Raw genomic sequence first — 53,248 nt, 5'->3', positions numbered from 1 at the left:
AATCGCTGCTCACGATCCTCTGAAATCCGTGCTCACGATGCGGTGAAATCCGTGCTCACCATCCCGCGAAATCCGCATGGCTTATCGAAAAACATGGGACTCGAAGGCGCCGCGCCTGGCGAAAGCTACACATCGGCGTCGATGCCGATACCGGACAGGTCCTGGCATCAGAGCTGACATCCAATGACGTCGATGATGGCTCGCAGGTCGAGCCATTACTTGACCAAATCCCAGGTCCGCTGACCTCCGTCATCGGCGATGGAGCCTACGATCAGACTGGTATCTACAGCGCTGTCGCCACGCGCCATCCTGATGCTGACGTGATTATCCCGCCACGATCAACAGCGGTGCTGAGTGAGGATGTGGAGACCACTCCGACCCAGCGCGATCGGCATCTTCAAAGCATCGCGGAGCATGGACGCATCGGCTGGCAGAATACCTCTGGGTATACGCGCCGTGCCTTGGTGGAGTCGGCGATCAGCCGCTTCAAGCGAGTGATTGGAAACGCCCTACGCTCACGGACGGATCAGCGTCGCAAGACGGAGGTCGCCATCGCTGCTCATGCCCTGAACCGCATGCTTGAGCTTGGATGCCCGAAATCCGTCCGCATCGCTTAAGCAGAGGCTTGGGGTGGGCTCAGTACGTTCACCAACCAATCCGTGCAACATAGCCGCACCAGCCTGGATTGTCCGGAGGTTCAGCTTCGGCTTGTTCAAGGCTCGGCTCTTTCATGAAGATTAACTTATGTTAGCGGCAACATAGGCGGGCTTACGCCGGCGTCAATGAAAAGAGCCCCACGTAATTGACAGACGCGGGGCTCAAGAATGCCAGGGAACCTGCTCTTTGAGGTTTACCGTTCGATGACCGTGACAACCCGACGGCTGCTGCCCTCGACGATGTAGTACCGGTCGCCGACCAGCACCACCTTACAGTCCCGCACGCCGGTGATCAGGCTCTCAAGGGTGGTCGGGCAGTCCACAAGTTCTGTCACGGTGGTCGGCACCGTCTGACCCACGGTGATCGTCACGTTCTGCTGCACAGGCCGGATGTTGACGCTCCGCAACGTCTCAACAGCGCGAGTCCGCTGCTCGCCTGAGATGTTGACCGTGGTCGAGCTGCTGGAGCTGGTTGTGCCCGATGCTGTGCCGCTCGTGCCGGCCGTACCACCAGAAGTGCCGCTCGCAGCGCCGCCTGTTGTGCCAGCTCCGCCTGTTGTGCCGCTGGCTGCGCCGCCGCTCGTGCCTCCCGAAGTGCCGCCGCTCGTGCCTCCCGAGGTGCCTGATGCAGCACCACCTGAGGTGCCGGTTCCGCTACCGGACGTCCCAGCACCGCCGCCCGACGTCCCGCCGCTGCCGCCCTGCGGCGCGACGGTCGTGCCACCCGACGAACCCGATGAACCCGACGTGCCGCCCGATCCGCTTGTCTGAGCCATAGCCGCGACGCTCAAGGAAAGAGCAGCCGCCGCAACAGTCGTCATAAATGCTACACGCATGTGCAATCTCCCATGTGACCGGACTCACTCAGCCCGGTTCTGTCGAATCCAACGGCGCACTTCAGGACAATGTTCCGGGAGGTTTCTGGGCCTGCACACAAAGAACCCGGCACAAGGCCGGGCTCTCTGTTTTCCAATGCGTGTATTCCGCAGATCTCGCCATGGGGAGGCATGGGAACACGACCTGCAGTCTGAACAACCGTTCAGGATCGGTGTCGTTCCATTGCGCATTGCCTCACATTGAATGTTACCAGTAGGTTCGCCTTCCCGAGTGGGATGGGTCATCTTTTCTCATCCTGTTGCGGGGATGGTGGATGGCAAGGCGTCTCAGCATGGCAACACGCTCGGAACTGGTTGAAGCGATCATCGAGTGTTACCGATCAAGCGGCCGGGTGGACAAGCAGCTCATCCTGGATGAGTTCGTCGCAGTCACCGGCTATCACCGCAAGCACGCGATCCGGCTCCTCTGTCGCTGTCAGAGCAAGAAGCGCTGGGCCAAGACGCCGGTGGGCTCGCTCGAGCGGGCGATCTCCTGGCGAACGGCTGGAGTGGTGCGGGCTTGCGGATGAAGGGAGTGCATCACGGCCTCCTCCTGCGGTGAGTAGCGCGGCGCCGTAGGCCGTCAAAGCGCCAAGTATACTCCTCAATCGCGCAACGCACCTGATCCCAACAACGTTCCGCTACCAAACACGTAGACTGGTGAGACGGTCAGCGAAAGGTCAGCACTGGGTCACGCCGTAACCGCGAGCGGGAGCCTCTGAAGGTCCGCTGTTCGTCGCCATTCGGACACTTCCTTTGAGTCAGACCTCATCCTATCAGCCCTGATGCGGAAGGGCTGCGCCTCACATGAGGGCAACTCGGTGCGACACTTCACTTCACGGCATAGTCAGGAGCCACACTGCATGCCTCGCAAGGTGTGAAACGGCACCGAAGCGTTGACCCCTCGCAAGGGAGGCGCAACGCGTCGGCTTAGCGGCATAAATAGGAATTTGGCGGGGTCATCATCGGCGCCGACGATGACCCCGCTGATGCTAAGAATTCGCTAGCAACATCATGTGCGTAACGGCAGACGGCCCAAGGGGCCGTACTCGATGCCGATTTATACCGGTGACCTCGAAGCTCCTCCCCGGCAAGATCAAGGGCTTTGCGGACGAGGGCTGGGTAGATGGGAGCGGAAGCTGTCATCGCGAGGTCCCAGTGGTGCCTTGCCCGACAGGAAGGTAGAGCGCAGCGCGCCGTAGGCCATGCTGGGGAACTGTCAGGCCTTTATCGGCTCACATGTGAGTCCCTGCCGCTCCCATGCGGTGATGTCAGAACATGCAAATGCTGTAACCGGGGCGGATTAGGGTGAGCATTCCTCTAGTTGGACATGTGCTCAGGCACACCGGATAGTCGTCTTATGCCTGATATCGTCTGCCTCGGTTGATCTTTGACCAGGGGGCTTGATGGAGGGGCTGATGCCAGGACAGGCGAACACCTCTGGGAACCTATTCTCGCGTGAGGCTCGGACGAGCGCCTCGAGCAGCGGCGCGCCCCGTAGCCCCACCTTGGCGGATGGTGCTAAGGATAGTGACGTTCAGACGGCCGGCGTCGCCGATCAATCCCGCCTCGTTGCTGCGATCGTTCTCGCCTTCAGTGTGGATCCTGCCGCGCGCTGGACCTATCCCGCGCCTGAGAATTATCTCAACCACTTCCCTGATCTTGTCCGGATCTTTGGATGCAGGGCCTTCGAGTGCGGAACAGCCCATTTCATCGGCGATGCCCAAGCCGTCGCGTTGTGGCTGCCGCCAGGTATCCAGCCTGACGAAGAGGCTTTGATGGCCCACTTTCAGCGCACTGTCCCGGAGCAGGAGCACGACGCCCTGTTCTCGGTGTTCGAGCAGATGGGGCAGTATCATCCTGATGAGCCGCACTGGTACTTGCCGTTGATCGGGGTGGATCCGGCGCAGCAGGGCAAGGGGTACGGCTCAGCTTTGTTGAAGCATGCTCTCAGGCTTTGTGATGAGGACGGAAGGGGAGCGCGCAAGGTTTGTGCAATAAACCTCGGTGAACCGGACAAAGCAGGAACATAGAAGATGATGGGCAGAGCGTGATCGGCCTACCCTCCCCGCTCACTCTGTGGACAGCGGCCAAACAGGATTCGGTGCCCCGCTCTCGTCAATCCCATAATCCCGTCCGGGACCCCGGCCTCCTTTCAATCATCAAGCCGGGGCTGTGTAGGGGCGTACAATGGCACAACGTGGCTTGCTGACTGAGGATGAACGCCAACTCGTGTTCGGTGTCCCTCGGCAGGAACACCTGATCATCAAGCACTGTACCCTCAGCCAAGACGACCTTGATCTGGTGTTGCGCAAGCGCGGTGCCCGCAACCAGCTCGGGTTTGCAGTGCAACTCTGTCTTCTGCGGTATCCCGGGTTTGGGCTGCGCCTCAACGAGGCTCCTCCGCGAGAGATGCTCACCTTCCTGGCAAGCCAGCTTCAGGTCTCACCTCACGTCTTCGAGGATTACAGCCGGCGGCCACAAACCCGGCTCGATCATGCCGCCGAATTGATGGCCCGCCTGAACTTGCGGCCCGCAGTGCAGGAGGACTGGCCGCTCATGCTGAACGTTGCGGCGGAAGCAGCCTGGGCGACGGACAATGGGGTAGCGATTGTTCAGGCAGTTCTTGACTGGTTGCGCACTCATCGGATCATTCTGCCAGCGCCCAACAGGCTCGAGCGGCTTGCCCGTGCCGGCCGAGCCCTGGCCCGCAGGCGCGCTGCCCAGGCGCTTCTTGCTCCTTTGACAGAGGATCAGCTCACGGCAATCGATGCCCTGCTGGTGAATGACCCCACGCTCATGCGCACTCCCCTCGCCTGGCTACGCGATATCGCCGAAGCTCCCAATTCCTCCAACATGACGGCACTCCTTGAGCGGTTGACCTTCGCTCGGTCCCTCCAGATCAGCCCCGAGATCGTGAGCCGGGTCCACGAACGCCGCTTTCAGCAGTTCGTGCGCGAGGGATCTGTCGCTCCAGCCTTCCTGATTGACGAATACGGCATGCGTCGGCGTCGGACGACACTTGTAGCGCAGATCATTGAACTCGAGGCGAAACTGGCCGACGCTGCCATCGCGATGTTTGATCGCCTGGTGGGTAGCCTCTTCACCCGTGCCCGCCGACGCCAGGAGCGCGCCTATCAGACCACAGGTCGCGAAGTCAGCCGCCTGATGCGCCTGTTCCATTCGACCATCACGGCCCTGAGCACTGCCCGCGCCACGCGGGGAGATCCATTCGAGATCATTGATGAGGAGGTTGGCTGGAGCCGGTTGATCAAAGTCCAGCCGCAAGTTGAGGAACTGGCTCAACTCGCTGATGGCGACACACTCGTCATGGCAGCCGCGAAGTTCATGACGGTACGCCGCTTCGCACTGCCCTTCCTGGAGGCCTTCACCTTCCGCAGCACCAGCCGGCTCAACCCTGTTCTTGCGGCGCTCAACGTGATCCGGAACAGCCTCCGCTCCCGTCGCCGGGAGTTGCCTCAGAAGCCTCCCACGTCATTCCTTCCAAAGACCTGGCAGCAGTTGATCATGGAAGCGGGTCAACCGGACTGGCGGCTGTATGAGACGGCCGTGTTTGCCGTGCTGCGGGATCGCCTGCGCTCCGGCGACATTTGGGTCGAGGGCACCCGCAACTACCAGCGCTTCGATACCTATCTGCTGCCTCCGGCCTCTGCCCCGTCAGCGATCGCCACCTTGAAAGCCCCGGATGATGCGGATGCGTATCTGGCCGAGCGGAGCCAGCTTCTCGAGTGGCGGCTGAAGCGGTTCGCCCGAGCGCTGAGCAAGAATGCCGTGCCGGGTGTCTCCCTTCGTGGCGAGGAACTCCATGTGACCCCACTGCGGGCCCTCACGCCTCCAGAAGCGGATCGGCTTGATCGCGATCTCGACCTGCTGGTTCCGAACATCCGCATCACCGAACTGCTGAACGAAGTCGCACAGGCGACTGGCTTTGCGCACAGCTTCACGGATCTGCGCGACGGCAGGCCGGTCGATGATGTAACGGCTGTTCTGGCGGCGGTGCTAGCCGATGCGACCAATCTGGGCATTGAGAGAATGGCCGATGCCTCTCAGGGCGTGACCAAGGCTCAACTCACTTGGGTACATTCCTGGTACCTACGGGAGGAAACCTACAAGGCAGCGCTCGGAGCCATCGTCGATGCGCACCAACGTCTCCCGCTGGCTGCCCTCTGGGGCGACGGGAGCACGTCCTCCTCAGACGGGCAGTTCTTCCGTACCGGGCGCAGGAGTGCCGGAGCCGGCGAGGTCAACGCGAAGTATGGCTCGGATCCTGGTGTGAAGTTCTACACCCATCTGTCGGATCAGTACGGCCCTTTCCACACCAAGGTGATCTCGGCCACCACAAGCGAGGCGCCGCATGTTCTGGATGGCCTGCTGCATCACGGAACCGGATTGTCGATCCATGAGCACTACACCGACACGGGCGGCGCCACCGACCACGTCTTTGGCCTGTGCAACCTCCTCGGCTTCCGGTTTGTGCCCCGCCTGCGGGACCTGAAGGATCGGCGGCTGGCCACCATGGCGGGCCTGGAGGTGCCGAGCAGTCTCCAGCCATTGATGGGCCGCCCGATCCGCGCCGACATGGTTCGTCAAGGCTGGGACGAGGTGCTGCATCTGGCAGCCTCCCTCAAAGCTGGCACCGTTGCTCCGTCCGTGATGCTGAAGAAGCTGAGTGCCTACAAGCGCCAGAACCGGGTGGATCTCGCCCTCCAGGAGATCGGAAGGATCGAGCGGAGCCTGTTCACGCTCGACTGGCTGGAGAGCCCGGACCTGCGGCGGCGCTGTCATGTCGGCCTCAACAAGGGCGAGGCCCGCAATTCCTTGGCTCAGGCAATTTTTGCCCATAAGCAGGGCCGGATCACGGATCGAACGTTTGAGAACCAGAGCTACCGGGCTTCGGGACTCAATCTGGTGATCGCTGCAATCGTGTACTGGAATACGCTCTACATGGGTCGAGCGGTGGAGCATCTGCGATCTCAAGGCAGGATCGTGCCGGATGAGCTTCTCACGCATATCGCGCCACTGGGCTGGCGGCATATTAGCCTAACCGGCGACTATCTCTGGCAGCATGCTGTTACTGGAGCCGGGCAGCAGCGTCCGCTCCGCAATGTCCGCCACCGAGACGCTGCCTGAGGGGTGCTCACCTGAGGAATGTTCACGCTTCGTCCAAGGTACCGAGGTTTATTGCACAAACCTTGCGCGCTCCCCTCGTTGCCGAACATGAACAGGATTGGCTTGCGGCGTAGGCCGTCCTCGGTCGCCTTGAACTTCGAGCCGGATGCGAGCGCACGGTCGAGGAAGCCGATCTCCTCAAGCACGCGGATGGCGCTGCGGGCCTGGCGCTCGGTCAGGTCCAAATCGGGGATGTTGGCCAAGGCGCGGCGATCGAGCGGGAAGGCCTCGACGATCTTACGAGGCGCGGAGTGCCAACGGGCGATGAAGACCGCCAGGGTGAAGGCGGCCTCGCGGTTCTTGTAACCGGCCAGATTGGTCGCCAGGCGGTCGGCGATCTCACGCGGTAAGCGATAGCTGCCCTCTGGCTGCGATGGCCGGAAGGGACGGCGGACATTCCGGTGTCGGGGCTTGGCCCTGATCACAGGAAGCATGGGTTGAACAAGCACGGTTAGGCCCTCATTGGGCCGCGTCAGGCAAAGCAAATCCGATCGAGAAATTGGCGTTTCCCGTTGACTCCTGCTGGAGCCGTGGTAGCTTCGCAATTGTCGGGTTGCGAAAGCTCCTATGAATTTCCAAGGCCTCCGAAATTGGCGTTTCGGGGGCCTTTGCTTTTTCTATCGCGGCGTCTTCGTGGTCAGTCTCCTTGGGCGCAAATCAGGTGCGCCCTAACCGCAAAGCATGGCCGGATCTACAGATTCCCGCAATGCTTCAGCTTTCATTGACTTCGCGGACTCACTGGTAAACAGACCGTTAAGCAATTGTTGAACATGCCAGCTTTCTCATACGGCTGCTATCTAGCAGCTATCTTACTTAAAGATTAACGTGGCCCTTAATCAACGTTGATTGATAAGGCTGGGAGTTAGTCCATCATTCCCATTGCGGGCTCTAAGGCTACGCTTGAGGGTAGGGTCTGAAAGGAGACCCGTATGGGCTTTGTTATTTTCCTGATTGCGATGACCTTCGGTTTCGGCGTCGGCTACTTCCTATGGGGACTGCCGACTTGGGCGCGATGGGCCGGGGTGCTGCCGGTATTGATCGGTTTTGTCGTGCTCGGCTTGTTCGTTACCGCCTATACTGGCGTTGGATCCAACTTCGCATCCGGCGGTATGGCCGTTGGCATGATGCTGGGCATTCGGACACGCCGCAAAGACGATGTCAGCAAGCGCTTCCTGGCGAAACCCTTCAAGCTCTAAGCCGCCAAAAGCCTCGCACGCTCGCGGCTGTAGAGGTCCTTGGCCTGGCTCCGGAGCTTGTTGGGGATATAGACCGGATTGTCCTTCAAAATCTTGGCGGCGCTCGGAATGTGCCGGAAGATGTAGCGGCTACAACCGTCGGGGCTCCACTCACGATCGAGCACAAAGGGCTTTCCGGACGTGCCGCGCCACTGGCCGCCGGCGAGGTCGAGGGCGCGCCTGAGGTTTCCGTGGCGTCAGTGATGAGGCGCCGGCTTCAGCCCATGGCCTCTACGCTTCGGGAGCGGCACCTCAGACACGAGTATGATCTCGTCGATGGTTTGAATGATCACCATGAAACCATAGCTCCAGTGGTAACCGGTCGTGCTCATAAAAGAACCACCGTCTACCAGATGGGCATCGGGCATGTTCTTGAGGATGTCAGCAAGCTCCTCGATAGTGATGGTAGTGGTTTGCATGTCACCAAGAACGATATCTGCTAGCTAGCAAATAGCTAGCTAAGGAGAGATGCATTTTCGAGCTTATAGCAAGGGCCATATTTCTTCAATATTATTGAAACGTATCAATATCTTACATCAAAATTGATTGATCGCCCTCAACGACCCCTGGATGTTCATATTCAAGATTTTGCCTTTGCCTCACTACTGAGCTAGCGCACGCTGTTGATCATACCCCCGGTGCTCTTTCGATATTAAACAGGGCTTTTTGTTTAACAAACATTATTGACTCTCTTGGTCTGAAGCCATACCTAGTTTCTATACAAAATAGGCCCCTCTTTTGTAAGGAAACGCACTTATGCAGCCAGGCTACAAAACGCTGATTCATGTGCTTAGGACCACGCCGGAAGCAGACATCCCAGTCCTTCAGAGCCTCCTGCGGCAAGACTTTGACGCACTCATTGCCAAACTGCCTGAGCTGGCCGAAGAGGCACGCAATCATGTCAAGGCTACGCCTGTGCAGGCAGCCACGCCTGTAACTTCCAATACGTTGCCGCCGACTATTGAGGATCTCATCATCGAGTGTGTCCGTGAGAAGGGACCGATCTCGCATGATGGCGTCTATGCCTGCGTCGGCGCGAAAGCCGACGAAGAGAAGCGCGCAACTTACCATCATCTGCTCGACATGCGGAAGCAGAACCAAATCAGGTTGGTCGAGGCTCCCGGCCGTAAGGCTGGAGGCTTGGTCTACAACGAGGGCTGGGCTGGTAACCCGACCTTGGACAAGCTGCTCCAGCACGACAAGAAGCTTGATCGAGACGATCCGCTCGCAGTTCGTATGGCTTGGGCCATGGATGTGTATGAACGGTATGGGCTGCGCCAGAAACACGGCTTCTTCTCGCGCCGGCATGCGCAGAGGACCTGGAACTGGATTGCCTTGCATGGGCTGATCGAGCATTTGGAAAACCAAGTCCGGCAGGCAGGTAGCAGCGAAGGATTTGAAACCCTCCGCAGCATGGGTCTGCTCGAAGCGACTGTTGAAGCTTTGGTCGTTGAATTTGGCACACAGCGGTTCAAGCAGGATGCGGTTGAAGCTGCCGAGACCCGTCTTCAGAAGGCAGGTATGAACGTGTAGGCTACCCTCTCACTCTTTGGGATAGGCGTTATGGTGTCCTTTCCAGTTGAGGGGAGGTTATGATGCGATGGGGAACCCATAGCAGCTTGGGGGAACCATGATGCAAAAACGCCATTGACTCGTGGAATGGCGCCACACATATTGGGCCTATAGCCGAACACAGTTTTGAGGTGAGAACGGCCTCCTCACACGCCTAGTGGACAGGTCTATTAGGCAAAGTAGCCGCGAAAGTGGTGAAGAGATCCGGAAGTGGGCACCCCGGCAAAGTTCGTGTTCAAAGCTTCAAAAGGGCTCCGAGAGATCGGAGCCCTTTAGCGTTTCAGGGCAATCTTCAAAAATCCCTTGTCCTTGCGGTGCTGGGCTTTCTTGCGCGAAACTGGGTAGAAACTAGCAACGTGATAACGGCCGCCCGTATCAGCTTCAATGCAGATAGCGATCAGCAGCAGAGCGTCAGGCGGAAGCGCCCCGCCGATGATCTCGATCTTGCCCTCATTCCTGAAGTCGTCACCAACATAAAGAGGATCGGCAACCACCGTGGCTAGCAGGGGCAGGCAAACTCCATACTCGTCCGGATGCCGAACTGCGGCGTGGCGCTGAGCTGCGGCACTGACGATGACACTCCCCGGATCAAGGTCTATCCCAATTGTGGTCCGGATGATTTCGGCGGGAAGCGGCCCAAGGACAAGGTCCGGCTGCTTTGAAGGCTTCTTGCTCATGGGGCTTCTTGAAGGACTACTCAGCCCCAAACTGAGGCAACCAAGATCATGATGGTAGCTTAGCTGCTTGAGAGTCCTCAACAGGCCTGTTGAGGATCCAGACGTTTACGACCTTACTCCTGGACAGGGCTAAAAGGGGTCGTTAAGCTATGTCCAGAACGGAGACGACAAAACCACCATGAACCGAGCACTGGGCTACACGAGGGTATCGACACAGGCACAAGGCCAAAGTGGGTTCGGTCTCGATGCCCAGGAGACCCAGATCAGGGAGTTCGCCAAGGAGCTCGGCTACCGGATCCAGAAGGTGTTTTCTGACGTCCATACCGGCAGAGGGGAGAGCAGCGTCCGAGACCGTCGTGGTCTTCAGGACGCCCTTGAGCTCGCTCGCAAGAAGCGTTGGCCCATCTTCATCGCCGACATCGATCGCCTTGGCCGCCATGAGCCCTTGATCCAGAAGCTCCTGGATGATCCGGAGCTGACCATCATCAGCGCCAACGATGGTGAGGGTGCCGACAAGGCCATCTTGAGAGGCCAGGCAAAGCGCGCGCAGAGGGATGGAGACATGATCTCGGAGCGCACCAGAAAGAAGCTGAAGACCCTCAAAGACCAAGGCCAGCGTCTCGGGAACCTCAAGAGCCTCAAGGAAGCCCAGCGCAAAGGCGGTGAGGCCACCAAGCGCAAGTCAACCCTCCGCACCCTGGAGTATGAGCCCCTCATCCGGCAGATCCGTGATACTGGCGCGAAGACTGCCCGTGAGTTCGCCGATGCCTTGAACCAGAGAAACCGCCTCACGCCTCAAGGCAAGCCTTGGAATGAGGAGAACATCCGCCGCCTCTTGAGAAGCACCAGCAAGCTCGGCAAGGCGCGGGAGCAGGAGGAAGCCAAGCACCAGAAGTATGCCGACAACCCTCAATTTGGCGCATTCTGACGGGCCTCCGGACGTGGATGTCCTAGAGATCCTTGACCCTCTCGGAGGGCATGGGGCCTGCGTCGGCCTGGTTCCGGTGCCTCATCCTGGGAGCTCAGCGTCCAAAAGCGTTTAAGCGTAATGAAGTTTCGGCTTTAACGCTCCTTCCTTTTAACGCTTGCTGGTGGCATCGGGCGATGCGAGTTCAAGGTTCCATCAGGCGCTGCTCCGGAAAGACCAAGCGTGAAGAAGATCATCCCTGCCCTCATCCTTGCTCTCGCAGGCACTCCCGCCCTCGCTGTCGGCCCGGTCACTCTTGAGCGCAGCTTGCTCGCCTGCTCCTACGCCCATGACTGGCAGGACCTCCGGAAAATGTCGCTGCAGGACAAGGTCGCGGCCGAGCGCTTCTTCTACGAGAAGGGCTGTGTGATCCTGGAGAAGGGCACCAAGGTCTACGCCCAGCGCACCTTCGAGACCACCAGCGACCAATGCCTACGCCCCGAGGGCGAGACCGAGTGCTACTGGACCTATCGCATGGACTGGAGCAACTAGCGTCCGGTTAAGCCAGGTCAGCGAAGGTTCGGTTGGAGTGGTCTGGGTGAATATCTACCAGACCATAAGAATACCTCTGAGCGGGCACGCCGCTTGCTGTTCTCGCCCATGCCCTGCGCCTCATCCTGTAGTCTTGCTCAAAAGTCCAAGAACAAGCCATTCCGGCGAGGGTCAGAGGCAACAGAAGGCAAATCCTGTCTTGGCCCTGTCTGATCCGGACAATCTGGCGAGGCTCCAGACGGTTGAAGGAAGTTGAGCCCCGTAGTGGTTGAAACGGCCTCCCCGACATTTTCAATCGATGGCGTGCAATCTACCGAGCCATCGCAAGCCGCTGATGTAGGTCTATGAACCGATAAAAGAGTGCCCTCGGCGTGGACCGAGGGCACCATCGAGCACTAGGTGATATGGCGCTGAACGCTACGAGTCCGGGTTCTCCAGCTTTGCTGCTGCACCCCGAACCAAGTCGGTCACATCCTTCACGCGTGGATCCCTCCAGACATCATCGTGCAGCATGAAGATCGAGGAGTTCGTGTGCTCCTGGAACTTGGCCCGCTCACGAACAACGTCGATCGGGATGTCCGCTGCCCGGATGACGTTGTGATCCTCATCGAAGAGGATGCCGATCAGGTTGTCGAACGGCTTGCTCTCCAGCCGGCGGATGGCACCGAGCTGGCGCGAGCCCCTTGGGTTGGACAGCTTGCGTGCCTTGATCTGGTAGCGGCGGCCCTTCCTGCAGATGGCGTCGTGGCCAGAGTTCGACTGAGCCTCCAGCATCAAGTCGAGTGCCGAGCAGCAGAGGGTCTCGGCATAACTAGACACGGCGTTGTTCCCACCACGGATGATGTTCCTGTTGCGCAAGATGTCCTCTGCAGCGCGCTTCACGGAGAAGATCTGGGATGTGGTGAGATTACCTAAACGTGAGATGATAAAATCGTAGTCTTCCATTGCTACCTCCCTCAAGCCAGAAGCGGCTTATACAGTATAAATATCGTATTCCGTTCTTTGTTTCCCTTATATATCAATTTTTATTATGGGTATGCTGTATTATTGGCTCACCCATCATGTAATAGTTAGCTTATACATTGATGGGTTACCCATATACTTCAAGGAAAGTCATCAAAGTGGGAAGGTTTCCACGTGATGGGGAACCCATCACGCAAATGGGGACCCATATGGCTTGGAGGCTTTGATCAGCGCTGAAGCGCTGTGCATAAATCAGAATTGTGCACCATTCCCGATAAGCGCCTTCGCGGAACTGGATTTTCAGTCAATTGCCCAGCCAGCCGCAATGAGGGCATCGGCACTCTCGAACATGCTCTCCGCTCCGGTCTGACGGTCAACGACCCGCAGCCTGTCACTCACGAGATCATCCAGAGAAATTGTGCCGAAGGCTCCGTCTACATGCTTGAGGGGCAGGCTTCCGTCTGGGGTGGCGAGGACGTCAAGGTTCTTGATTGCCTCGCGTGTTGCTGCTTTCAGGCTATCCGACCAATAATTGTCCGGCTGGGCTCTATCCATTGGCTTATCTCCATCTGCGTATACTATGGCCGGGGTGGCGGGGTTTGGTAATGCGCGTCCGAGCGGACAACCATGGTGGCGTGCTCAAGGCCGAAGGCGCGCCGGATCGCCTCCACCTGATCCGCGCCTTGCAGGCGCCGGTCCGCGTAGATGATGAAGGTGTCGGTTTCTGTATCAAACACGATCCGCCCGCGTGGAAACTCCTCGTATTCATGCCAGGCGATTAGTTTCGGTAGGCCCCGCTTAGCCAATCCGGCTGGTCCAAGGCTGCGCCAGCGCTCCCAGACTTCGTAATGCGCTCCGGGATAGGTCAGGAAGTGAAGGTAAGGCTCAGCGTGGGCAAGATCCGTAGCATCGGTTACGAGAGTGAAGCGACCCGGATCATCACCGGTGCCGTCTCCAACACCCAGAAGATACCAACCTTGGGCACTGATGTGCTCTGTTCGCCGCTCATGAAGGCAGACCACTGCGGGGCTTATCGTCAGGTTCCTGATGATCTGTTGAGGCGGCGGTCAGCCCCGATAGAGCAGGAATGCGGGCCTCAAGCCGCTGGGGAGGCCCGACCTCGATGCCGGCAGCATGGGCAAGCGCCAGCACCAGGTGCTCGGCATCTTCCTGTGCTCGGTGCTTGGAAGGTGTCGTCTCAAGCCAGTGAAGCGCGCGCTCCCGCGACTCGCTTTCGAGCCTCGACAGCATTCCATGCCAGTCACCCAGTGAAAATGCGGGTTTGAGACCAGCGGCCTTGAATAACGAGCGCGCCCATTGCGCGTCGTATGGGCCTCCGTCGCACCAAGCGATACCGGTTGATGCAAGGGCCTCGTTCAGCGCTTGCGCGACCTCCTGAGGCTTGGGGCTACTCTTAAGCTCACTCTGGCTGATCCCGTGGACCGCACGGGAGGCTTTGCTCCAGTCGCCGTGTCGAAGCCAGTCCTCAGTAGGACAAATCAACGTGGACCAGCTATGGACGGGCTTATCCGGTGCGGACCAGAGTGCGAGCCCGACTTCAATCGGATAGCCCCCAGGTTCGAGGGAGCTTGCTTCAAAATCGAGGACGTATAACGGCCATGGCAATCTCTGGATGTCCAAAGGGCTTTCCTTTTGCTTCACGGAAAACTTCCTGCTGTTTTCCCTAGAGTCATGAGGTTGCTATGCACGTGAACCGTTTCCCTGATGGCGATGAGCAGCCCTGAACTTGGGCCAAGGCTGCTCATTCTCTATGGCCTGTTAGACTCCGCCGTAGATGAGTTTTGTTGCTTTAGCTCGCAGAGCTTCATCCGGGATAGCAGAGAGAACAGCCGGGAAAACGCGCCTGTCCAGCACGATCCATACAGGCTGGAAATTGGAGATAGGCGTTCCTTTCTCCCTGCCTTCCCCGCCATTCCACCGGAACCCGATCGTATGCTCGCCGCTCTCCTTCCACAGGAGCAAGGCGTATGCTGGGGAATACTCCCCGTCATCAATCAACACATCAACCATTTCGATCATGTCACGCGGTGCACGAACGTCTTGGGGTAGAGTATACGACATGGACACAGCTCCTTCTTAGCTCGGACCAACGGGTCGAGATCTGGTTGATAAAGTGCAAGGTGGTTGGTTTCTGGTGGCTAGTCTTTGTGACGGCTTACAAGATGGCGTAGGCGATGTTGTCGTTGAGCATCGGAAATCCGGCTGACGCAAAGGTCTCAACGTAGCGAGGATCACGGATGGCGGAGTTTTTGCGCCCTCGGATTTCCTCCAACCTCCACTGATTGAAGAGCGGATCGCGGACAAGACATGCAACGGCGGACGGCCTGCCCCGGCAGTGATAGTAAGCCCTGTCCCCTTTGAGAGCGCCCTGCCACCGATACTGGCCTAAACAGTTCTGAAAGCGATGCCCGAGGGCTCGGAGCTCCCTAACGCTACGGACGGGAACTATCCGGTCTGTGCCGTCCCATGGTGCCGGCGGCAGGTCGAGCCTGATTACCAGTTTAGCTAACCACGTTTCGAGATGAGACGTGTTCTTAAGAGCCTTAAGAGATTGAATGATGGCAGCCCTGTCGAGATCGGGCCTGAGCTTGTGGACTCCGTCGACAATGTAGCGCAGCGCATCTGTCCCTCCGAGACGAGTCAGCAGATCAGGATCCACCTGGGTCAGCAGATCGGCGTCAGAGCGCACAACGGCTGTAACCAATTTTGGAGTCAGTTGCTTGCAATGCCTGATCGCGGAAACTCGCTTTTCATCGGTTACGATGGCCATCAAGCCATCGTAAAAATTACGCGGGAGGATCCGGTTTGGGCATTTCTTAAGGACGGTGAGGCTTCCCGGGTCCTGGTCCCAAACCTGCGCAATCACCTCCCGCCGCGGCAGTCGGCTTAAGTCATGAGCCAAGGTCGTCAATCCAGCGAGCCCGGCACCTCGGACTTCAAGTCCGCGTAAGGCCAGCACAACGTATTGGCGGGTCGGATGATCGGCCTCGAGACAGAAGCCAATGTTGAAGGGATCAAGTTTACAGAGTTGTGTGACGAAGGGCTGTGCCCAGCCATATGAAACGCTTTGAGCCATTCAGTTTCCTCATGTAGAAGCTTGCTGAAGCACTCGCCGCTCCCTGTGACGGGAGGGGCGGTAGATCGTCTTCATCACCCCTCGTTCACTCACGAGAAGTGTTCCCTTCAGGCGCTCTAGGCGCACAATCGTTTCTTTCAGAGCTCGGATCGCCTCCTCAACGTCTTTCGATCTTAGGAAGTATCCAGTTCCGAAACTCTCTATGCCGAGAGTAAGTATTAAATCGTCATCTCCGCTTCTAAAGCCTCTCTGCTTTACCCTGACCTGAAGATGATCAGTCTTGCGCATTTTTACCTCATAGAATGCTTCTTATTCCTCTGGCTTTTCTGGTTTATGTTTTGACTTACAAATGGCCCCGTTTTCCGTGCCACGGTGGCCTGGGCGATTTACGATGAGAAAGAGCATTTGCCCGTCGCGACCTGGAACCCGCGATAGGCAATATTCCAGTTAGCCGGGTTTGCCGCCCAGCTAAGGCTGCCTGGATCAGAATTGGCTACTTGCGGCCCAGAAAGGCCTTTGCAATTGGCTGTTGGTCAGCTGGCACCATGCTGATTACTGCGTCGTATAGGGGCTCCTCGAGGATCATCCACGTGGGCATCCCGCGCGCCTGTGGCGTCCCGATAGGGTTGTCGTCAGTGCCGTTCCATCTGGTCGCTAGAACCCTCCCATTGTCCCACATGCCGATGGCATAAGCGGCATCCCCTGGACCACGATCGAGGATCACCTCGAACATGCGCCAACGGGATTTCGGCGAATGCACGTCTTCTGGTTTGATGTATGTCATTTCCATCTCCAATCTATAGACGCTGTAAAAATCTTCTAACACCCGATGTATGCGCATCGATGATCATACATGTCAATTGGTTCCAATGAATTTTCTACGTATCTAGATATGGCGGGATCGGCAGCCGATCAAGAATGATAAAAAGCCAAGCGGTATAGGATTGTGCATAAATCACGAATTTCGCACAAAGACCCCGACACAATCGGATCAGTCACTTAGGCTGTGCAAATTATATGTGCGAAATAGGTGCTGATCCGATGGCTCTGATTGCTTACGCCCGCGTCTCCACTGAGGGGCAGACCCTCGAGGCCCAAGTCGACCAGCTGAAGGCTGCCGGGGCCGAGAAGATCTTCAAGGAGAAGATTTCGGGTGCTCGGGCCGACCGTCTCCAGCTCAAGAAGGCGATCACCGCCCTCGGGCCCGACGACGTGCTCCTCGTCACCCGGCTGGACCGCCTGGCCCGCTCGACCCGCGACCTCCTCAACGTCCTCGACGAGATCGCCAAGAAGGGCGCTGGCTTCCGGTCCCTGAACGATGCTTGGGCCGATACGACGACCCCGCATGGACGCTTGATGCTGACGGTGCTGGGAGGGCTGGCCGAGTTCGAGCGCGAGCTCATCCGGGCCAGGACTGGCGAAGGGCGTGAGCGGGCTAAGGCCCGCGGTGTGAAGCTTGGACGCAAGCCGAAGCTGACAAGGCATCAGAAGCAGGAGGCTCTTGCTCGACGTGAAGCTGGCGAGCCTCTAACTCAGATTGCGCGCAGCTACAATGTATCGCATTCGACGATCTCGCGCTTGATGGACGGGTAGAAAGGTGCCGGTTTGATGCCCTTTTGAGGTGAAATTCAAAACGCACATAAAAAGCTGAGCAGCAACAAAGACTTAGTTCATACAGGTGGTTTTGCCCCACATTGATTCTGGCTGCAGCAGACTAAAGGGAGTCCTTTGGTAAAATTAGATCTTGATGTGTTTTCAATAGCTTATCTGGCTATCGTTAACTGGACTCGACTCGGCCATGTTGCCTCTTAAGGGCATTACAAGGCATCAATGACAGATGAGCTTATGTCTCATTTGGAGCCTCCCCTCGGGAGGCGCGAAAGGAAAGAGCCGCTAAACCCCTGGCAGGGTCGCGGCTCTGGGTGGGGATGTCCCCGTGCTCTTGCCGAGCGAGGCCAACCCTACCCCTCCTGTCGCACAAGGACAAGGAGGAGGTTGCCGATGATGGCATCTGTCGAACTGGTCTAAGCGCCCGCTGCGGCACTCTCTAGCCACCTTACAGATCGACCAATCGCTCGTTGCTGATCGCATACGAGGCCGCCCTTCTGCGCGCCTTTGCCATCACTCCTGGGCTATCAAAGGGTTACCTATGAGCCAGTATTCTCTCTTCGACGATGACACCCCACCCAAAGCACTGCGGTCTACCCGCAATGACGTGCGGACCGGTGATGCTGCCGAGGCCCTCGTCCTCTTCAAGCTTCTGAACTGGGGCTTCGATGCCCACGACGCCCGCCGTGACCTCCCCTACGACATTGTCGTCGATGTGGGCGACGGACGGATCTGCCGGGTGCAGGTCAAGGGGCGCAGCAACGCCAAGCGCAGCCGCTGGGACTACAGAGCGACCCGGGGCAACTGGCGCTCCGCCACGGGCACCTACGCCTACGTGGACACCGACTATGACGTGTCGGCCTTCGTCGCGCTGTCCCTTGAAAAGGTGATCTTCGTGCCCGGTATTTACCCGACCTTCCGGGCGAGCACCGCCGACTTCCTGCGCACCGATAGTGAGGCGCAGAGCTGGGAGCGGGCGCTCCAGGTGTTCAAGCGCAAGCGACTCCAGTGAGCGGGGAGGAATCCATGACTATCTATTCCGACAAGCCTGCCCGCTTCCGCGTCCTCGACCTCGAAACCACCGGCATCAGCCCCGACGATGCTGTGGTAGAGATTGCCGCCGTCGACATCATCGGCCGGGAGGTCGTCCCCATCGGGTCGGACCTCGTCCGGCCCTACACCAAGATCCCGCCTCAGGCCTCGGCCGTGCACCACCTCACCGATGAGGACGTGGGCCACTGCCGCCCCCTTGAGGAGCTCCTGCCCCACTACCTCGACTACTCCCGCGAGGCCGACATCGACGTGTTCGCCTCGCACAACTGGCGCTTCGACAGCCAGTGGCTCGGGGACAAGCTGGATGGGCGCCCGGCGATCTGCACCTATAAGTGCGCCCTGCGGGTCTGGCCCGACGCTCCAGCGCACAACAACCAGGCGCTCCGCTACTGGCTGCGGCCGAAGGGCTTGTGCTCGGTGTTCGCCAGCAACGCCCATCGCGCTCTGCCCGATGCCTACGTCACGGCCTTTCTCCTGCGCGAGCTGCTGGAGCTCGCCACCGTCGAGGAGCTCATCGCCTGGACGACGGAGCCCGTGCTGCTGACCCGCGTGGCGTTTGGCAAGCACCGCGGCATGGCCTGGAGCGAGGTGCCGGCGGACTACCTGGCCTGGGTCGTGGAGAAGTCCGATCTGAACGACGACGTGAAGTTCACGGCCGAGCACTACCGGCGCCTGCGATAGGTCATATGCTACATGAGGCTGTGGCAGCACAGCCTCATACAACTATAGCACGCGATCTGTGTGGTGAATTGGCTTCGCAGAAGCTTGGTCCATACTACCTACGACAATGAAAGCACCCTGCGCGAGCATCATGACGATTAAAAACGAAAGAATGCGCTTAGTCATTTCAGATCCTCCTGTTTCATTCTGCTCATTGGAGTCCAATGAATTTAATCATAGCCGCATTGAACGCATCGCGGAGATACTCGATCGCGGATGGCGATGCTGAAAGTCCGGGAAAGGTCCATGTTCCATCAAGTGCAGGTGGGTGTAGGCAGAAAGCCAGATCGAATGCCTGCTCGCATTGCGTCTTATCATCCGCGAGGCCTGACATTTCAGCAGCATTGTAAGCTACCACGACACGTTTTGTCTTTTCGGCATTCCTAAGCAGGAGTTCAATTGCACCAATCTGGTGAAGCCACTTGGCACTTGCGCGGGCGTTGGCCAGCTCGGAGGGCTGGCCGTCATGCACCATGCGGTCATCAAGTGCATCAGCTGCATAAAGGTGCGCCTCGTAGGCTCGGACAAGAAAAAACTCAATAAAGCTTTGTTTGTCCTCGTCCATATGGACGCGAAAACCCTCAATGCTCTGTTTGAGCAGTTTTAGGGTTCTCTTGAGGGTTTTTGCCTCTTCCTCAAGACGAGCATCCTCATCGTCAGTCACAGCCAAACCATGCCTGACTTGAAAGATGTGCGTTTGCGCCAAAAGGTAGTCCAAGATGGCCGAGGTGATCTCCGAGGCGCTTGGCCGATGAACTGTATAAGTGCAGCGAGCAACCTCAATCAGGACTCCAAGCTCGCCGAAACGTTCATCCCGGCTCGCCATTGAGATGAGTTCATGGAGAAGGAATGCTTGCCGAGCAATGGTCTCATCTGTCAGGGACTCCGGAGCCTGAACATCGAAGAAAACAGCAGGGAGAGTGGCCAACGGATGTGTTCTTGCCACCTCACCCTCTGCGATACGCTTCAATGTATCGGGATGGACGGACTCGCCTCGTTCTCGCAACTCGTCCGAGATGTCCTCAAACGAATAGAGCTCAAGGTGCTTCAAGAACTCCCTGAGATGTTCAGAAGGGACGGTTCGACCAGGCATGTAGACCTCCTAGAAGAGATATCACTCCTACCTTAATATGGTGATGCTTCACTACCAGCAGAATACCCCCGATTTGCGCGCTGCCTTTCAGTTCTATCTGTGAGCCAGCCGGCAGATTGGCCCGAACTGCGGAAGTCGCTGTTTTTCTCCTGCATTGTGTCTTCATTACCGGATGCCGGATCCGCTGGTTCGACGTCCTTAGCAACAGGAGAAGACTATGAAGCTCATTGCTCTTTCTGCGGCCGCACTCATCACGGTGGGCAGCGCTACCTATGCTGAGGCTGGTGGCCTCTTTGGCAAGGGCGGCATCTTCCGCGGCACAGTGGGAAATTTCATCGACAAGCATGTCGAGCAGCCCATTCTCACCCCAATCGCTCGTGGAGCTACTGTCGCTGCTGGTGCTGCTGGTGGTGCTGCCGCAGGTGCACTGGTAGGCGCGCCCAATGCTGGCGCAGCTGTGGGAGCGGCGGTGGGCGATGCCATCAACGATGTTGCCGCAGGCAAGAAACCCGGTCAGTAATCTGACCTCTTCTAATAAGAGAAGGGGAGAGGTGCTTAGCACCTCTCCCCTTCTGCTGTTCCCGGTGGTGGGTGTCTCAACTACCGGCAACGGACGGCAGGCGGATGTATGTCAAACTGTTGGTTCTTAAGCAGTCGATGCCGCCTTTCATTTATTATTAACCATGCTCAGCCAGAAATCTTGCTGCTAGTTTGCAGCTTGCAAGCTTACAGCTGGAGCAATCGTTTTTACGATGACAACCATCATTGGACTGGTGAGCCAGAAGGGCGGGGTCGGTAAGACGACGGCCGCGATCAACCTGGCTGCGGAGCTGACGCGGCGCGGGTCCACGGTCGCGGTCATGGATGCGGATCCGGCGGCGAACGCCCTGGCGGTATCGGGGGACGGCCGGCTGCCCTTTCCAGTCAAGCCGCACTTGTTGGACACGGACGACGACAAGGCCGTTGGAGCTTGGGTGCGGGGCGTGAGGGCTGGCGGCTTGGACTTCGTGATTGTCGACGCGCCTGGCGCGATGGGTGCCGCCTTCGGGGCTACGATCGCGGTGGCCGATCTCGTCCTCGTGCCGGCCGGTGCGACGGTGCTGGACGTGCGCGGGGCCTCGGAAACTGTCGGAATCATTCGCCGGCATAGGAAGGCCGCCGGGAATGGCCGCCCTGATGTGCTGGTTGTGCCTAGCCGCGTCGATCGCCGAACCGGGGCAGGGCGGGAGGTCGTCACCATGCTGGCCGCGCTTACGGAGCCGGTCGCGCCGGTGATCTCATATCGTGCCGTGGTCGCTGATAGCCTGGCCGCCGGTGAGCCGGTGCCAAGTGAGAGTGAATCCGGCCGGGAGTTCTCGGCCCTGGCCGATGCTGTTCTTACTCGCTTAGGTGATAAGCTATGATAAGTAAAATCTCAAAAATATCCGTATATGTCTTGTTAATGTTAGGAGCTTCTTCAAGTATTAATGTGACATTGGCATACTTTACTCAAGGGGAGCATCTTCATAAAACTTGCACAACCGATCCGTTTTCGGCTCTTAGGTATGTTCTCGGCGTAGTTGACGCACATGAATGGGACTATATCGCAAATGATATGCCAAATTCTAAGATATGTATCCCTGATGAAGCTAATGGCGCTCAGATAAGGGACACAGTATGCAAGTATATTTCTGACAACCCTCATGTCAGGCACCTCCCTGCTGTTAGATTAACTTTTAATTCTCTTGAATCAGCTTTTCCCTGCGGCGGAAATACAAATAGGGACTTACCATGACTAAACGTCCAAGCGCTGCGCAATTGATCACTGAACGGACGGCGCGGGCGGCCGCGGCCGCCGTCAATGAGGAAGCCCAGGAGGAAGCCCTCACGACGAACTTCCAGGCCTCCTTACCCGCGCCAGGGCTCTACGATCCTGGCGAACTCGATGGCCGGTCGTTGCGTGCCACGAACCGGACGCACCAATTCGCCACGCGGATCAAGCTGGAGACGCACAAGCAGATGAAGCGGATCGTGGCTCGCGATGGAATCACACTCGGAGAACTGATCGAGAAGGCCATTGAGGCCTATGAAAAAGAACGCGGCTAGATAGCTGCTATTTTGGCTTGTTATTCATGACAGAGAAGACACTCACCGACCGGATTATGAGCCGGCTCCTTGGTGACGATTGGAAAGAGCTGCTGCTTATGACTGCGGCGTTCATGCTGTTCGTCACGATGTTCATCGGACCGCTCTATAATGGGTTTTTAGTGAGCCTGCTTTGGAACTGGTTCGTCGTTCCTTTAGGGCTACCACAGCTAAACGTTCTTCAAGCGGCAGGTATCTTTATTCTTATAGCGCTCGTCACCGGACCTGGGCCCGACACGTCTAAGTGGACGGGAAAGGAAGCGATGGCCCATGAGGTAATGAAACTCGTATTTGTTGGATATGCCTACGGCCTCAAGATTCTTATGGGAAGCCAATTCGCGTTCTGATTATGCAGGAGACTAGGTTGGTGGGTAGCAGCTAGATATCTAACTGCCAGAGTTCTCGGATCAGCATTTCATAACTGCCGTGGGGGCATAGATGGAGCTTCTATTCTTCTGGATTGGTGGCGCGGTCCTTGTTGCGGTCGTCGCCAGTAACAAGGGGCGCTCTGGCCCTGGCTGGTTCTTCCTCTCGCTCCTGATCTCGCCGCTGTTGACGCTGATCGCCGTCGCGGTGATGTCGCGGGTGGAGCCGATCGAGGCCTCTAAGACATGCCCACGCTGCGCAGAGAGTGTGAAGCCGGCCGCCATCGTCTGTAAGCATTGCGGCTTCGAGTTCTCGGGCGTGCCTCAACAGGCGAACTACAAGGGCGTTCCCTACATGGTCTTGTCGAACGGCCAGGTCACTATGACAGTCGAAGGCAGAACGACAACCTGGCCGAACCTTACGGCCTTTCATGAGCACGTCAACAGGATACGCAAGCTGCGCGTTTAGATTGCTGCTAGAAAGATAGCTGCAAGATTCAGGCCTGCCCAGTGGCGGGACTTTTCCTGGTGTTCAAACGTAAGTGTTGACTTCAGGTATTCCCCACAGTTCAGCGAGCCGCACAGCCTCTTTCAATGCCGACTCTGGGCTTCGGGCGAAGAACGTTCCACCGATCGGGAAGCCAGAATTATCAGCCTGAAAATCTACTTTATAGGCGGTCTTGATCTCTTCATCCTGGTTATGATCGACCAAAATGAAATTATCCGGATCGGATGGACTTTGGCTGCGGTCAAGCTTAACAATCGCCGGCATTGCTTCTCTTTCTTTGATTACAAGTCACAATAACCTTTTCGACGTTTTAAACGCGCAATGGTTTCGAGCGCCTGGCCGGCGGCGTCGACGGTCTCGAAGATCTCGGCGAGCTCCTGGCCGTTGGTGCCGATCCTCCCCCAATTCCGGACAAGCCGGATTGTGCCGAACAGGTCGTGCTCGATCATGATCGAGTAGAACCGTCGGATTCCTTGCTCGGGGTCGATCCGGTGAAGCACAAGATGATGCTTGATCGGTGATCGGAACTCGTCAGGCACGCTTGGCGGCCTCAGACCAACTTGCTGTTCCCTTCCTTGGAGGGCTTTCGGTGGACGCTCGTGATCAGATCGTGCAGCTTGTGGAGGTTCTCGTTATCGTCGGTCTGGCACATCTCGAAGGCTAGCGTTTCGACCTGCATCCATAGTTGCTTGAGCCGCCAGGATTCGTCTGAGACGGAATTGAAGTCTTCTGACATGACCTGATAACGGCGGTTTAGCTGGTCGATCAGGTCTGCGGCCTCCTTTGGGTTCTGTGCGACCCACTGCGGATCTGTTCTCTCGCTCATTCTCACAACTCCTCTTTCAGATCAGAATCTCGTTTCGTGTTGTCGGTGCCAAAACCGCCTCGGCTTTGCCGAAAACCCTCTTCGAGTCGTGCAAGGGCGGCTTCAAGTTGTGGGTTTGGGTCTAAGGCTTGTGCAGGAAGGCCGATTCCTTTCTTTATGTGTCCCATAAGCACTGTCATTTTGAGAGCTTCGCTCCCTTTGGGACACTTTGCGACTGAAGCCACAGGGGAGGGCGTGGACGGCTGGCGGGCTGCGTTGGGTGCAATCGGCCACCGATCGCCAGGAACGCCGCCACGGGCCGTCGCTGCGCGCCTGTTGGCTGCCAGGAAGCCCGGGGCGTAGTCGTTGGGGAGCGCGCAAGGTTTGTGCAATAAACCTCGGTGAACCGGACAAAGCAGGAACATAGAAGATGATGGGCAGAGCGTGATCGGCCTACCCTCCCCGCTCACTCTGTGGACAGCGGCCAAACAGGATTCGGTGCCCCGCTCTCGTCAATCCCATAATCCCGTCCGGGACCCCGGCCTCCTTTCAATCATCAAGCCGGGGCTGTGTAGGGGCGTACAATGGCACAACGTGGCTTGCTGACTGAGGATGAACGCCAACTCGTGTTCGGTGTCCCTCGGCAGGAACACCTGATCATCAAGCACTGTACCCTCAGCCAAGACGACCTTGATCTGGTGTTGCGCAAGCGCGGTGCCCGCAACCAGCTCGGGTTTGCAGTGCAACTCTGTCTTCTGCGGTATCCCGGGTTTGGGCTGCGCCTCAACGAGGCTCCTCCGCGAGAGATGCTCACCTTCCTGGCAAGCCAGCTTCAGGTCTCACCTCACGTCTTCGAGGATTACAGCCGGCGGCCACAAACCCGGCTCGATCATGCCGCCGAATTGATGGCCCGCCTGAACTTGCGGCCCGCAGTGCAGGAGGACTGGCCGCTCATGCTGAACGTTGCGGCGGAAGCAGCCTGGGCGACGGACAATGGGGTAGCGATTGTTCAGGCAGTTCTTGACTGGTTGCGCACTCATCGGATCATTCTGCCAGCGCCCAACAGGCTCGAGCGGCTTGCCCGTGCCGGCCGAGCCCTGGCCCGCAGGCGCGCTGCCCAGGCGCTTCTTGCTCCTTTGACAGAGGATCAGCTCACGGCAATCGATGCCCTGCTGGTGAATGACCCCACGCTCATGCGCACTCCCCTCGCCTGGCTACGCGATATCGCCGAAGCTCCCAATTCCTCCAACATGACGGCACTCCTTGAGCGGTTGACCTTCGCTCGGTCCCTCCAGATCAGCCCCGAGATCGTGAGCCGGGTCCACGAACGCCGCTTTCAGCAGTTCGTGCGCGAGGGATCTGTCGCTCCAGCCTTCCTGATTGACGAATACGGCATGCGTCGGCGTCGGACGACACTTGTAGCGCAGATCATTGAACTCGAGGCGAAACTGGCCGACGCTGCCATCGCGATGTTTGATCGCCTGGTGGGTAGCCTCTTCACCCGTGCCCGCCGACGCCAGGAGCGCGCCTATCAGACCACAGGTCGCGAAGTCAGCCGCCTGATGCGCCTGTTCCATTCGACCATCACGGCCCTGAGCACTGCCCGCGCCACGCGGGGAGATCCATTCGAGATCATTGATGAGGAGGTTGGCTGGAGCCGGTTGATCAAAGTCCAGCCGCAAGTTGAGGAACTGGCTCAACTCGCTGATGGCGACACACTCGTCATGGCAGCCGCGAAGTTCATGACGGTACGCCGCTTCGCACTGCCCTTCCTGGAGGCCTTCACCTTCCGCAGCACCAGCCGGCTCAACCCTGTTCTTGCGGCGCTCAACGTGATCCGGAACAGCCTCCGCTCCCGTCGCCGGGAGTTGCCTCAGAAGCCTCCCACGTCATTCCTTCCAAAGACCTGGCAGCAGTTGATCATGGAAGCGGGTCAACCGGACTGGCGGCTGTATGAGACGGCCGTGTTTGCCGTGCTGCGGGATCGCCTGCGCTCCGGCGACATTTGGGTCGAGGGCACCCGCAACTACCAGCGCTTCGATACCTATCTGCTGCCTCCGGCCTCTGCCCCGTCAGCGATCGCCACCTTGAAAGCCCCGGATGATGCGGATGCGTATCTGGCCGAGCGGAGCCAGCTTCTCGAGTGGCGGCTGAAGCGGTTCGCCCGAGCGCTGAGCAAGAATGCCGTGCCGGGTGTCTCCCTTCGTGGCGAGGAACTCCATGTGACCCCACTGCGGGCCCTCACGCCTCCAGAAGCGGATCGGCTTGATCGCGATCTCGACCTGCTGGTTCCGAACATCCGCATCACCGAACTGCTGAACGAAGTCGCACAGGCGACTGGCTTTGCGCACAGCTTCACGGATCTGCGCGACGGCAGGCCGGTCGATGATGTAACGGCTGTTCTGGCGGCGGTGCTAGCCGATGCGACCAATCTGGGCATTGAGAGAATGGCCGATGCCTCTCAGGGCGTGACCAAGGCTCAACTCACTTGGGTACATTCCTGGTACCTACGGGAGGAAACCTACAAGGCAGCGCTCGGAGCCATCGTCGATGCGCACCAACGTCTCCCGCTGGCTGCCCTCTGGGGCGACGGGAGCACGTCCTCCTCAGACGGGCAGTTCTTCCGTACCGGGCGCAGGAGTGCCGGAGCCGGCGAGGTCAACGCGAAGTATGGCTCGGATCCTGGTGTGAAGTTCTACACCCATCTGTCGGATCAGTACGGCCCTTTCCACACCAAGGTGATCTCGGCCACCACAAGCGAGGCGCCGCATGTTCTGGATGGCCTGCTGCATCACGGAACCGGATTGTCGATCCATGAGCACTACACCGACACGGGCGGCGCCACCGACCACGTCTTTGGCCTGTGCAACCTCCTCGGCTTCCGGTTTGTGCCCCGCCTGCGGGACCTGAAGGATCGGCGGCTGGCCACCATGGCGGGCCTGGAGGTGCCGAGCAGTCTCCAGCCATTGATGGGCCGCCCGATCCGCGCCGACATGGTTCGTCAAGGCTGGGACGAGGTGCTGCATCTGGCAGCCTCCCTCAAAGCTGGCACCGTTGCTCCGTCCGTGATGCTGAAGAAGCTGAGTGCCTACAAGCGCCAGAACCGGGTGGATCTCGCCCTCCAGGAGATCGGAAGGATCGAGCGGAGCCTGTTCACGCTCGACTGGCTGGAGAGCCCGGACCTGCGGCGGCGCTGTCATGTCGGCCTCAACAAGGGCGAGGCCCGCAATTCCTTGGCTCAGGCAATTTTTGCCCATAAGCAGGGCCGGATCACGGATCGAACGTTTGAGAACCAGAGCTACCGGGCTTCGGGACTCAATCTGGTGATCGCTGCAATCGTGTACTGGAATACGCTCTACATGGGTCGAGCGGTGGAGCATCTGCGATCTCAAGGCAGGATCGTGCCGGATGAGCTTCTCACGCATATCGCGCCACTGGGCTGGCGGCATATTAGCCTAACCGGCGACTATCTCTGGCAGCATGCTGTTACTGGAGCCGGGCAGCAGCGTCCGCTCCGCAATGTCCGCCACCGAGACGCTGCCTGAGGGGTGCTCACCTGAGGAATGTTCACGCTTCGTCCAAGGTACCGAGGTTTATTGCACAAACCTTGCGCGCTCCCCTGTTTGGTCGAGAAGCACGGCACTCGCACACATCGATCCTGGCGCAAGCTGCACATCGGTGTTGGCGCTGAGACCGGGCAGATCCTCGCGGCGGAACTGACGACCAGCGAGGTCGATGATGGCTCGCAGGTCGAGCCCTTGCTCGATCAGATCCCAGGTCCACTCGCCTCCTTTACCGGTGATGGAGCCTACGATCAGACTCGCATCTACGACACTATCGCCAAGCGCTATCCGGATGCTGACGTGTTCGTTCCGACACGATCAACGGCAGTGCTGACTGAGACGGCGCAGAGCACTCCGACCCAGCGCGATCGGCATCTCCAAAGCATCGCGGAGCATGGACGCACGGGTTGGCAGACGAGGTCCGGGTACACGCGTCGGGCCCTCGTCGAGGCGGCCATCAGCTGGCTTAAACGAGTGACCGGGGACGCGCTGCGCTCGCGGACGGATCGGCGTCGCCTGACGGAGATGGCCATCGCCATTGCTGCCCTGAACCGCATGCTCGAGCTTGGATGCCCGAAGTCAGTCCGCATCACCTAAACTGAAGGCATGGGATAGGCGGAATGCGTTCACAAACCGATCCGTGCAACACGGTCGCCCGCGATAGGAGAGAAAGAGTTGCGACAGCGGCGGTCGATCTAGATCGCGCATAGTACCGCCTGCGCAATTGGGGTTGATGAGGTTAGTTGCTGGGGCTTGGCTGCCCGAGAAGCTTGGCTTTGATGTGGCAGTCGGGCATCCAACTCGTATGAGTGATAATCCTTCTGCGCCAGTCGCTTGCCACCGTGTCGCCTCGCTTTGAATTTCAGTGTCAGGAGCTTTGTCCCAAAGCTTCATTCGCATTGTTGCATACCTAACTGCTCTGACCCTGAAATGGAAACCCACTGATGCCGACTATCTCCGCCTCGGATTATGGTGCTACACCCAACAACACAACAAACGATTCTGCAGCCATCAACGCAGCAATCAGAGCGGCAAATGCCCAGTACCTGAAGAACCCGTCCGCTGGGCCAGTCACCGTAACTCTTCCGGCTGGCACTTTCATTGTCTCAGGCACAGGGGACAAGAGCGATGGAGCCATCAAACTGCTCACCGGCACCATTCTTCAGGGCGCGGGCATGGGTCAGACGATCCTAAAGGTGGCCGACGGTTGGTCAGGCGACATCACCGGTGTCGTGCGAACGCCATACAACGAGGTCACCAAGGATGCCGGCCTGTTGAACCTGACCATTGACGGTAACCGTGACCAGACGACTGGCAAGATCGACGGCTTTTATACCGGCGTACGTCCTGGCAGCACTCAGCAGGACGCCGACATCCGCGTTGCCGGTGTGGAGATCCTGGATTGTTCCGGCTACGGCTTTGACCCGCACGAACAGACCATCCGCCTAACAATCGAGAACTGCGTCTCGCATGGCAACGGCTTGGATGGCTTTGTGGCTGACTACATCATTGACGGTGTCTACCGCAACAACATTGCTTACGACAACGATCGTCACGGCTTCAACATTACGACTACGGCGACCAACCTTCTGCTCTCAAACAACGAAGCCTATGGCAATGGCTCGGCAGGCGTCGTTGTGCAGCGCGGCTCCGAGAACATCCCTTGGCCAAGCGACATCCAGATTGTCGGAGGCAAGTACTACAACAATGCTCGCGAAGGCATTCTCACCAGGATGGCCGACGATGTCACCGTTGACGGAGCGACAGTTTACGGCAACCAACGACAGGGAGTGCGGATCGAGGGGTCAACCGATACTACCGTTCAGAACAGCACCATCTACAACAACTCGCAGGCGGGCCATAACACCTACGATGAAGTTCAGATCATCCAACGTGCGGATAGCACGACCGGTCGAACGTACTATTCAACCAACTCGCAGATCCTGAACAATAAAATCTATTCGGATGGCGCAATTGACGCCCGCTATGGAGTCCGGGAAGAACCAACAAACGACGATGCTGGGGCGACGGGCACTGTGGTGTCCGGCAACACTATCACCGGTATGGCCTCAGGCACAACCTCTGTACCCAGCACCACGGACAGTCCGGTGGTCGCAGCAGACGACACCTACAGCGCCACAGAAGACGCAGTCCTCACGGTTGGAGCGGCCCAAGGTGTTCTGGCCAACGACACGGCCTCCGATGGCGGCAAAGCGGCAGTTGCGGGGCAGATCACCACCGTCCAAGGCGGCACCGTGGCGCTCAACAAGGATGGCTCTTTCACCTACACGCCAAAAGCCAACTTCTTCGGCTCAGATAGCTTCACCTACACTGCTGTCGATGTGGACGGCGATCGGGACAGTGGCACCGTGACGCTGAACGTGCAGGATGTCGCGGACACAAACCCGCAGCCGCCCACAAGCGGGCTTCCGGCGATTGGTCTCGGCACAACCCAGCTGGAAACGCTGGCCCTAAACAGGTTCACTATCATCAGCCTCAGCTCAGCTCAGGGGGGGCAGGCGGTAGAGAACCGGAACAAGGATCTTGAGGCCACAGCCAAGGGGACGTTCACGGGCGAGAGTGGCACTTACAAGGTCAAGGTAGCCTATTACGACGAGACCGATGGCGCGTCTCCGATGGGTATCCGGATCAACGGTGCGACAGCAGCCTCCTGGATCGCTGATAAGCAGCTCGGATCTACGGGATCTGATGTCAGAACGCTCACTTCCTATGAGGTGCAACTTCAGCTGACAAAGGGAGCCACCATCGAGATCTATGGCACCCGCAAGGATGCCGAGCTTGTGCGGGTTGATGCGCTCACGGTCGAGCCTGCCAGCACCCCAACGCCTCCTGCCGACAATCCTGTCGTAGCAGCGAGCGATACCTACAGCGCGACCGAGGACACCGTCCTGACCGTTAGTGCCGCACAGGGTGTTCTGGCCAACGACACGGCTCTGGACGGTGGCAAGGCGGCAGTTGCAGGGCAGATCACCACTGCTCAGGGCGGTACTGTGGCGCTTAACGGTGATGGCTCCTTCACCTATACGCCGAAGATTGACTTCTTTGGCTCTGACAGCTTCAGCTACACGGCTTTCGACACCGACGGAGATCGGGCCACCGGCATCGTGACGCTGAACGTGCAGGATGTCCCAGAGACCAGTCCACCGCCGCCCACAAGTCAGTTTCCGGCGATCAGCGTCGGCACAACGCAGTTGGAAAAGCTTGCACTCAACAAATTCACCTTAATCAGCCTAAGCTCGGCGCAAGGTGGGCAAGCGGTGGAGAACCGGAACAAGGATGTCGAGGCGACCGCCAAAGGGACGTTCACGGGACAGACAGGCACCTACAAAGTCCAGGTCGCTTATTATGACGAGAGCGACGGTGCATCCCCGATGGGCATCCGCGTCAACGGTGCGACAGCAGCCTCGTGGATCGCTGGTAAGCAGCTCGGATCTACGGGATCTGATGTCAGAACGCTCACCTTCTACGAGGCTCAGCTTAATCTGGCCCAAGGATCCACCTTCGAGGTTTATGGTACTCGCAAGGATGCCGAACTGGTGCGGATTGACCACGTCTCGATTAACGACTGGCAAATGATCGCCTAAAGCATGTACTGCACGCCCATAGGTTCCGTCGCAAACATTTTGTTTCATAGTTTCAGCTACGGTGGCTGCGGTCACAGCAGCGGAGACGGGGGATGTTCAAGGGCAGGCATTTTGATCGATCAGTGATCCTGCTCTGCATCCGGTGGTATTTGGCTTACAATCTCAGCCTCCGAAACTTGGAGGAGATGATGGCTGAGCGCGGCATCTCAGTCGATCACGCGACTATTCACAGATGGGTTATCCGGTACTCACCCGAACTTCTACAGCGCTTCAATACCCGCAAGAGGGTCGTCACCCGCAAGTGGCACATCGACGAAACTTACATCAAGGTCAAAGGTCGTTGGATGTACCTTTACCGGGCGATCGACAGCAACGGCGACACGGTTGAGTTCTGGTTCAGCGAGCGGCGTAACCTCACTGCTGCCAAGCAGTTCCTGCGCAATGCGCTCAAACGGCACGGTCGCCCCGAGCGGATCGTGATCGACGGGAGCCAAACCAACCGTGAGGCGATCCTGTCCTGCGATACCGCTGACCGGCTCCAGGACAAGTCAGGATGCAAGCTGAAACCGATCAGGATCAGGCAGAGTCAATATCTCAACAACCGCATTGAGCAGGATCACCGTGCCGTCAAACGCCGCGTACGTCCAATGCTCGGCTTCAAGTCTGCTGACAGTGCCCGAGTGATCTTGGGAGGCATCGAGTTGATCCACATGATGCGTAAACAACAGGCGAAATATGCCTGCAGTCAGCAGTTGCCGCTCGCCAAACATTTTGACTTGCTCGCCGCATAAGCGCGTCACGAAGCTCCTGCTACTTTCTCATCCCTGCCTCGGATTTGCGACGGAGCCAAGCCTCGTGGAAGCGCCCAGGGAAAAGCAGCGCCCGGAAACCCGGCGAGAAGAAGCGGCGGCGCGACGGCAACAAGGAGAGTGTGCTGTGCCATGTGCGCCGAGAAGAGGGTCTCGCCAAGAGGATCCAGGGCGAAACAAGGGAGATCACGAGGATGAGCTCACCACCGATGAAAGCGCCGACACGAGGCATCGAAATGCCTCTGCCCCAACCGGCTCTGTTCCATAGGCGCAACACACCACGTCCATACAGCCAATCCACGATGATGAGCGGCACCCATATCCAGGGGTCGAAGGTCCAGTGGTGCCATAGATCATCGGGCCCGATGGGCTTGCCATCACCGTGGGCGGCCGCAGGACCGGCGGCAATGACAATCAGCAGGGGAAGAGCCAGGCAGCTCAACCGCATGGCGGCACCAGCAGGGCCGGGATGCCATTCCAGACGATGGCGACGAAGGAGAGCCCAGCAATGGTCATGGTGGTATAGCGCATGAAGTCATTGACGGGCTTGTCATCCCGCGAGTGATAGGCTGGACCTCGACGCCGCAGAGCGAGAAAGAACACCAAGGCTGTCGCGAGAAGTGCGGCCAGCGTTATGCCTGTCACGACAAACGGGACGATGCCGATACCCATGAGCTCCATCCCTGCGAACCGGCGGGCGCAGGCCAGGGAATTGAACACATAAACCAGCGTGAACTGGGCCGCCCACACGAGAAGCCCGCCCGTCATGAACAGCGATTTGCGGATGAAATCGTTATCGCCCATCGCGCCTACCCCAGCAGTCGAGGAAAGGCATGGACGACAATCAGGCCGATGAGGCCCTGGACTGTCGCGTACTGCCACAGAAGTTGGGTGTTGTCGTAGGTGGCCCGTCGCACACCATTCAGTCGGCCGGACAGAGAGCGCGCGATGGTATAGAGCACCATGATGACGAGCACAGCGGCGAAGAAGCCCTGCCAAGCCGATATGGTGTAAACCACCGCGCCATAGCCGCTCTCCGATGGGCGAAGGCCCGTGGAGAGCTGTCCGAAGATCTCGAGGGTCACGGCTCCCACGAAGGCCGGGATCGCCAGGAGGGCGAGCAGGCGCATCGGCCATGCGCTCCGCTCGGGCACACGGGCAAGGGAGCGCCCGCCGATGAACATCGCGGCGCTTCCGACAATGTAGAGCACGGCTGACGCGGCAGGCCAGCCGAGCGACGGCAGCCCGCCTGCCTGCGGCCACATCTCGGGGTTCACAGTCCAGAGAAAGAAGTAGGAGAACAGGAGACAGGCGAAGGTGGTCCCGGCCACCAGCTCGAGCACGATCATCGCCCAATAGGAATGGCTCATCGGGCCCGTAACATAGGTCGGCAAATGAAGGCCGCCGCCGATATCGACGGACGGAGAGCTTGGTCCCGGATCCGTGTCCCACATCCACCAGATCACCATGACAACGGCGAAAACGCCGCAGGTGAAGGCTGGAATATAGAGCTTGACTGTCAGGCCCAGGAAGAATGCCGCCGTGAACACCGCCGCCAGGACGGTCGGCCAGCTCGGACCCGGCATCTGCAGCACATATTGCGGCCGGGCATCAATGGGGCTCGTAATGATAGTCTCACGGCCACCCGTCGGAGCATTCGGCAGATAGTAGCGGCCCGCCTCCACGTCCCGCGCCAGGTTGGGCTGATCCCAAAGAGGCTCGCGGCTGGTAACAATGGGGATCGAGCGGGTCTGATAGTTGCCGCTCGGGAGCCACTCTAAGGTTCCGGCATTCCACACGTTGCCAGCATCGCCCTGGAAGGGCCGGAAGTTCTTGGCGAGATCGATCAGGAAGATCAGTACGCCGATCGCGATCATGTAGGCGCCGATGGTCGCGATCAGGTTGATGGGGCCCCACCCCATCTCGGCAAGGTACGTATAGTTGCGCCGGGGCATGCCCATCAGGCCTACGATATGCAAGGGGAAGAAGGTCACATTCACGCCAATGAACATGAACCAGAACGACCACTTGCCGAGCCGCTCGGACAAAGGCCGCGTCGAGGCAGTGGGAGCCCAATAATAGAAGGCAGCGAAGATCGGAAACACCATGCCGCCGATGAGCACGTAATGCAGATGGGCGACGATGAAGTGCGTATCATGCGCCTGCCAATCAAAGGGCACCATGGCGACCATGACGCCCGTGAGCCCGCCGAGCGTAAAGATGAACAGGAAGCCAAGGAGAAAGTAAGTCGGCGTTCGCATCTGCAGCTTGCCGGACGCGATGGTGGAGATCCACGCAAAGACCTGGATGCCGCTTGGAATGGCGACCGCCATGCTGGCTGCCGAGAAGAAACCGAGCGAGACTTGCGGAAGCCCTGTGGTGAACATGTGGTGCACCCACAGGCCGAAGCTCAAGAAGCCCGTTCCGATGATCGCCAGCACCACGAGCCTGTACCCGGCAAGCGGCGTCTGCGCCATTGTCGGCACCATCATTGACACCATGCCGGCTGCGGGCAGGAAGATGACGTAGACCTCCGGATGGCCAAAAAACCAGAACAGGTGCTGCCACAGGAGCGGATCCCCGCCTCTTTCCGCGATGAAGAAGGGCCAGTGGAAGGCCCGCTCCAGCTCGAGCAGAAGGGTTGCGAGGATAACCGCCGGAAACGCGAAAACGATCATCAGGGCGAAGATAAGCATGGCCCAGGAATAGACCGGCAGCTTGTCGAGGCTCTGCCCCGGTGCGCGCGTCTTCAGGACACCCACGATGATCTCGATGGCGCCGGCAATGGCCGAAATCTCGATAAAGCCGATGCCGAGAAGCCAGAAATCGGCGTTGATGCCGGGTGAAAACTCATAACTCGTGAGCGGCGGATACATGAACCAGCCGCCATTTGGTGCAAGGCCGAAGAACAGGCTGGTGAAAAACGCTGTTCCGCCGATGAAATAGGCCCAGAACGCATAAGCTGACAGGCGTGGGAAAGGCAGATCCCGTGCGGCCTGCATGTTGGGCAGGAGGAAGACCCCGAAGGCCTCTACCATGGGCACGGCGAAGAGAAACATCATGATCGTGCCGTGCATGGTGAAGAGCTGGTTGTACAGCTCGTGCCCGACCAGGCGCATCTCCGGCTGTGCCAGCTGGGTGCGCATGATGGTGGCAAGAATCCCGGCCAGCACGAAGAACATCAGGGCAGCACCAACGTACCACAGGCCCACATAGGTGTTGTTGACCGCCGACAGGATGTGGATCCCCCTTGGGGCCCGCCAGATCCGCTTGAGCTCGTCAAGCTCACCTTCAGGCCGCGGCACCGGGCTGGGAAACTGAACCGGAGCAGCCTCTTTCTGCTCGCGGGTATCCGCCATTCCGCCTTGCCAGGTCGTATCGCTCACTTGAGGCTCTCCAGATAGGCCGCGATGGCGCGAAGCTCCTCGCCCTGCAGGTTGCCGAACGAGGGCATGAGATTGCCGGGCTTCAGGTGCTGTGAGGACGAGATCCAGCCGGCGAGAGTGCCTACATTGGTTGGATACGTTCCTGCGGCGATGGACAGGCGGCTGCCGACATGGGTCAGATCAGGGCCTAATGCTCCATTCGCAGGCGTGCCGCGCACCACATGACAGGCCCCGCAGCCGTTCTGCAGGAACAGCTCCTTGCCTTGGATGAGCTGCGTAACCACCGGCTCGGCGGCAGGCTGGATCTGAGCAGCGTACCATGCCTCAAAGTCGTTCGACTCCATGGCCACGACATAGAAGGCCATGAGCGCATGCTGGTCGCCGCAGTATTCGGCACATTGCCCGCGGTAGATGCCAGGGCGATCTGCCGCGAAGCGATAGACGTTCGTGCGCCCAGGGATCATATCGAGCTTGCCCGCCAAGCTCGGCACCCAGAAGCTGTGGATCACATCCTCGGTTTTCAGCACGAACTCGATCGGCCTGCCGGTTGGGATCCTGATTTCGTTGGCGCTCACCAAGCGTGGCGTGCCTTGTGCGTCCAAGTAATGAACCCGCCACCACCACATCTCGCCGACCACCTCGATACGCAGGGCAGGCGATCCAGGCGTTACGAGATGCCGGGCAACCGTGAAGCCATAAACGAGAAGCGCTGTGAGAGTGACGACCGGAAAGACGATCCCGAGCCAGATGATGAAGCGCCTGTTCGTCATCCATTGTCGCCGTTCGGGCGCAACGAACATCGCGATGGCCGTCAGCACAATCACCAGGAGGAAGATGAGCCCTCCTCCGATGAACATAACCCAGCTCAGCGTTTCGACCCTATCGGCGTGGGGACCACCGGGATGAAAAGCTGATTGCTGCGTGTTGCATCCACTCAGCATCACGAACGCGATAAGTCCGAGGACTGCCCGATGCACCATCACGCGTTCACCGTAATGTATAGAGATAAGCCGCCACATGGCGTGCCTCATCTTCGGTGAGCGGCAGGGAGGGCATGCCGGTATTGGGCGCTATCTCGGGTGCATCCTTGACCCAGCGCGTGAGAATGGCGGGATGGTTTGGCGCGACCCCGCCGACAAGCTGGCGGTGACCGAACTTCTCAAGGGACGGGCCAACGATTCCATGGGCTCCAGCAACACCTGGGATGATGTGGCAGACCCCGCATTCGACGGTGTCTATGATGGCCCTGCCCCTCTCTGGATCGCCTCCGACCACACGCTGCTCGGCCGGAACTTCGCTTTCGTTACACGCTCCGACAGCAAGCAAGAATAGTGCAGCAGCGCACTTCCGAATGCCCATTCCGCCGATGCTCATTGAGAGGTGCTGCATCTCCATACTTCACTGCAGTCCCTATCGTGAGCGGTTGATCTGGTCATCGGTAGAGGCGTTCCCCATACCTGGACCGGCTTGTCCCTCCGGCAAGTATGGTGGCTTGACATTTTGCAGCCCTGGGATCGGCGAAGTTGCGTTCGGAGACGGAGGAGCAAGCTGTCCCTGCCAAACCTGCGGATTCTGGCTGGGACCGCCAGACCGCTGCTCTCCTTGCGGGCTATATCCAGGCTGGATTGAAGCGAAGTAGAGCGACACGGCGCGGATCTGCTCGTCCGTCATCGCCTTGGAAATCAATTCCATGACGTTCATGGGATCGCCATCACGTCGCCCCTCCTTCCAGAGACGAAGCTGGAGCTCCGTGTAAGGCGCATATTGGCCTGCAAGCGATGGATAGATCATCTGTCCGCCGCGCCCGTTCGCGCCATGGCATCCGGCGCATGGCGGAACGGCCTGCTCGGGGATGCCGACCGCCGAGATCGCCCCGCCGGTCTGCAAGGTTCGCACATTCACCTCCGCGTGAGGCAGCGTGGGCGCATTCCTGATGGAGGCGTAATAGGTGGCAACAGCCTGCATGTCCTGATCCGACAGGCTCCTAGCGATGGGGCTCATGATCTCGTTGGGGCGCAGACCCGAGGCGTAGTCCTGGAGCGTCTTGTAGAGGTACCAGCCGCTCTGCGGGGCTAGACGCGGAAAGACTCCGCTCGAATTGCCGACGCCCTCCAGTCCATGACATTGGATGCACGGGACGTTCTGCCGGTCGCGCACGCCACCCAATGCGATTTCTCGGCCGCGGATGATGTCGGGCGCTCCCGCAGGTCCTGCCGGAGGATTCTGGCTCTGCGAAAGGACCGGCGCTGCGGCAAAGGTCGCAATGCCGAGCGCGAGAGGAATTGCCCGCGTCATGCCTGCACCAACGGTCTTGGGTTGTTCAGGTACTGCTTGATCATGGCATCAGCCGCCCAGTACGTGAGCGCCGCGACCGTAGCGGTCGGATTGTAGCCCGCATTCTGCGGGAACACACTTGCGCCCATGACCCATAGATTGTGGGCGTCCCATGACTGGAGATAACGGTTCACGACGCTGGTTTTCGGATCAGTGCCCATGATGGTTCCGCCCGAATTGTGCGTGGTCTGGTAGGGCACGATGGAATAGTGGTCGTCGAGCCATCCGACGGAGATTTGCTTCCCACCCATGGCTTTTGCGATCTCCACCACCTTTCCGGTGATGTGCCGAGCCATTAGACGGTCATTGTGCGGGAAGTCGAAAGTGAGCATGCCGAGCGGTTGCCCAAATGCGTCCGTGTAGGTGCGGTCGAGGCCGATGTAGTTGTTCGGGTGCGGAACCGAGGAGCCGTGAAAGCTGATGCTGACGGTGCTGTTGTAGTGCCGGGCCACTGCCCGCTTCCATTCGAGTCCCCACCGGGGCGTACCCTCGGGAACCGGGTGATGATAGATCGGGCGTCCGGAGGTCTGATAAGCCGCCACATAGCCACCGCCGATAAAGCCGAGGCCGGAATGGTCGAAGCTGCCGTTGTTGAACTCGTCGATAGCCGTGCCCAAGGCGCCCGCGCCCATGAACGGGTTGATGCGTTTCTCGCCCTCATAGAACACGTTGATGCCGGTCATGGTCTGATAGGTGTAGTTGCGCCCGACCGTGCCGGTCCGGGTTTCCGGGTTATAAGGCTCGCCGATCCCGGATTGCAGCATGAGAATCGGGTTGTGATGAGCAAAGGCGCAAAGCACCACCATGTTCGCGGGCTGGAAGACCTCGCGCCCCTGCGCATCGACATAGGTGACGCCGGTCGCCACCTTCGCCTGCCGGTTGTATTCGATGCGGGTGACATAAGCCCGGGTGCGCAGCTCGAAGTTTTTGTTGGCCATCGCCGAGGGCAGGATGCAGACCTGCGGGCTGGCCTTGGCGAAGTGCTCGCAGCCGAACCTTTCGCAGAAGCCGCAATACATGCATGGCTTGAGCTCGGCGCCATACGGGTTCCTGTAAGGCCGGGTCACATTGGCCGAAGGCACCGGAAATGGCTTGTAGCCCAGTGAAGCAGCTGCCTGGCCGAACAGGTGGCCCGAGTGGCTTTTCTTCATGGGCGGGTTTGGGTAAGGCTCGCTGCGCGGCCCCTCGAAGGGGTTGCCGCCGACTTGGATCTGGCCCTTGAGGTTGCCTGTGGCTCCGCCGATACCAAGAACTTTGTCGGCGAAGGTGTAGAAGGGTTCCAACTCGTCGTAGTTGACGCCCCAGTCCTGAATGGTGACCTCGGGCCCGAGGTGATTCTGGCCGTACTTCTCGTTCACCCAGCTTCTTAGCCTGAACCATTCCGGCTGGAAGCGCCAATATTGACCGTTCCAGTGGACGGCCCCGCCGCCGACGCCTTCGCCCGGCAGGAAAGAGCCGAGCTGGCGCATTGGGAGCGCCTGCTGCCCGACGAAGTTGCGGAACGTGAGGGTCTGCACACTCGGGTCCTGCATGAGCGCATAGCGGACGTCGTACTTCAGCTCATCGTGCATGGTGGGTGACTGGAAGTCCGGCACGGTGTCGCGCATCTGCCCGCGTTCGAGAGAAACGACCGTATATCCCGCCTCGGCAAGTTCTCTGCCCAGGATCGCGGCGGTGAGCCCCCCTCCCACGAGAGCAACGTCGACAGGCTTCATGCGAACCGCCATTGCCGCTCTCCTCTATTGATTATGATCGTGATTGTGACCGGCAATATGGGCGTGCCGTGCGGCCGAGTTCGCGAAGCTGATCGGCGGGCGTGTGTAGGGCAGATCGTAAAGCTCGACGAGGTCGACGTACTGGGCGTAGGCCCCTGGGAAACCGATCATGCGCCAGCTCACCATGTCCCGGTTACCGCCATAGGCGGGATCGGCCAGGAAGCCCTCGACCGTGTTGGCGAGCAGTGTTTCGAAGAAGACCGGTGCCGGCAGCGAGGGAAGCTGTATCTGAGCGCTCTCAAGACCTTTAAGTACCTCGTCCATGACTGTCTCGCCCAGGTCCCAGAACTCGCGGCCATTGTAGGCTTGCCGGCAATGCTGGCGGGTCTCCTCGATGCCAATGCGGTAGAGTTCGGCCGGTGTGTGCCGAAGCTGATAGCCCTGCTGCGGCGGGGCATCGGGAACCCAGGGACCCTTCAGATACATCTTGGCCCCGGAACCGTAAGCCCCGGCAAGCTGGTGATCGATGAAATACAGGACACCGGCCCAGGCGGCACCAGGCCATTCCGGATCGGCAGGGATCAGCCGCTCGACCGCGGCCTCGACGAACCGTGCCTCCTGATCGTTGAAGAAGAACAGGGCGTCTGTCTGCGGTGGCGCGGAAACGGGCGGGGCCGCTCCTTGGGCCGGCGCAGGCGCGGGCGCCTGAGCGATATGCTGAGGTGCAGCAACAGTCGCGCCTGGGACGGCGGCGGCTGCGCCGGCAGCGCCGACCACCTTCAGGAGATTACGGCGGGATATGGCATCGTTCATTGGGGTTTCTGCTCCTGCCGGAGGACAACCTGGAGGCAGCCCTGGTGAGCCGGGGTGTCCTTGTAGGAATCGCATAAGGACGCATTGGGCAGCGGGGGCACAGTGATCTCGCCGGGCGGGCCTGACGATTGTTGTGTTGGTCCACTATGACCGGTGGTAGAGGTCTCCGTCGTGCCCGCGCCCACATGGGCAACCTGCCCCTTCTGCCGAGCCTCTCCCTCTTGGACTTGGGATCGGCTATCCGATTGAGCGGGATTGGTGCTTGAGTCAGTGCCTTGAGCGAAGGCCACTGGAGCCATGGCCCCATTGGTCAGCAGCAGGGCTACGCTCAGGGCGCGGATAGTATGATCTGCATACATCTCACTCACCTCGCGTTTGGGCGCTGGACTGCACCCGGTGGGGAGGAAACCATAGGGCTCGCAGCCTGAAGCCGTTCGGGGGTGATCGTCTGTGGGCGGATCGAAGCGTAATAGAGCGAAACAGCACGGATATCCTCATCCGTCATGCGCTTGGCGATGTCCTCCATGGCGACAGCACTGAGGCGGTCACTTTTGCGCGCTCCGCCTTTCCAGGCATTAAGCTGCGCCTCCATGTACATCGCGTATTGGCCTGCAAGGTACGGATAGGTCGGCGGCAAACCAGCTCCTGCGGGTCCGTGGCAGTTGATGCAGCCTTGAATGCTACGCTCGGAGCTCCCAATAGCGGCAAGAGCTCCGCCGTGCTGCAGGAGTCTTGGATCAGCCGCTTCCGGCGAGACGAAGGGAGCCTGCTCCTGCGCTGCGTAATAGGCTGAAACATCACGGATCTGTCGGTCGGAGAGACTCTGCGCGATGGGCGTCATGATCGGGTTCTGCCGAGCGCCGGAGGCATAATCCTTCATGGAATCGTAGAGGTACTTGTAGACCTGCCCGCTCAAGCGCGGGAAGGCTGCCGCAGCATCGCCTTTGCCGTCCATGCCATGACACTGAAAGCATGCGCCGCCCGGGCCAACGCCGGCTGCGGCCACCACGATTGCCTGGCCGCGTTCGACATCGGTTCCGCTCGGATGAACGATGGCAGGATCTGGCACCTGCCCATTTTGGGCATACCCAACTGCAAACAGAAGCATCCCTGTTGCGGGCGCAAGAGCAAAGGGAATGAGGAAGCGGGGCATGAGCATGCCGCTCCTGGATGTTAGGTTGTTTCTGGCCCTTTCAGACAAACGTTGCCACGGCCAAGTTGTTCCGTCGCTTCGCCCCTTGGATAGATGCTAGCTCCTGACCTCAGATCTTACATTTGAAGAAGGTAGAGCAGAACGATGCCGCCCACGAAGATGAGGATCGCGGCCAAAGCGTCGTACCCCATACGCAGGAAGGTTTTATTCTTGCGTTCCAGGAGCCCGATCACGAAAACGGCGGTAAGGATCAAGCCAAGGAGCGCCGCGACTGCCTCAAATCGTCCGGCGGTGTTGAGGACAGGCTCTCCTGCGTAGAACACATCTGCGAGCAGAAGCAGGCCGATCGTGAGAAGGTTTGTGCCAAACACATCGCCTAAGGCCATCTCGTAGCGTTTCATACGAACGGCAGCCGTGATCGAGCTAACTTCCGGCAGGGACGTCGCAAAACCGACAAGCACGAGTCCGACGAGGCTTGCGCCGAGGCCCGTGAGTTGCGAGATGGCATCTCCAGCCTGTGCAAGGGCAAAGCCTGCTACCAGTATGACCAAGGCGGCCAGAGACGTTCGCCCGATAAGGCTGGTAAGCGACACTTGCTTGAGCGGAGCCCGAAATTCAGGTGCACCTTGGCTTGTGTCGACCGCGGTTCCCTCGTCTCTGACGGTGTGCCAGGGAGCGCGCCGCCCGTACGCGGCAGCAAGCCAGAAGGCAAAGACACAGTAGCAAAACAAGGCAAACGACCAAGCACCTATACCTGACACAGGGACGTCCCCGGACACGATAGCCATGGCAGCGAAAGCAAGGGCAGTGATGCTGAGCACACCCTGCATGAGCGTTGTCGACTTGCCTATCGCCGATGTGATTGCGTCTCGCCCAAGAACCGCATCGGCGAGGGCAATCAGCAGGACGTTAATGGCAACGCTTCCAAGGAGATTGTTGACGGCAAGTGATGCATTTCCGGTCCAGGAGGAGGTACTTACGGCAGCCACCTCCGGCAGGGAGGTGATACCTCCAAGAAGCAGCATGCCTGCGAAGGCCTGTCCAATTCCTGTTCGATCTGCAATGGCATCCAGATACCCCGTCAGGCGAGTTCCGGCCCACCAAACGCAAGCTGCAGCCATGGCGAAGATCAGAGCGTTAGCCCAGAGGCCGAAGGTGCCGAAGTTGAGCAATGACATCGGTCTACCCCGAGCCGTTTCAACCGGTCACGCCAGCCAACCCAGTAGTAGCACGCCGCGGCTTGCCACGGGCAAAGGCCGCACTATCCCATGATCAGCATACCCACAATGGCCGCCAGCACGAGCCCAAGAGCCCCGCTGGGCCACAATCCCCAACTCCGGCTGTAGGGCCAGACTGGGACTGTGGCGACAATGAAGAGGATCACGAGAGCTATCAGGATTCCGCTCAGGGACATCGTGTCATTCGCCTGTCATGGTGCCGATGTGGAACGCCAAAGTAAACGTGACCGTTGCCAGCAGGCTCGCTCTGTCCAGGGCAATTGCCGCTCCAGAGCTTCGATCCAGTCACTGTGATTTGCTCGGATCTAATACTCCAATCACTGTTCTCTGCAGCCACGACGACTGCCAGCTGCCTCATGTCGGCTGCCCAATCGGGAACACGCACGTTCATACGCAGGGTACCGTCAGACGCTGTACGCGCCCGTTCAATGATCTCATAGGCTGCCTGGCGTCGGCCCGCACCGATGACAACTGGCGTATCGGATGGCAGGCCCTGTGCCGTCACCGTTAGCGTCTCGCCCGAGGCAATCTCTGCCGGAGTAGCCGATACCGATCCTTTGACTGACCCCGTCCCGGAGCTCTGGAGTTGGCGCTCAACGCTCTCCATACGCTGGCGAAGATCCGGGTTTCTGTCGAGAAGATCCTGGGCTGAGGAGCCGAGATTGCGGGCGAAGTCCGACAAAGTGCCGACGGCCTGCCCCGCAAGGGACCCAAGGCGCCCGAGCCCCTCGCCGACGTCTCCGCGTACGTCGAGCTGCATACCAACCCGAAGGTCTCGGGATCCTTCAATACGTGGGTTAAGCCGCATCAAGCTCCGCTCCGTGACGTCGCAGCGCTCTGCGATGCTGCTTAGCGTATCACCCCTCTGCACCGTAACCGCATCGCCACACCCCGAGGGTTGTGTCTGCGACAAGGCCACGCTCGGCAGCAGGGCACAAGCGAAGAGCGGGACTATAAAGCTGAGATGCTTTGTCATGCGACAACCCTCCAATGATGATGTCCCGGATCAAAACAACAGGAACAGAAGGATAATGATCGGGATCGGAATACCGATCATCCAGAGTAGAAGACCTTTGAACATTATCATCTCCCCTCGTGGCGAGACAAAAGTCTGACGAGGCAACCCGGCGCAGTGCTGATGGTTCACGCCATGAGAGCAGAGGAGTAAACTTATGTGCCCCAACCGTCCGATCATGATCTCTATCCTGCGGCTTGCGGGAAGATTGGCATGTGCGGCTGGCGCAGGGCTCCTTGTGATCGCATTCTGGGCTGAAGCGCTGCGTGCTCTCCTTATCCTGTCGGCAGCCGCTGCAGGTGCGGTAGGCCTTACGTTTCTTGGCTTTGCGACGAACCTCGTCATCCTGCACGATATCCGCTCTCACCTGCAGAGTCGCGGCGAAAAGTGAGACTTGCTTACGCTCGGCCGAGAACTCCTGCCGGGAGCATGCGTTGGCAGAAGCCATCTCTGCTGCAGAACAGGACACGATGCTGTCTCAAAGCACTCTCGCCCTCATCATCGCTCTTGCGTTTTCCGGCATGCATGTCTTCGGCAAGAGCATGGTGTTTCTGCGAACGACGCCCCGCAGTGCGTGGCTGTCCATCGCGGGCGGGGTCTCGGTCGCCTATGTGTTCGGGCATCTCCTGCCGGAGCTCGCCGCTCACCAGGAGACCTTCCGCCGTGAGACTGAGGAGAACCGTGGCTTTCTCTCAGGGCTCGAGAGCCACACCTATCTAATCGCTCTCCTCGGCTTGGCCGTCCTCTATGGCTTAGATCGCCTTGCCCGCACCTCGGCCAGGAACGAGGAGCGGGCTGGACGCGACAAGCGGCCATCTCGCGGAGCCTTCTGGCTCCATCTCGGCTCGTTTGCGATTTATAACATGCTGATCGGCTATCTTCTCCTGCACAGGGAGGAGACGGACGTGCGCAGCCTCATCATCTACGGCATCGCCATGCGCCTGCACTTCGTTGTCAACGACCAGGGCCTGCGTGAGCATCACGGCAGGACCTATGATCGGGAAGGCCGTTGGATCCTGGCGGTGGCCCCTCTGCTCGGCTGGGGAATTGGCTTGATGACAGAGCTTCCGCTGCTGGCTATTGGCTCCTTGTTTGCTTTCCTCGCCGGCGGCGTCGTCCTCAACGTGCTCAAGGAAGAACTGCCGGAGGATCGGGAGAGCCGGTTTTCGGCTTTCGCACTCGGAACAGGGGCTTACGCAGCCCTGCTCCTGACATCTCATTAGGCCTGCATGGCGCTCATCCTTGAACCCTCCTGGCCCTTCTGGTGTTGAGCCATTAGGCACGCTGCTTTCACGGATGCCATCCGCACCTGCGCTGGAGAAATTCGATGCTTGATCTCAGCAGGATTCATAAGGGTATGCAGGTGCCCACCTCCGATGACCACCGGCTCGGCACCGTTCGCGAGATCATGGAGCATGTCATCTTTCTCGATGAAGTCGAGGCACAGCCAGGTACTAACAAGACCTCGGTACCGATGATATGGATCAATGACGCGGTGCGCCTCACGAAGTCTCGCGACCAGGTTCTGAAAGAGTGGCAAGCCAGACCGGCCTCAAGCCTATGAAAGCTTGGCAGACTTCAGGAAAATGGGATAAGTGATGATCGATATTGGCAAAGGTATCATAGCTGGCCTTATCGCCTCGGCGGCTGTGTCCGGAGTGGTGTTCTTCTCTGCTATGGTCGGCCTTGCCCCTAGCCCCGATCCCGTTCATGCCTTGACTGGCATCCTATTCTCGCCACTGGGTCTAAGCTGGGTTGTTCACTTCGTGCTGGGCACATGTCTCTGGGGACCCCTCTTTTCGATCTTAACCCCAATCCTCCCCGGCCCATTCTGGTTCAAGGGAGCAGTCTTCGGCACGGGCGCGTGGCTCGTCATGCTTCTTGTCGTCTGGGCCGCTGATCCAACCGTGTCGCCCGAGCCCGCTCTAATGCCTGTTGCGCTTCATCTCCTCTTCGGAGTCACGCTCGGGTTGATCTACGCGGTCCTACTTCCTGCCAAGCAATCCGCTATCCAGAATTGATGGCCCCCGTTTGGGCCTCCTCATTCTCTACCTGCCGCTCGATCTTGACGGCCTCCTTGTGTCCAATCTCCCCTTCTGGGCCGGCCCGCCTGCGGCCCAGTTCCGCTAATACGGGCGAGCGTCCATAGAGGACGAGTGTATCGCCCGATCGAATATCCATGCTGCCCCTTGGAGCGCCCTCGTACCGACCGTCCGCGTGCGTGACACCAAGGACCAGAACACCCTCTTCAGGCAAACGCAGACCCTCCAGGCTGCGGCCCGAGAGCCAGCTGTTCTCCTGCACCTTCAGTTCCATGACTGCATATTCTCCCGCCAAGTGGAGCAGTCCCGCATAGTCTCGGGTGTCGAGATCAGTGTAACGCTTGAGCGCACGGGCGATGACGCGTGACATCCACTGGCTGATCCAGCGGCTTCGGGCGAAGATCCATACGGCCGCGAAACCACCGATGAGCGCTGCCAGTCGCAGCATCCCGTCTCCTCTTTCCTCGACACTGACGAACGATAGCATCAAGGTCGAGGCGGCTGTTACAAGGCCTGCACTGCGCAGAAACATCAGCGTGCTGATGATCTGCCGCCTCACCGGATGGTTCACTGCCTGCTCTGCCTCGGCTGTGGTAAAACCTGTGCCGGTCCAGGCCGAGCGGGCCTGGAAACGGGCAGCCTCCCGTGACATGCCCGTGAGGATCAAGGCCTCGGCTGCAATTCGGACCACAATCAGAGATAGGAGAAGAACAAAAATCAGCGTTCCGACAGCGATCATGCGGCGTTTCACTCCCTCGCGCTAACAGAACGCCGGAAGACTGGCTCAGGCTACATGACCGCATTCAAAATATTGGCCAAGCTCTGCGTCGGTTCGGTTTCTTCATATGTGCTGGCGAAGGCTGGCCGAATAACATTGGCCACAAACAAGGCTGGCGGCAGGATACGAGTGGTCGCGCCTGCCGCCAGCCTCTTCGATGATGTCATGCTCTTCGAGCGAGCATTGCTGCCAAGCGATGCCTCAGCTACGCGGCGGGCACCTGAACGGCGATGAAGCGGGAGCCGTTCTGCGCCTCGACCCGGAAGAGCACCGCCTTCCTGCCGGATTTGCGGCTTTCCTCGATCGCCCTTTGCACGTCGGCGGGCGACTGCACCTGCTGGCCGGCCACTTCGGCGATGACGTCACCCACCCTAAAGCCGCGCTCGGAGGCAGGGCTGTTTGGCTCTACCTCGGCCACGGCGACGCCCTTCTTGCCGCCGGTGGCGGGGGAGAGCTTCAGGCCCAGCTTGGCGATGGGCGTGTTCTGGCTGGCCGGAGCCGCGGACGCAGCCTTCTCATCAGGCAGGGAACCGAGCTTGACGTCTATTGTGCGCCGGGAGCCGTCGCGCCAGACCTCGACCGTGGCCGTGGTGTTCGGATCAAGCGACGCAATGTGGCGGGACAGGTCGCGAGCGCTCTTGACCGGGTTGCCGTTGACGGAGAGCACGACATCGCCAGTTTTGATGCCAGCCTGCGCGGCCGGGCTGTTCTCGGCCAGTTCCGCCACGATGGCGCCCTCTGCTTTCTCGAGCCCGGTGGCGGTGGCGATATCCTTCGTCAGCGTCTGGATTTGAGCGCCGAGGTAGCCGCGGTCGACCCGACCCTTTTCCTTCAGCTCCGCAACTACCGACTGGACCGTTTCGGCCGGAATGGCAAAGGCAATGCCGACATTGCCGCCTGACGGTGAGGCGATGGCGGTGTTCACGCCGACGACCTCGCCCCTTTGGTTGAAGGTCGGACCGCCAGAATTGCCCCGGTTGACCGGCGCATCGATCTGGATGAAATCGTCATAAGGGCCCGCTCCGATATCGCGCCCGCGGGCCGACACGATGCCCGCCGTGACGGTGCCGCCAAGCCCGAATGGGTTGCCGACCGCCAGCACCCAGTCGCCGATGCGCGGCGTCTCCGCCGCGAAGGGCACGAAGGGCAAGTTCGAGCCTTCGACTTTCAGAAGAGCAATATCTGTCTTTGGATCCGTACCGACGACCTTTGCATCAAGCGTGCGGCCGTCATCCATCAGCACCTGCACCTTGGAGCCATTGTCGACCACATGGTTGTTCGTGACCAGATAGCCGTCGGCGGAGATGAAGAAGCCGGAGCCTTGAGCGCCGCCACGCCTTGGAGATGGCTGCGGGCCAGGCCTCGCATTCTCATTTCCGCCACGGAAGCGGCGGAAGAACTCCTGGAACGGGTGGTCGTCCGGCAAGCTGAAGTTGGGACTATCAGGACGACTAGGGGCAGCCGAATTAGAGGCTGCGGCAGCGCCGTCGACCTCGACTTTGACCGACACGACGGCAGGCTTCACCCGGTCGATCACGTCGGCAAAGGAAGGAACCATCTGAGCCGCAGGTGCGGCCTGCTGGGAGGGAGCCCCCTGAGCCAGGGACTGCTGCGGCGCTGCGAAAAGGCCAGTCGCCACGGCGGCAAGTGCGGCAGCTCCGAGCAGGTAGGCCTTGATTGGAGATGCTTGGCGATGGGCAAATGAGTCTGAGACAGCGTAGCGGTAATGCGACATGCTATTCCTCCTGTTGCTTGGTCTTCGGAGACCAGTCTGGCGGGAAAATGCAGATGTGCAGCTGACGTCACCCTTTCGAATAAATGACGGATTGGTAAGAGTTTGCCCTGTAAAGCCCGATCTTGTGCGTCCGCTAATGCCAACTATCTTGGCGTGATCCGGCACTGATTGGACGAACGCTTCCTCCTCACAACGGTTCAGTGGCGAACGTGCTCAAGCTGCGAGCAAAATCGTCCTGGATCAAGTTTTCTCGGAACGCTTGCAGGTCTTGGTTCCTGCGTCTGCATACCTGCGTAAGAACGCGAACCGATGAGGACAGATCGATCATTTCTCGCCGTCTTCCACGGATGTAGAACGATGCCGCTCAGCAAGAGGCGTCAGCAACCACAGGACAAGTAGGTTGGTTATGCTCAGTACGACTGCAATGTTAAGGCGATTGTAGCCGACAGCGACACCAATCGCCCCGGCATTCCAGATACTTGCTGCCGTAACAAGCCCACGCACATCAGTGCCGTGCTTCACAATCGCTCCGCCCCCGATGAAGCCGATTCCCGAAATGATTCCTTGAAGCACGCGTGCCTGGCTTTCCGCATTGGTGCCAGGCATCAACTTGACGAGAAGTGCAAAGCCGCATGCGGCTATGGCCACAATGGGGAACGTTCGAAATCCGATGCTTGTGTACCCGCAGCCGCGCTCCCAACCGATCGGAAAGGCAAGAGCGAAGGCAATGCCCATGTACGCAAGATCATGAAGAATGACACTCCAGTCGAAGTCGAACAGGTTCATCAGCATCTGATACCTACAATGCCGCGTGGCAAACGCAGGGGCGGCTTGTCCAATATTCGTCAAGCTCGGATGAGGAGCAGTCTGGTAGGAGTAGGAACGGTCACCGCCCGCTAATCATGGGGCGGTGACGCGGTCCGCTTTATTCATTGGACGCTGGTTCATCACCTCATTTTGTCTTCAGGTTGGAGAACATCAGCACCTTGCGCTCGAAGTCGAAAGTGGTGTGATCACTCAGACGAAACAGCCTCAGCATAGGATCAAGATCGTCGGCGTCGGGCTGAAGGATGTATTCCTCGACACCATTGTCGAGAATAAGCTGGACCGTGAACTTTCCTACCTCGCCGCGCCCCTGCTCGGTCCAGGACGCCTGTATGTCGGTGACCTGCCGCACCTTGTAGTGCCGCTCCAGTTGCTCCGACTGCCTCTCGTTCTGGTCTGCCATGGTGCGCTCCTCTTGCTGCTGGCTTTGTGTGGCGGGGCTCGCCAGCCTGTAAAGAGGCGTACGTCAGCCCTGTTCCATGGCGTTTTTCTTCTGGTGTCCCTCTAACCCCAACGAGTACTCTGCCTGCTCATTGATCTTTTCGCCACAGTGCCTTGCTTATTGGGCCAGGAACCAAAGGGTACCGGGTGCATGGCTCGAACCAGTGCAGGAGGCAAAAGCCGGCATGCTCCGCCACCCTCAGTTTGTGCGCAGAGAAATCCCGAACCGCTGCTCAAGAGATTGAACCGGCTGCGGCATGCGGCTGACCAATTTGGAGGTCTGAGACCGCCGCTGAGCGCCGATCAGCCAGGCGAACAGGGCGAGGTGAGTCAAGAGCCACCTGGGCTTGGGTATTCAGTTCCGGTGTGTAGGGTGTTGGGCCGGGTATGAGCCGATGAAGCCGCTCGGTCCAGGTTATTGCTGATACGTGCAGTCTAGCCTGGCGTTCACCGGAACCACGTCAAGCACGCACCTGAGTTTGATCCGGCGCATTCGTTTAGTAGCGCTGCTTGGCACAGCTGCCTAGGATGGAAGTACACCAGCTTACCACCGAATAGCATCATCAATGCCGCACAGGAACGAGAGAGCCCGCAGCCTGTTCGCCTGACGAGGATGATTGCCGGCTCCTCGACAGCATAACTTAGGAGGGTGCCAATGAAGCACGGAGCATTCATCGGTTCGACAATCATGATCCTTGCCGTCGCGGTGCAACCAAGCACAAGCGACGCCCGGACCGATGAAGGACAGGCGGAGTGCGACAGGCTCATCAGCATGCTGGAACAGAAGCCACCTGCTGAGGCCCATGAGGCTCTTTAGCAAATGCGTGTCTTCCGCCAAGGCAATCAGTACCAGGCCTGTATCGACACCGCTCAGGCGGGACAGAACCGCCCTACCGCGCAGATGTTAGGCGGAGCGAAAATTGAGGTTCGCGAGAAACAACCCTTCGATCAATACCTCACCGACTCTGAGGGGCGCGCAGTCGATATGTTCACCGCAGACAAACCCGGCACAAGCACCTGTTACGGAGCCTGCGCAACGGCCTGGCCCCCGGTGATCACGAGCGAGACACCGCGCAAAGGCGAGGCTGTGAATGACGCGATGGTGGATACGCTCAAGCGCAAGGATGGCAAGTTGCAGGTTACCTACAACGGCATGCCGCTCTACTATTTCACGAAGGATCAAGGCCCCGGGTCGACCGCCGGCCAGGATGTGAAGGGCAGTGGCGGAGAATGGTATCTTGTCTCCCCAAAGGGTCAGAAGATTGAAGGCAGGCAGGGAAGCTGACGCCGCTGCATCAAAGAGGCCAAGTGTTATGCATCGAGTTCTCGCCGCAACCACGATCGTAATTTTTGTCAGTTGGAGCGCCTGTCTCTCACTGGCAGCTCAAGGTCACTCGTCGGATGCCACCAGCGCGCAGACGGTATATGATGGTTGGCGGGCACGTCAGCTCCTCGCAAGCTCGGTTCTCACCAAACAGGATCGCCGTTCCATCGGCTCGGTGCGTGACCTCATCGTCGACAGGGACGGCCGCATGGTGGCCATTGTTATTGAAGGTGGTGGTCCGGTGCAGATCCCAGACACAGTCTACCGCGTTCCGTGGATGGAAGTTGATCCCACACCAGGTGAGGCGGGCGTCACGGTCGATCTCTCCGATGCCGATAGACCGCACTACGGCCTGGTTCCCGGCACAGAAGGCACTCCCAGTCTGCCGCGGGAGTTTCGTATCACTGAGGTGATCGGAGACTACGCTCGCCTGCAGGCAGGACAGGGCTTCGGCTATGTGACAGATGTGATCGTCACGAAGGATAACCGCCTCGCTGCCGTTCTGATCACCCGCGATGGCGAGTCCAGCGGGCGGACCATCGCCTTTCCGTTCTCTGGCATCGAGACCCGGTGGGATCCGGGTGCAAGCTACTTCGGACTGCCCCATGTGACGGCGGAACAAGCTGAACAAGCGGCCATTTCCATCGACAGGTCGGGACTTTCTCCAGCTGGCCTTTGACGGGAGTCCGCAGAGAACCGGTTCTGTCTTCCGGAGGGTGCGCATACAATCGAGCGAAGATTCATAAAGGCTAGAATTCCTGCCCTTTTGCCTAATGGCTTGCCTGTGCGCCCCGGTGGCCCATGCGCAGCAATCGTCCCCGCAGCCGACCTCAACTCCAAACAGCGCTTAGGCTGTGTTCATGGACCGCAATGGAAACACTCTGGGAACAGCAACCCTGATCGACGCTCCGAATGACGTCCTTATTAGTGCCGAGCTTTCCAACCTGCCACCGAGTGTGCACGGCTTCCATATCCACCAGACGGGGAAATGCGACCCTGCCACCGGCTTCGACTCGGCAGGCGGGCATTACGACCCACGCGGCGCAAAGCACGGCTTTGCGATAGAAGGCGGACCTCACGCAGGCGACATGCCGAACCAGACGGTAGAGCAAGGCGGCACACTCAAAGCGGAGGTGTTCAATACCTATGTCAGGTTCAACAGCGGCGATGCTCCGCTCTTCGATCAGGACGGGTCGGCACTGGTTGTGCACGCGAGGGCCGACGACTACTGCAGCCAGCCCTCCGGGAATGCAGGTGACCGTCTGGCCTGCGGCGTGATCCAGCGGTGAGAGGACATATCTCGTATGCAAGTGGCGGGGGAACTCGACGGCGCAGCATCTGGCTCGGCGCTGAAATTACAACCAGTCTTGCACAAAGCGCCCCAAAAGAACCCCGCCACAAAGCGGGGTGAGTTTGTTCCTCAGGACCCATGCTGAATAGGTCAGGAAATCAACTGAGGTAGAGCACTGGAGTTCCGGACTTCATCCGCTTGATCGAACGAATGAGCGCGGTGCGACGTTGTGTCCTCAGGCTCACGTGAGCCCGCAACGTCAGGAGAAACCCATGCTGAAGACCCACATGGTTGCCTGCCTCATGGCCACTGGCCTGATCGCAGCCCCAGCTCTCGCTCAGACTTCGCCGACGGCTCCGGCCACCAACACGGCTCCTGTGACCACCCCCGCCGGACCGGCCGGCTCGACGATGGGCGCGAACCCCAACGCCACCACAGGTGCGAACACCGGCAATGCCAACATGGCAGGCGGCAGCTTCATGACCCAGCGCGAGCCGGGCATGTACAGCGCCTCCGAGATCATCGGTAAGGATGTGCTTGGAGCCAACAACGAGGATATCGGCGAAATCGGCGACGTCTTGATCGACCGCAGTGGACAGGTCCGTGCTGTCGTGGTCGATGTGGGCGGCTTCCTCGGCATCGGCGAGACCCATGTCGCAATTCCCATGCAGCAGGTGCAGATGCGGTCCAACCAGCAGAACGCGGGCACAACCGGCACGGCTGGAACCACCGCTGGGAACACCACCGGCTCGACCGGGACGACAGCCACCACAGGGACAACAGGTACGGCTGGTCAGAACACGGCTGCCGGCACGAACAACTCTCAGAACCAAGCAGCAGCCGGGGCGAACAGCGGCGCGGCTGACATGGTCATCGTGGTCATGACCACCAAGGAACAGCTCCAGAACGCACCCAAGTTCGAGGAGGGCGCTCGGCGTCAGTGAGCCCTGCGAGGGAGGGTTAGAGCCCTCCCTCCCCTGCTCCAGCTGAATGCCGCTATGGGATCGTGTTGTCGGTGCGATTTATTGCCCGTTCGAGAATTCACCGCAGGTATACAGTCTTGTAGTCCGCACCCGGGTGCGAACCCCTGCATGTTGCAGTCTTAGTGCCCGTTTGAGAATTGCTACGGGTGAGCGATGCGGCGGAGCATGAGACTGCTCATGGCCACCCCGATCATGGCT

61 protein-coding genes are annotated in these 53,248 nt (G+C 59.2%); 29 read left to right on the top strand and 32 right to left on the bottom strand.

Annotated features, from left to right (window positions below):
• Nucleotides 1-47: 47 nt before the first annotated feature.
• Nucleotides 48-617, top strand: coding sequence for an IS5 family transposase (locus JQC81_RS18165; RefSeq protein WP_312887547.1), 570 nt, complete (start codon nt 48-50; stop codon nt 615-617).
• 233 nt (nt 618-850) lie between these two features.
• Here JQC81_RS18165 and JQC81_RS18160 read toward each other — a convergent pair whose 3' ends face one another.
• Complete coding sequence (locus tag JQC81_RS18160) at nt 851-1,492, bottom strand: DUF1236 domain-containing protein (RefSeq protein WP_203273192.1); 642 nt, start codon at nt 1,490-1,492, stop codon at nt 851-853.
• Nucleotides 1,493-1,824: 332 nt separating this feature from the next.
• Between JQC81_RS18160 and JQC81_RS33240 the strand changes: the two genes are divergently transcribed.
• The 3 genes from JQC81_RS33240 (at nt 1,825) to JQC81_RS18145 (ending at nt 6,682) form a co-directional block, all read left to right on the top strand.
• Nucleotides 1,825-2,061 (top strand): hypothetical protein, encoded by a 237-nt coding sequence (locus JQC81_RS33240; protein ID WP_246520512.1) that lies wholly within the window; start codon nt 1,825-1,827, stop codon nt 2,059-2,061.
• Between the two features lie 1,068 nt (nt 2,062-3,129).
• A complete protein-coding gene (locus JQC81_RS34140) occupies nt 3,130-3,564 on the top strand; it encodes a GNAT family N-acetyltransferase (protein ID WP_203273191.1) in 435 nt (144 codons plus the stop codon).
• Nucleotides 3,565-3,721: 157 nt separating this feature from the next.
• Complete coding sequence (locus JQC81_RS18145) at nt 3,722-6,682, top strand: Tn3 family transposase (protein ID WP_203273162.1); 2,961 nt, start codon at nt 3,722-3,724, stop codon at nt 6,680-6,682.
• Here the strand turns inward: JQC81_RS18145 and JQC81_RS18140 are convergent.
• The gene (locus JQC81_RS18140; RefSeq protein WP_203273190.1) at nt 6,604-7,170 is read right to left on the bottom strand and encodes a hypothetical protein; all 567 of its coding nucleotides are present in this window, start codon (nt 7,168-7,170) and stop codon (nt 6,604-6,606) included. The two genes, JQC81_RS18145 and JQC81_RS18140, sit on opposite strands and share 79 nt — an antisense overlap.
• 480 nt (nt 7,171-7,650) lie before the next feature.
• Between JQC81_RS18140 and JQC81_RS18135 the strand changes: the two genes are divergently transcribed.
• A complete protein-coding gene (locus JQC81_RS18135) occupies nt 7,651-7,917 on the top strand; it encodes a hypothetical protein (RefSeq protein ID WP_203273189.1) in 267 nt (88 codons plus the stop codon).
• Here JQC81_RS18135 and JQC81_RS18130 read toward each other — a convergent pair.
• Together JQC81_RS18130 and JQC81_RS18125 are read right to left on the bottom strand one after the other, a co-directional pair.
• Nucleotides 7,914-8,081, bottom strand: a complete 168-nt coding sequence (locus tag JQC81_RS18130) for a hypothetical protein (RefSeq protein ID WP_203273188.1) — start codon at nt 8,079-8,081, stop codon at nt 7,914-7,916. The two genes, JQC81_RS18135 and JQC81_RS18130, sit on opposite strands and share 4 nt — an antisense overlap.
• Before the next feature lie 72 nt (nt 8,082-8,153).
• A complete protein-coding gene (locus JQC81_RS18125; protein ID WP_203273187.1) occupies nt 8,154-8,375 on the bottom strand; it encodes a hypothetical protein in 222 nt (73 codons plus the stop codon).
• A gap of 337 nt (nt 8,376-8,712) precedes the next feature.
• Here JQC81_RS18125 and JQC81_RS18120 point away from each other — a divergent pair, with 337 nt between their 5' ends.
• Nucleotides 8,713-9,489 carry a hypothetical protein gene (locus JQC81_RS18120; RefSeq protein ID WP_203273186.1) on the top strand — a complete coding sequence of 259 codons (777 nt, stop codon included), beginning with the start codon at nt 8,713-8,715 and terminating at the stop codon, nt 9,487-9,489.
• A 311-nt stretch (nt 9,490-9,800) separates the two neighbouring features.
• On the opposite strand, the gene JQC81_RS18115 is transcribed toward JQC81_RS18120, so the two are convergent.
• Nucleotides 9,801-10,205, bottom strand: a complete 405-nt coding sequence (locus JQC81_RS18115; protein WP_203273185.1) for a hypothetical protein — start codon at nt 10,203-10,205, stop codon at nt 9,801-9,803.
• Between the two features lie 178 nt (nt 10,206-10,383).
• On the opposite strand from JQC81_RS18115, the gene JQC81_RS18110 reads away from it, so the two are divergent.
• Nucleotides 10,384-11,133: a recombinase family protein gene (locus JQC81_RS18110; protein WP_203273184.1), complete on the top strand. Its 750-nt coding sequence runs from the start codon at nt 10,384-10,386 to the stop codon at nt 11,131-11,133.
• A gap of 222 nt (nt 11,134-11,355) precedes the next feature.
• A complete protein-coding gene (locus JQC81_RS18105; protein WP_203273183.1) occupies nt 11,356-11,664 on the top strand; it encodes a hypothetical protein in 309 nt (102 codons plus the stop codon).
• A gap of 417 nt (nt 11,665-12,081) precedes the next feature.
• Here JQC81_RS18105 and JQC81_RS18100 read toward each other — a convergent pair whose 3' ends face one another.
• The 8 genes from JQC81_RS18100 to JQC81_RS18065 form a co-directional block, all read right to left on the bottom strand.
• Nucleotides 12,082-12,609 carry a DUF6998 domain-containing protein gene (locus tag JQC81_RS18100; RefSeq protein WP_203273182.1) on the bottom strand — a complete coding sequence of 176 codons (528 nt, stop codon included), beginning with the start codon at nt 12,607-12,609 and terminating at the stop codon, nt 12,082-12,084.
• Between the two features lie 318 nt (nt 12,610-12,927).
• Complete coding sequence (locus JQC81_RS18095) at nt 12,928-13,182, bottom strand: hypothetical protein (protein ID WP_203273181.1); 255 nt, start codon at nt 13,180-13,182, stop codon at nt 12,928-12,930.
• Between the two features lie 23 nt (nt 13,183-13,205).
• Nucleotides 13,206-13,649 (bottom strand): hypothetical protein, encoded by a 444-nt coding sequence (locus JQC81_RS18090; protein WP_203273180.1) that lies wholly within the window; start codon nt 13,647-13,649, stop codon nt 13,206-13,208.
• A complete protein-coding gene (locus JQC81_RS18085) occupies nt 13,633-14,289 on the bottom strand; it encodes a 3'-5' exonuclease family protein (protein WP_203273179.1) in 657 nt (218 codons plus the stop codon). Before JQC81_RS18085 ends, JQC81_RS18090 begins: the two co-directional genes overlap by 17 nt.
• Before the next feature lie 117 nt (nt 14,290-14,406).
• Nucleotides 14,407-14,709 carry a hypothetical protein gene (locus JQC81_RS18080; RefSeq protein WP_203273178.1) on the bottom strand — a complete coding sequence of 101 codons (303 nt, stop codon included), beginning with the start codon at nt 14,707-14,709 and terminating at the stop codon, nt 14,407-14,409.
• A gap of 94 nt (nt 14,710-14,803) precedes the next feature.
• Nucleotides 14,804-15,724, bottom strand: a complete 921-nt coding sequence (locus tag JQC81_RS18075; RefSeq protein WP_203273177.1) for a hypothetical protein — start codon at nt 15,722-15,724, stop codon at nt 14,804-14,806.
• A gap of 9 nt (nt 15,725-15,733) precedes the next feature.
• Nucleotides 15,734-16,012: a hypothetical protein gene (locus JQC81_RS18070; protein WP_203273176.1), complete on the bottom strand. Its 279-nt coding sequence runs from the start codon at nt 16,010-16,012 to the stop codon at nt 15,734-15,736.
• Nucleotides 16,013-16,217: 205 nt separating this feature from the next.
• The gene (locus tag JQC81_RS18065; protein ID WP_203273175.1) at nt 16,218-16,508 is read right to left on the bottom strand and encodes a hypothetical protein; all 291 of its coding nucleotides are present in this window, start codon (nt 16,506-16,508) and stop codon (nt 16,218-16,220) included.
• Nucleotides 16,509-16,765: 257 nt separating this feature from the next.
• Between JQC81_RS18065 and JQC81_RS18060 the strand changes: the two genes are divergently transcribed.
• The 3 genes from JQC81_RS18060 to JQC81_RS18050 all read left to right on the top strand — a co-directional run bounded on the left by JQC81_RS18060 (nt 16,766) and on the right by JQC81_RS18050 (nt 19,066).
• Entirely contained in the window at nt 16,766-17,317 is a 552-nt protein-coding gene (locus tag JQC81_RS18060) for a recombinase family protein (RefSeq protein ID WP_246520510.1), read from the top strand.
• A 556-nt stretch (nt 17,318-17,873) separates the two neighbouring features.
• Nucleotides 17,874-18,344 (top strand): group I intron-associated PD-(D/E)XK endonuclease, encoded by a 471-nt coding sequence (locus JQC81_RS18055; protein ID WP_203273173.1) that lies wholly within the window; start codon nt 17,874-17,876, stop codon nt 18,342-18,344.
• A 14-nt stretch (nt 18,345-18,358) separates the two neighbouring features.
• The gene (locus JQC81_RS18050; RefSeq protein ID WP_203273172.1) at nt 18,359-19,066 is read left to right on the top strand and encodes an exonuclease domain-containing protein; all 708 of its coding nucleotides are present in this window, start codon (nt 18,359-18,361) and stop codon (nt 19,064-19,066) included.
• A gap of 190 nt (nt 19,067-19,256) precedes the next feature.
• On the opposite strand, the gene JQC81_RS18045 is transcribed toward JQC81_RS18050, so the two are convergent.
• Nucleotides 19,257-20,198: a hypothetical protein gene (locus tag JQC81_RS18045; protein WP_203273171.1), complete on the bottom strand. Its 942-nt coding sequence runs from the start codon at nt 20,196-20,198 to the stop codon at nt 19,257-19,259.
• 217 nt (nt 20,199-20,415) lie between these two features.
• Here JQC81_RS18045 and JQC81_RS18040 point away from each other — a divergent pair, with 217 nt between their 5' ends.
• The 6 genes from JQC81_RS18040 to JQC81_RS18020 all read left to right on the top strand — a co-directional run bounded on the left by JQC81_RS18040 (nt 20,416) and on the right by JQC81_RS18020 (nt 23,156).
• Nucleotides 20,416-20,718, top strand: a complete 303-nt coding sequence (locus JQC81_RS18040; protein WP_203273170.1) for a hypothetical protein — start codon at nt 20,416-20,418, stop codon at nt 20,716-20,718.
• Between the two features lie 232 nt (nt 20,719-20,950).
• Nucleotides 20,951-21,601, top strand: a complete 651-nt coding sequence (locus JQC81_RS18035) for a ParA family protein (RefSeq protein ID WP_203273169.1) — start codon at nt 20,951-20,953, stop codon at nt 21,599-21,601.
• Complete coding sequence (locus JQC81_RS34385; protein WP_376772418.1) at nt 21,598-21,972, top strand: Rap1a/Tai family immunity protein; 375 nt, start codon at nt 21,598-21,600, stop codon at nt 21,970-21,972. The genes JQC81_RS18035 and JQC81_RS34385 overlap by 4 nt, the downstream gene beginning before the upstream one ends.
• The gene (locus JQC81_RS18030; RefSeq protein WP_203273168.1) at nt 21,969-22,283 is read left to right on the top strand and encodes a hypothetical protein; all 315 of its coding nucleotides are present in this window, start codon (nt 21,969-21,971) and stop codon (nt 22,281-22,283) included. The genes JQC81_RS34385 and JQC81_RS18030 overlap by 4 nt, the downstream gene beginning before the upstream one ends.
• Before the next feature lie 26 nt (nt 22,284-22,309).
• The gene (locus JQC81_RS18025; RefSeq protein ID WP_203273167.1) at nt 22,310-22,669 is read left to right on the top strand and encodes a hypothetical protein; all 360 of its coding nucleotides are present in this window, start codon (nt 22,310-22,312) and stop codon (nt 22,667-22,669) included.
• Between the two features lie 91 nt (nt 22,670-22,760).
• Nucleotides 22,761-23,156 carry a zinc ribbon domain-containing protein gene (locus tag JQC81_RS18020; protein WP_203273166.1) on the top strand — a complete coding sequence of 132 codons (396 nt, stop codon included), beginning with the start codon at nt 22,761-22,763 and terminating at the stop codon, nt 23,154-23,156.
• Nucleotides 23,157-23,219: 63 nt separating this feature from the next.
• Here the strand turns inward: JQC81_RS18020 and JQC81_RS18015 are convergent, their stop codons facing one another.
• Genes JQC81_RS18015 through JQC81_RS18005 form a run of 3 tightly spaced genes read right to left on the bottom strand, consistent with a single transcriptional unit; the run spans nt 23,220 to nt 24,021 of the window.
• Complete coding sequence (locus JQC81_RS18015; RefSeq protein ID WP_203273165.1) at nt 23,220-23,459, bottom strand: hypothetical protein; 240 nt, start codon at nt 23,457-23,459, stop codon at nt 23,220-23,222.
• A gap of 17 nt (nt 23,460-23,476) precedes the next feature.
• Nucleotides 23,477-23,734: a WGR domain-containing protein gene (locus tag JQC81_RS18010; RefSeq protein WP_203273164.1), complete on the bottom strand. Its 258-nt coding sequence runs from the start codon at nt 23,732-23,734 to the stop codon at nt 23,477-23,479.
• An 11-nt stretch (nt 23,735-23,745) separates the two neighbouring features.
• Nucleotides 23,746-24,021, bottom strand: a complete 276-nt coding sequence (locus JQC81_RS18005) for a hypothetical protein (RefSeq protein WP_203273163.1) — start codon at nt 24,019-24,021, stop codon at nt 23,746-23,748.
• Nucleotides 24,022-24,584: 563 nt separating this feature from the next.
• Here JQC81_RS18005 and JQC81_RS18000 point away from each other — a divergent pair.
• The 4 genes from JQC81_RS18000 (at nt 24,585) to JQC81_RS17985 (ending at nt 31,959) form a co-directional block, all read left to right on the top strand.
• A complete protein-coding gene (locus JQC81_RS18000; RefSeq protein WP_203273162.1) occupies nt 24,585-27,545 on the top strand; it encodes a Tn3 family transposase in 2,961 nt (986 codons plus the stop codon).
• Nucleotides 27,546-27,596: 51 nt separating this feature from the next.
• Nucleotides 27,597-28,160 (top strand): IS5 family transposase, encoded by a 564-nt coding sequence (locus tag JQC81_RS17995; protein WP_246520509.1) that lies wholly within the window; start codon nt 27,597-27,599, stop codon nt 28,158-28,160.
• 347 nt (nt 28,161-28,507) lie between these two features.
• Nucleotides 28,508-31,168, top strand: coding sequence for a cadherin-like domain-containing protein (locus JQC81_RS17990; protein ID WP_203273161.1), 2,661 nt, complete (start codon nt 28,508-28,510; stop codon nt 31,166-31,168).
• A gap of 92 nt (nt 31,169-31,260) precedes the next feature.
• Nucleotides 31,261-31,959 carry an IS6 family transposase gene (locus JQC81_RS17985; RefSeq protein ID WP_203273160.1) on the top strand — a complete coding sequence of 233 codons (699 nt, stop codon included), beginning with the start codon at nt 31,261-31,263 and terminating at the stop codon, nt 31,957-31,959.
• Between the two features lie 5 nt (nt 31,960-31,964).
• Here JQC81_RS17985 and JQC81_RS34380 read toward each other — a convergent pair whose 3' ends face one another.
• The 11 genes from JQC81_RS34380 to JQC81_RS17930 form a co-directional block, all read right to left on the bottom strand.
• A complete protein-coding gene (locus tag JQC81_RS34380; protein ID WP_376772419.1) occupies nt 31,965-32,147 on the bottom strand; it encodes a cytochrome c oxidase assembly protein in 183 nt (60 codons plus the stop codon).
• 268 nt (nt 32,148-32,415) lie between these two features.
• Entirely contained in the window at nt 32,416-32,781 is a 366-nt protein-coding gene (locus tag JQC81_RS17975; RefSeq protein WP_203273158.1) for a hypothetical protein, read from the bottom strand.
• Nucleotides 32,782-32,786: 5 nt separating this feature from the next.
• Nucleotides 32,787-35,336, bottom strand: coding sequence for a cbb3-type cytochrome c oxidase subunit I (locus JQC81_RS17970; RefSeq protein WP_203273194.1), 2,550 nt, complete (start codon nt 35,334-35,336; stop codon nt 32,787-32,789).
• A gap of 23 nt (nt 35,337-35,359) precedes the next feature.
• Nucleotides 35,360-36,304 carry a cytochrome c oxidase subunit II gene (gene coxB / locus JQC81_RS17965; RefSeq protein ID WP_281400303.1) on the bottom strand — a complete coding sequence of 315 codons (945 nt, stop codon included), beginning with the start codon at nt 36,302-36,304 and terminating at the stop codon, nt 35,360-35,362.
• Between the two features lie 46 nt (nt 36,305-36,350).
• Complete coding sequence (locus tag JQC81_RS34375) at nt 36,351-36,722, bottom strand: c-type cytochrome (RefSeq protein ID WP_203273157.1); 372 nt, start codon at nt 36,720-36,722, stop codon at nt 36,351-36,353.
• A 51-nt stretch (nt 36,723-36,773) separates the two neighbouring features.
• On the bottom strand, nt 36,774-37,658 hold the full coding sequence (locus tag JQC81_RS17955) for a c-type cytochrome (protein ID WP_203273156.1): 885 nt from the start codon (nt 37,656-37,658) through the stop codon (nt 36,774-36,776).
• The gene (locus JQC81_RS17950; RefSeq protein WP_203273155.1) at nt 37,655-39,424 is read right to left on the bottom strand and encodes a GMC family oxidoreductase; all 1,770 of its coding nucleotides are present in this window, start codon (nt 39,422-39,424) and stop codon (nt 37,655-37,657) included. The genes JQC81_RS17955 and JQC81_RS17950 overlap by 4 nt, the downstream gene beginning before the upstream one ends.
• Before the next feature lie 12 nt (nt 39,425-39,436).
• Nucleotides 39,437-40,225, bottom strand: a complete 789-nt coding sequence (locus JQC81_RS17945) for a gluconate 2-dehydrogenase subunit 3 family protein (RefSeq protein WP_203273154.1) — start codon at nt 40,223-40,225, stop codon at nt 39,437-39,439.
• A 364-nt stretch (nt 40,226-40,589) separates the two neighbouring features.
• A complete protein-coding gene (locus tag JQC81_RS17940) occupies nt 40,590-41,378 on the bottom strand; it encodes a c-type cytochrome (protein WP_203273153.1) in 789 nt (262 codons plus the stop codon).
• 116 nt (nt 41,379-41,494) lie between these two features.
• Nucleotides 41,495-42,556 carry a sodium:calcium antiporter gene (locus JQC81_RS17935; protein WP_203273152.1) on the bottom strand — a complete coding sequence of 354 codons (1,062 nt, stop codon included), beginning with the start codon at nt 42,554-42,556 and terminating at the stop codon, nt 41,495-41,497.
• Nucleotides 42,557-42,639: 83 nt separating this feature from the next.
• Nucleotides 42,640-42,792: a DUF3309 family protein gene (locus JQC81_RS17930; protein WP_203273151.1), complete on the bottom strand. Its 153-nt coding sequence runs from the start codon at nt 42,790-42,792 to the stop codon at nt 42,640-42,642.
• A gap of 1,273 nt (nt 42,793-44,065) precedes the next feature.
• Here JQC81_RS17930 and JQC81_RS17920 point away from each other — a divergent pair.
• The 3 genes from JQC81_RS17920 (at nt 44,066) to JQC81_RS17910 (ending at nt 45,652) form a co-directional block, all read left to right on the top strand.
• Nucleotides 44,066-44,854: a hypothetical protein gene (locus tag JQC81_RS17920; RefSeq protein ID WP_203273149.1), complete on the top strand. Its 789-nt coding sequence runs from the start codon at nt 44,066-44,068 to the stop codon at nt 44,852-44,854.
• Nucleotides 44,855-44,958: 104 nt separating this feature from the next.
• Nucleotides 44,959-45,195, top strand: coding sequence for a hypothetical protein (locus JQC81_RS17915; RefSeq protein ID WP_203273148.1), 237 nt, complete (start codon nt 44,959-44,961; stop codon nt 45,193-45,195).
• Nucleotides 45,196-45,229: 34 nt separating this feature from the next.
• Nucleotides 45,230-45,652 carry a DUF6789 family protein gene (locus JQC81_RS17910; protein WP_203273147.1) on the top strand — a complete coding sequence of 141 codons (423 nt, stop codon included), beginning with the start codon at nt 45,230-45,232 and terminating at the stop codon, nt 45,650-45,652.
• Here JQC81_RS17910 and JQC81_RS17905 read toward each other — a convergent pair.
• The 4 genes from JQC81_RS17905 to JQC81_RS17890 form a co-directional block, all read right to left on the bottom strand.
• Nucleotides 45,639-46,412, bottom strand: a complete 774-nt coding sequence (locus JQC81_RS17905; RefSeq protein ID WP_203273146.1) for a TrkA C-terminal domain-containing protein — start codon at nt 46,410-46,412, stop codon at nt 45,639-45,641. The genes JQC81_RS17910 and JQC81_RS17905 overlap by 14 nt on opposite strands.
• A gap of 244 nt (nt 46,413-46,656) precedes the next feature.
• Nucleotides 46,657-48,186 carry a Do family serine endopeptidase gene (locus JQC81_RS17900; protein WP_203273145.1) on the bottom strand — a complete coding sequence of 510 codons (1,530 nt, stop codon included), beginning with the start codon at nt 48,184-48,186 and terminating at the stop codon, nt 46,657-46,659.
• Between the two features lie 324 nt (nt 48,187-48,510).
• The gene (locus JQC81_RS17895; protein WP_203273144.1) at nt 48,511-48,972 is read right to left on the bottom strand and encodes an MgtC/SapB family protein; all 462 of its coding nucleotides are present in this window, start codon (nt 48,970-48,972) and stop codon (nt 48,511-48,513) included.
• 166 nt (nt 48,973-49,138) lie between these two features.
• Entirely contained in the window at nt 49,139-49,414 is a 276-nt protein-coding gene (locus tag JQC81_RS17890; protein ID WP_203273143.1) for a hypothetical protein, read from the bottom strand.
• Nucleotides 49,415-50,107: 693 nt separating this feature from the next.
• Here JQC81_RS17890 and JQC81_RS17885 point away from each other — a divergent pair.
• The 5 genes from JQC81_RS17885 to JQC81_RS17865 all read left to right on the top strand — a co-directional run bounded on the left by JQC81_RS17885 (nt 50,108) and on the right by JQC81_RS17865 (nt 53,011).
• On the top strand, nt 50,108-50,269 hold the full coding sequence (locus JQC81_RS17885; RefSeq protein WP_203273142.1) for a hypothetical protein: 162 nt from the start codon (nt 50,108-50,110) through the stop codon (nt 50,267-50,269).
• A 3-nt stretch (nt 50,270-50,272) separates the two neighbouring features.
• Complete coding sequence (locus JQC81_RS17880; protein WP_203273141.1) at nt 50,273-50,737, top strand: COG4315 family predicted lipoprotein; 465 nt, start codon at nt 50,273-50,275, stop codon at nt 50,735-50,737.
• 28 nt (nt 50,738-50,765) lie between these two features.
• Complete coding sequence (locus JQC81_RS17875) at nt 50,766-51,455, top strand: PRC-barrel domain-containing protein (RefSeq protein ID WP_203273140.1); 690 nt, start codon at nt 50,766-50,768, stop codon at nt 51,453-51,455.
• 181 nt (nt 51,456-51,636) lie between these two features.
• Nucleotides 51,637-52,065 carry a superoxide dismutase family protein gene (locus tag JQC81_RS17870; protein WP_203273139.1) on the top strand — a complete coding sequence of 143 codons (429 nt, stop codon included), beginning with the start codon at nt 51,637-51,639 and terminating at the stop codon, nt 52,063-52,065.
• Between the two features lie 274 nt (nt 52,066-52,339).
• Complete coding sequence (locus tag JQC81_RS17865; RefSeq protein WP_203273138.1) at nt 52,340-53,011, top strand: PRC-barrel domain-containing protein; 672 nt, start codon at nt 52,340-52,342, stop codon at nt 53,009-53,011.
• Nucleotides 53,012-53,248: the final 237 nt, after the last annotated feature.

Source organism: Microvirga arabica (assembly GCF_016811235.1).
In the GTDB taxonomy this organism is placed as follows: Bacteria; Pseudomonadota; Alphaproteobacteria; order Rhizobiales; family Beijerinckiaceae; genus Microvirga; species Microvirga arabica.
This window is presented reverse-complemented; position numbering and strand designations above follow the sequence as displayed.

Bases quoted from the DNA above. Each gene is read 5' to 3' on its own strand.
- JQC81_RS18030 (WP_203273168.1), top strand. From the start codon at position 21,969: ATGACTAAACGTCCAAGCGCTGCGCAATTGATCACTGAACGGACGGCG.
- JQC81_RS18020 (WP_203273166.1), top strand. From the start codon at position 22,761: ATGGAGCTTCTATTCTTCTGGATTGGTGGCGCGGTCCTTGTTGCGGTC.
- JQC81_RS18050 (WP_203273172.1), top strand. From the start codon at position 18,359: ATGACTATCTATTCCGACAAGCCTGCCCGCTTCCGCGTCCTCGACCTC.
- JQC81_RS18065 (WP_203273175.1), bottom strand. From the start codon at position 16,508: ATGACATACATCAAACCAGAAGACGTGCATTCGCCGAAATCCCGTTGG.
- JQC81_RS17975 (WP_203273158.1), bottom strand. From the start codon at position 32,781: ATGGGCGATAACGATTTCATCCGCAAATCGCTGTTCATGACGGGCGGG.
- coxB (WP_281400303.1), bottom strand. From the start codon at position 36,304: ATGCTGAGTGGATGCAACACGCAGCAATCAGCTTTTCATCCCGGTGGT.
- JQC81_RS18075 (WP_203273177.1), bottom strand. From the start codon at position 15,724: ATGGCTCAAAGCGTTTCATATGGCTGGGCACAGCCCTTCGTCACACAA.
- JQC81_RS18145 (WP_203273162.1), top strand. From the start codon at position 3,722: ATGGCACAACGTGGCTTGCTGACTGAGGATGAACGCCAACTCGTGTTC.
- JQC81_RS17945 (WP_203273154.1), bottom strand. From the start codon at position 40,225: ATGAACGATGCCATATCCCGCCGTAATCTCCTGAAGGTGGTCGGCGCT.
- JQC81_RS17880 (WP_203273141.1), top strand. From the start codon at position 50,273: ATGCGTGTCTTCCGCCAAGGCAATCAGTACCAGGCCTGTATCGACACC.
- JQC81_RS17930 (WP_203273151.1), bottom strand. From the start codon at position 42,792: ATGTCCCTGAGCGGAATCCTGATAGCTCTCGTGATCCTCTTCATTGTC.
- JQC81_RS18135 (WP_203273189.1), top strand. From the start codon at position 7,651: ATGGGCTTTGTTATTTTCCTGATTGCGATGACCTTCGGTTTCGGCGTC.
- JQC81_RS18025 (WP_203273167.1), top strand. From the start codon at position 22,310: ATGACAGAGAAGACACTCACCGACCGGATTATGAGCCGGCTCCTTGGT.
- JQC81_RS17870 (WP_203273139.1), top strand. From the start codon at position 51,637: ATGGACCGCAATGGAAACACTCTGGGAACAGCAACCCTGATCGACGCT.
- JQC81_RS17950 (WP_203273155.1), bottom strand. From the start codon at position 39,424: ATGGCGGTTCGCATGAAGCCTGTCGACGTTGCTCTCGTGGGAGGGGGG.
- JQC81_RS17865 (WP_203273138.1), top strand. From the start codon at position 52,340: ATGCTGAAGACCCACATGGTTGCCTGCCTCATGGCCACTGGCCTGATC.
- JQC81_RS18000 (WP_203273162.1), top strand. From the start codon at position 24,585: ATGGCACAACGTGGCTTGCTGACTGAGGATGAACGCCAACTCGTGTTC.
- JQC81_RS18110 (WP_203273184.1), top strand. From the start codon at position 10,384: ATGAACCGAGCACTGGGCTACACGAGGGTATCGACACAGGCACAAGGC.
- JQC81_RS17940 (WP_203273153.1), bottom strand. From the start codon at position 41,378: ATGCCCCGCTTCCTCATTCCCTTTGCTCTTGCGCCCGCAACAGGGATG.
- JQC81_RS17915 (WP_203273148.1), top strand. From the start codon at position 44,959: ATGCTTGATCTCAGCAGGATTCATAAGGGTATGCAGGTGCCCACCTCC.
- JQC81_RS18080 (WP_203273178.1), bottom strand. From the start codon at position 14,709: ATGTCGTATACTCTACCCCAAGACGTTCGTGCACCGCGTGACATGATC.
- JQC81_RS18100 (WP_203273182.1), bottom strand. From the start codon at position 12,609: ATGGAAGACTACGATTTTATCATCTCACGTTTAGGTAATCTCACCACA.
- JQC81_RS17905 (WP_203273146.1), bottom strand. From the start codon at position 46,412: ATGATCGCTGTCGGAACGCTGATTTTTGTTCTTCTCCTATCTCTGATT.
- JQC81_RS17935 (WP_203273152.1), bottom strand. From the start codon at position 42,556: ATGTCATTGCTCAACTTCGGCACCTTCGGCCTCTGGGCTAACGCTCTG.
- JQC81_RS17885 (WP_203273142.1), top strand. From the start codon at position 50,108: ATGAAGCACGGAGCATTCATCGGTTCGACAATCATGATCCTTGCCGTC.
- JQC81_RS17875 (WP_203273140.1), top strand. From the start codon at position 50,766: ATGCATCGAGTTCTCGCCGCAACCACGATCGTAATTTTTGTCAGTTGG.
- JQC81_RS18115 (WP_203273185.1), bottom strand. From the start codon at position 10,205: ATGAGCAAGAAGCCTTCAAAGCAGCCGGACCTTGTCCTTGGGCCGCTT.
- JQC81_RS18045 (WP_203273171.1), bottom strand. From the start codon at position 20,198: ATGCCTGGTCGAACCGTCCCTTCTGAACATCTCAGGGAGTTCTTGAAG.
- JQC81_RS18055 (WP_203273173.1), top strand. From the start codon at position 17,874: ATGAGCCAGTATTCTCTCTTCGACGATGACACCCCACCCAAAGCACTG.
- JQC81_RS18015 (WP_203273165.1), bottom strand. From the start codon at position 23,459: ATGCCGGCGATTGTTAAGCTTGACCGCAGCCAAAGTCCATCCGATCCG.
- JQC81_RS18040 (WP_203273170.1), top strand. From the start codon at position 20,416: ATGAAGCTCATTGCTCTTTCTGCGGCCGCACTCATCACGGTGGGCAGC.
- JQC81_RS18035 (WP_203273169.1), top strand. From the start codon at position 20,951: ATGACAACCATCATTGGACTGGTGAGCCAGAAGGGCGGGGTCGGTAAG.
- JQC81_RS18160 (WP_203273192.1), bottom strand. From the start codon at position 1,492: ATGCGTGTAGCATTTATGACGACTGTTGCGGCGGCTGCTCTTTCCTTG.
- JQC81_RS18005 (WP_203273163.1), bottom strand. From the start codon at position 24,021: ATGAGCGAGAGAACAGATCCGCAGTGGGTCGCACAGAACCCAAAGGAG.
- JQC81_RS17900 (WP_203273145.1), bottom strand. From the start codon at position 48,186: ATGTCGCATTACCGCTACGCTGTCTCAGACTCATTTGCCCATCGCCAA.
- JQC81_RS18120 (WP_203273186.1), top strand. From the start codon at position 8,713: ATGCAGCCAGGCTACAAAACGCTGATTCATGTGCTTAGGACCACGCCG.
- JQC81_RS17910 (WP_203273147.1), top strand. From the start codon at position 45,230: ATGATCGATATTGGCAAAGGTATCATAGCTGGCCTTATCGCCTCGGCG.
- JQC81_RS18060 (WP_246520510.1), top strand. From the start codon at position 16,766: ATGGCTCTGATTGCTTACGCCCGCGTCTCCACTGAGGGGCAGACCCTC.
- JQC81_RS18070 (WP_203273176.1), bottom strand. From the start codon at position 16,012: ATGCGCAAGACTGATCATCTTCAGGTCAGGGTAAAGCAGAGAGGCTTT.
- JQC81_RS34375 (WP_203273157.1), bottom strand. From the start codon at position 36,722: ATGGGCATTCGGAAGTGCGCTGCTGCACTATTCTTGCTTGCTGTCGGA.
- JQC81_RS33240 (WP_246520512.1), top strand. From the start codon at position 1,825: ATGGCAACACGCTCGGAACTGGTTGAAGCGATCATCGAGTGTTACCGA.
- JQC81_RS17955 (WP_203273156.1), bottom strand. From the start codon at position 37,658: ATGACGCGGGCAATTCCTCTCGCGCTCGGCATTGCGACCTTTGCCGCA.
- JQC81_RS17890 (WP_203273143.1), bottom strand. From the start codon at position 49,414: ATGGCAGACCAGAACGAGAGGCAGTCGGAGCAACTGGAGCGGCACTAC.
- JQC81_RS18095 (WP_203273181.1), bottom strand. From the start codon at position 13,182: ATGGATAGAGCCCAGCCGGACAATTATTGGTCGGATAGCCTGAAAGCA.
- JQC81_RS17970 (WP_203273194.1), bottom strand. From the start codon at position 35,336: ATGGCGGATACCCGCGAGCAGAAAGAGGCTGCTCCGGTTCAGTTTCCC.
- JQC81_RS17990 (WP_203273161.1), top strand. From the start codon at position 28,508: ATGCCGACTATCTCCGCCTCGGATTATGGTGCTACACCCAACAACACA.
- JQC81_RS18125 (WP_203273187.1), bottom strand. From the start codon at position 8,375: ATGCAAACCACTACCATCACTATCGAGGAGCTTGCTGACATCCTCAAG.
- JQC81_RS17895 (WP_203273144.1), bottom strand. From the start codon at position 48,972: ATGAACCTGTTCGACTTCGACTGGAGTGTCATTCTTCATGATCTTGCG.
- JQC81_RS34385 (WP_376772418.1), top strand. From the start codon at position 21,598: ATGATAAGTAAAATCTCAAAAATATCCGTATATGTCTTGTTAATGTTA.
- JQC81_RS17985 (WP_203273160.1), top strand. From the start codon at position 31,261: ATGTTCAAGGGCAGGCATTTTGATCGATCAGTGATCCTGCTCTGCATC.